Below are 46484 nucleotides of genomic sequence, written 5' to 3'. Positions count from 1 at the left end.
GGCTACCGCATCGGCGTGCTGCGCCCCGGCGACAAGGCGCCCACGTGGACGTCGGGCGTCGGGCAGGCGCGGCAGCCGTTCGGCCCGGACTCGCTCGCGACCGGCTCCACGGTCATCTGCGGAGGTGAGGCCGGGCGAGCGTACGTGGGGTATCGCGCCAACGAGATGAAGCGCGCGCCGGGCATCGAGCAGCGCTCGTACATCCCCGAGCCCGGCGAGGATTTCTACACGCCCGAGCGCTACGCCGAGTACCAGAAGGGAGACCTGGACGCGGTCCGCCTCCAGGCCGACGGGAAGGTCGCGCTCGAAGAGCACCTCTGGCGCACCGTCAAGTCGTCGAACGAGGGCAAGCAGCTTGGCATCCACAACACGAACGACTTCCACTACGAGGAGGACCGCTCCGTCCTGAACTGCGCCCGCGTGACGCGCGGCCGGGATCGCGGCGACCTCTACATCACGACCAACCACGGCGTGACGCGCATCCAGGGGCTCACCTACAACAGCCACCGTCACCCAGGCTGGTATCTCTACGAGAACGGCTCGAAGTGGGGCTCGCTGCAATGCCCGTACATGCACGGGCTGGGCATCGCGCCGAACGGCGACGTGCTCGTCGCGAATGAGCAGATGCTCGGCGTGCTCGTGCCCAGCGACAAGCTGGAGGACTGGGACCGCGAGTTCACCTGGGAGGGGCCCACACCCTGGAGCTTCAAGAGCTTCAACGAGGTGCTCAACGGCCAGGCCACCGACGACTACTGGCGCGCCTTCGAACAGGTCAGCTCGGGTCGCTACTACCTGGGCAGCGCGGAGTACGGCGTCTGGGCGATGACACCCAGGTCCCGCTCGACGGGGAACTGGTCCAAGCTGGCGGGCCTGCCGACGGATCGCATCCAGGCCCTCAAGGCGACGGATGACGGCGCGCTCTACATCGGCACCAACGGCCAGGGGCTCTGGCGGCTGGAGAAGGACGGCACGACGCTGGCCCCGGTGAAGGAGGTGGCCGGTCAGCGCGTCCTGCAGCTCGTCTACGAGCCCACCGTGACGCCGGCCATGCTGCTCGTCCTCACCGACCGGGGACTGACCGTCCTCCGCGGGCCGTAGGCCTGGCTCCCCTCCCCGCTTCATGAAACCGGGGCCGGACGCCGCTGAAGCGCCAGCGGCGTCCGGCCCCGAGGCGTACTCCCACCTCACTCCGCCGTGACGTTCGCGCCCTGCCACCGCTGGCCCGAGCTGTAGTTGGCCGGGATCCACCGGTAGCCCCTGCCCTCCGCGCCAAGCCGCCCCAGGCCAGGGAAGGGCATGTGCGCGAGGCCGACCAGATCGCCGCGCCTCGCGGCCTCCGTGAAGGCACGCGCTCGCTGGAACGCGGCCGCGCGCTCATCCACGTCGTAGGCGACCGTCACCGCGGGCTCGCGCAACTGCACCGAACCGAAGTGCATGAGGTCGCCCCACAGGACCAGCCGCTGCCCCCTGCTTTCGATGACGAAGGCGCTGTGCCCGGGCGTATGTCCCGGGGTCGGGGTCGCGCGGATGCCCGGAACGATGGCGTCCCCGTTCCCGAACGGCTTCAGCTTCCCCGCGGCGCGGTACGGCTCCACCATCGCCCGCGCCTCCTCGAAGTACTTCGGATCCACCCTCCCCTTCGCCGTGTCCTCGCGACCGAGCCAGAAGTCCACTTCGCGCGCATGCACCTGGAGGATGGCATTGGGGAACGCCCGACGCGTGGTGGACATGAGGCCCCCGGAGTGGTCGGAGTGGATGTGCGTGAGCAGCACCACGTCGATCTGCTCGGGCTGGTAGCCCGCGGCCCGGAGGCCCTGCTGGAGCTGGCCTCCCACGCCGGGGCCGAAGAAGCCGCCCACCCCCGTGTCCACGAGCACCAGCGACGTGCCGGTGTTGATGAGGAACGCGTTGATGGACAGCTCGACCGGGTCCTCCAGGTGATCGCGCGCGAGCAGGTCCTTCACCCGCTCCGGCGTCGTGCGCGTCGCCACCTCGCGAACGGTCTGGGGGACGGTGCCGTCGGACAGCACGGTGACCTCGAAGTCACCGAGCAGCATCCGATGGAAGCCCGGTGCCTGGGTGCGCACCTGGGGCGCCGCCGCGTGGACGGCGGACGGCAGGAGTGGAGCGATGGCCAGCACCAGCAGGGTGAGGGCACGTGAGACAGCGACGAAGGCACCGCGGGGCAGAGGTCTTTTCATGGGCCAGGAGATACGCCCCGCCTCTCCTGGGATAAACACGCGCCCCTCACACACTTCGTTTCACCCCTGAAACAATGAGGTGCACGGTGGACAGGTTCGCGGCGATGGAGGCCTTCGTCCGCGTGGTGGAGAGCGGCACCTTCACCAAGGCGGCGGAGGCGCTGGGCCGCCCGAAGGCGGCGGTGACCCGGCTCATCCAGCAACTGGAAGCGCAGCTGCGCGTGAAGCTGCTGCACCGCACCACGCGCCGCGTGACGGTCACCCCGGAGGGCATGACCTACTACCAGCAGGCCTTGCGCCTCCTGGGTGAAGTGCGGGAGCTCGAATCCACGCTGACCCAGACACGGCGTGGCCCCAGGGGGCGCGTGCGGGTGGAGTCGAGCGGGACCATCTCCCGGCTGCTGATCGTCCCCGCCCTGCCCTCGTTCTACGCGCGCTATCCGCAGATGCAGGTCGAGCTGGGGGTGAGCGACCGCGTCGTGGACCTCCTGTCGGACAACGTCGACTGCGCCATCCGGGGAGGTGCCGTGAAGGACGAATCCCTGGTCGCGCGGCACCTGGGTGACCTCCGCTATCAGTTCTGCGCGGCACCCCGGTACGTGGAGCGTCATGGCCCGCCACGCCACCCGCAGGAGCTGGCCGGCCCGGCGCACACGGTGATCAGCTACTTCTCCTCGCCGAGCGGGAAGCAATTGCCCTTCACCTTCAACCGGGAGGGCGAGCGGCTCGAAGTCCAGGGCCGCAGCCTGCTCACCCTCAACGAGACCAACGCGTACCTGGCCGCCGGGCTCGCCGGTCTGGGCGTCATGTACGCCCCTCGCTTCGTGCTGGAGCCATACCTGGCCTCCGGTGAGCTGGTGCCCGTCCTGGAGGGATGGCTGCCCGACGCCCGGCCCCTGTTCCTGGTCTACCCACCCGCGCGACAACGTGACGCGGGCCTGCGGGTGTTCATCGACTGGGTGGTGGAGCTGTTCGCGGGTCGGACGAACCTGTGACGCCGTGAGGGGTCGGCCTCCACCCAGACACCTGGCATGCCTGTCTGACAAACGACGCCCCGCATTGCCTCTCAAGTCAGGATCTGGCGGCCTTGACGTCATACAACGGCAACTCAAACGCGCCAGGGCAAGGGCTCCAAGCGCTGCCGGCGCGGTGCGCAGTCCACGCTCCAATAAGGGGGAAGGCAGTCCATGAACCACGTCCAGCGCCCCACGTCCTTGCTGAATCCACACATGCTCCATCAAAGCCACACCGCTGCCTCCCGGCGGGCCCTGCCGTCGCGCAGGATCCACCTCGTTCTTCTCTGCCTGCTCGGCGCGCAACTCACGGCGTGTGATCCGGAGCCTGTCCGCGACTGCGTGGACGGCGCCTCGGAGACCTCCGCCTGCGGATTGAATGGCCGTGGCGTCCAGCAGCGCACCTGCGCGACAGGACGGTGGAGCGAATACACCCCGTGCGAGGACCCCGATGTGTGCGTGGACGGCGCCCTGGATTCGCTCTCTTGCGGATTGAATGGCCGTGGCGTCCAGCAGCGCACCTGCGAAGCGGGCGGCTGGAGTGCTCCTGGCTTCTGCGTGGATTCCGACGTGTGCGTGGATGGCTCCGAGGAGTCGATGGCCTGCGGGCTGAATGGCCGCGGCACGGGGTCCCGGACCTGCGCCTCCGGCGCCTGGGGTGAGCCGCGCTGCGAGGATCTGGACGTCTGCATCGACGGGGACGTTGAGACCTCGGGCTGTGGGATTCTCGGATCGCGGTCCCGGGAATGTACGTCGGGACAATGGGGTCCCCAGGGTGACTGTGACGCGCCCGCGTCCATCGCCCTCCAGGTGCCGGGCCGCACGGACCTGGTCCATGACGCCCGACGCAACCGCCTGTACATCACGACGCGCGACGGCGCCGGGCAGGTGCGCGTGTTCAACCTCAAGACGAGGGAGTTCGAGGCACCGCTGCTCACCGGAGGCGCCTTCCGGGGCATCGACCTGTCTCCGGATGGCGACAAGCTCATCGTCGCGGAGGGTGGCTTCAGCGCCACCCACAACGGGGTCCAGTTGATCGATCTCACGACCGGTGCGTCACGCCGGATCGAGTTCACGCTGGAGCGAAGCGAGGCAGGAACGTTCACCGCGGTCTTCACCTCCAACACCGAGGCCCTCGTCTCCTCCAATTTCAATGGCTCCGGTTGGGTTCCGCTGCGCAAGGTCGACCTGTCCAACGACACCGCCGCCAAGCTCGCCAGCGTCCGCCAGAGCACCATGCTGACGGCGTCCGCCGACGGCTCCACCGTGGCCTATGCGGAGTCGAACATCTCCAGCGGCGAGTGGGGACGCTTCAGCGTCGGAGCCCAGACGTTCGCGGAGTCGAGCACGGGCTGGTTCGCCTACGAAGTCGCCGTCAGCCGGAACGCTTCGCAATACGCGCTCCCGACCTACGGCGGGCTGTTCGTCTTCGATAGCACCCTCAAATCGCCGACCCGGGTGGGAAGCTACGCCAATGAGTTGCCCATCGGGGCGGTGTACAGCCCGGTCACCGATGAGCTCTATCTGGCCTGGACCGGCGCGAAGACGAGCATCGACGTCTACAGCACCACGACCCTGAGCAAGCTTCGCGACATCGAAACGGCCCCGAGTCTCTTCTCCTGGAACGGCAACGCCGCCTTCGTGAACGGGCGCATGCGCATCTCCCGCGACGGCTCGCTGCTCTTCGTCACGACCGGAGCGGACGGCGTGAGAATCTACCTCACCGGGCCGTAGACCAACGGCGTCCTCCTTCGAGGACGCTCCGAAGGGGTGTGGCGGTCTTCGGAATGGTCGAGCAAGCCGCATGGGGCCATGGAGGGCCCATGCGGCTTGCTCAGCGAAGGCCCCGCGGGAGCAACCCGGCTACGCGTTCGGCACCCTGCGCCTGCACCGGCTCATCGCCGTGACGGATGCGAAGAACACCGCCGCCGCCACCGTGCTGGAGCGTCTGGGCCTGCGGCGCGAGGGACACTTCATCGAGAACGTCTTCTTCAAGGGCGCCTGGGGTGATGAGTTCCAGTACGCCCTGCTCGGCCGCGAGTGGACCCAGGCCCCCCGGGGACCTGAGCCCGGCGACGGAGGCCCCACGGCCACGCGCAACAGGGCCTCGCTGGCAAGGCCGACGCAAGGGGCTGGCTCCGCACGGAGGAGCTGGCCGGCCGCTCCGGGTCAGCCTTCCGCCGTGGTCCTCAACCCCGGGGGTGGGGGCGCATGCAGTCGCAGCCGCTCCCCGGTGAGGGGATGGGTGAACGCGAGCGTCTCCGCGTGGAGCAGGTAGCCGCCGTCCCCGGGCAGGCCGGGTTCGCGCTCACGGGGCAGGCCTCCCGCCGCGAACAGCGGGTCCCCGGTGAGCGGATGGCCGATGTACGCCAGGTGGATGCGGATCTGCTCGGGGCGCCCCGTGTGGATGCGCACCTCGAAGAGGGTGTGCCCTGCCCGCCGCTCCAGGACCTCGGCGCGGCTGTGGGACGGCTTGCCCTTGTCGGTGGCGCCATGCACGGACTCCAGCACGGGGTGGGGCACCAGCCCGATGGGCGCGTGGATGTCGTAGGCGTCCTGCGCCGCGACCCCGTCCGAGAGCGCCCGGTAGCGCTTCTCCACGTCGCCCTCGCGCCAGTTGCGGGAGAGCCGCGCCGCCGCTTCGTGCGTGCGGGAGAAGAGCACCAGCCCGGACGTCGCGCGGCCCAGGCGGTGCAGCGCGGACGCCTCCGGCCAGCGCTGGCGCACGAACGACAGCAGCGTGTTCTTGAGGAAGCCCCCGGACGGCAGCGTCGGCAGTCCCCCCGGCTTGATGACCGCGAGCAGCGACGCGTCCTCGTACACCAGCTCGAAGCTGTCCGGCGTCGCCCCTTCTCTCCAGGGCGGCCGGTGCCAACAGAGCTCCTGGTGGGCCCGCAGCACCTCGTCCCCGGTCGCCGTGACGCCGTCCAGTTGGACCTCTCCGCGCCCGAAGCGCGCGCGCCACTCCGCTTCGGTGGAGTGACGGTAGGCGCCCGTCAGGTAGGCGAGCGCGGTGCGGCCCACGCCAGCGGCCCCCATCCGCTCGCGGTACACGTAGCCGTCATTCAAGCCGGCGGAGTCGTCAGGCGTGGACGTCACCCCTCCACTCCATGGCCCATGGCGTGCGTTCGCGCAAATCCCACGGGCGGTCCAGGCAGCGGGGCGGGCGGCCTCATGGGGGGCCACCCTCGGTCGCGACGATGGCCGCGAGGAACAGCTCGTAGGTCAGCTCGGCGACGGGGCGCCGCTCCCGCCGGGCCTGGACGCGCAGCGCCTTGGGCAGGGAGCAGGGCCTGCCCCGCTCACCGTCGCGCATCTGGACATGGCCCCGCTCGGAGTACCCCACCACCCGCCAGCCCATGGCGCACAGCGCGCCGCTGAGGTCGTCGGTGAGCTGGTGGTGGATGGCGCGGGCGATGGGCACGGGCTGGAAGCGCTCGCTCGACCAGCCCCCCGCCTCCTCCCGCCAGCCACGCGCGCGCAGGTAGTTCGCCTTGCGCGCCAGCGACAGTCCTCCGACGTGGCGCTCGAGCTTCATGGAATGGCGCGGCGCTGGAGGACGGGGGACATGGCGGGAAGGAGGCCCCTGCCATATCGCGCCGCCCTGCTCCTACTCCAGCACCAGCTTGCGCGCCGCTGCCTGCTGGCGCACCGACTGGATGATGGCCGTGTCGAGCGTCTCCGCGCCCTCGCTCGCGGTCTCCTTCTGCTTCGCGGCGAGGAACTTCTCACGCTCCCCCTGGAGGCCCTGGATGCGGTTCTGGAGGTCGGTGCGCTCCTTCGCCTTCTGCGCCACCACGGCCTTGCGCTCCTCCACCGACTTGCCCTTCAGCTCCGGCGGCAGCTCGTCGTCCTTGAGCGCCTCCAGCTTCACCGAGCCCTTCTTGGCGCCGTCCACCAGGTCCCAGCTGGAGTTGTCATAGTGGTGGCTGGCCTTGGACGCCGCGCGCGAGGCGGTGGAGGCGGGGCTGAGTTTGGCGTTGCTGTCCTGCTCCGCCTGCCGCTGCTTGCCCACGCGCCCCTCGGCGCCGTAGCCCAGGTAGGTCTTGTTCAGCTCCCCGCTCAGCCGGGCCAGCTCCGCGTCCTGCGGGGCCACCACGTGGGCCACGGCGCGGTTCTGGTCGATGTTCAGCGCCTGTCCCTTCGCGAGCGCCGCGGCGGCCGACCACCCGTCGCGCGCCCCCACCTCCGCGGGGCCGCAGTGGATGGTGTTCACGACGATGCCGTGCTCCTTCGCGCTGGCGACGGCGTTCGCGTAGGCGACGGGGCCCTGGTTGAAGGGCTCGTTGCCCGCGATGTAGATGAGCTTCAGGTCCTCCTTCGACTTGCTCCAGGCCAGGTTCAGCGTCGCCTTCTGGATGACCTGGCCGCAGTACTCATCCCCGCCGTTGGTGCGCAGCGCGAAGAGCTGCTCGGAGACCTTGTCCAGGTCCGTGGTGAAGGGCAGGAGCTGGCGGATGTAGCCGTCCTTCGCGGGGATCTCCTCCTTGCCGTACTCGTAGAGGGCGATCTCCAGCCGGGCCATCTGGCCGTCCCGGCGCGCCTTCTGGAACGTGTTCACCACCGTCCAGAGCTGGCGCCGGGCCTGGTCGATGAGGCCATCCATGCTGCCGCTGGTGTCCAGCAGCAGGGCGATCTGCACGCGGGGCGCGGACATGGCCGCGTCCACCACCGCGGGCGCGGGGCCGGCGGGCGCCTTCTTCGCGGCGGGCGCCACCGCGTCCACCGGAGCGCTCCGCGCCTGGGCGAGCGAGACCTGGGGAAGCGTGAGCAGACCGAGACCAAGGGCGAGCGACTTGAACATGGGGTTCTCCAGCGGGATGACGCGAGCGGCGGGGGAGGCCCGCGCCGGCAGGTCTCCCTGGAACGAACGGGTCCGCCAAAAGGTCTGGGCCCCTGACGTTTTTCCCCGGGCCCCCTCCCCCGTATATTTCCCGCATGAAGGACGCCCCCACCCCGCCCCGCTCCATCGTCGCGCGCCCCCTGACCCCGGAGGCCTTCGCCCCTTTTGGCGACGTCGTGTCCGCGGGACTCAAGGCGGGTGCGGCCGCGAACCAGGGCACGGCGGTGCGGTTCGACTGGTCGGCGAAGCTGGAGAGCGACCGCGCGGGGGCGAAGCCCAACCTCGCGGTGTTCCGTTCGGTGCCGCAGCCGCTGCCCTTCTGCGTGAAGCTGCTCGAACACCATCCGCGCTCCAGCCAGGCCTTCCTGCCCATGCGCTGCTCGCGGTTCCTGGTGTGCGTCGCGCCCGCGGCGCCGTCGGGAGGCCCGGACCTGGACGGCCTCGTCGCGTTCGTCTGCGGCCCCGGCCAGGGCGTCAACTACCACCGGGGCGTGTGGCACCACCCCATCGTCGCGCTCGACGCCCCGGCCGAGTTCGCGATGCTCGCGTGGGAGGACGGGAGCGCGGAGGACTGCGTCGTGCGCCAGTTCTCCACCCCCCTGTCCGTGCGCGTCGGGGACTGAAGCCGCGGGCCCCTACTTCGGCTGACGCGAGAGCCACGCGCGCCACGCGTCCGCGCTCTCATGCTTCTCCCCGGACAGCCGCTCCAGCACCTTCACCGCGGGCTCCCGGTTGATGGGCTGCTGGAGCGCCGCCATCGTCACCAGGGCCTCACCGAGCTGCTTCGTGAGCCCGGCCCGCTGCGCGTTCAGGGCCTCCGCCGGAAGGTCGTCCAGCAGGTACGTGAGCAGGTAGAGCGACTTGTTGCGGTCGCTCACCGTCGGCATCGACGCCGCGTCCACCACCGTGGCCACGTCCAGCAGGGGCGCCTTGGCGTTCTCCTGCGTGGCCGTCAACACGCGCAGCACGCTGTTGCGCACCCCGGATGAAGGGTCGCGGATGAAGGGCACCAGGCGGCGGACGGCCTCCTCCGCCGTGGGCGCATAGGCCAGCAGGAGCGCGGCCACCGTGCGCCGCTCCTCGTCCGCGTCCTCGCGCAGCACCGCCGTCAACGCATCCAGCGCCTTCGGGACCTTCGCCAGGAACTCCGGCTCGAAGTCCGCGAGGTCCGGATGACCGAAGCCCCCGATGCAGTGGGCGACCTGGCAGAGGGACTTCTCCGGGTCGAGCTTTCCCTGCACCAGCAGCGGCCACAGGCGGTCCTCGTAGGCCCGCCACCGGTCAACCAACCCATCAGGGTCCTTCGGGTGCCCCTGGGGTGCGGGAAGGAAGCGCACCCGCTGCGCATCCTCCGCGTCCACCATGTCCACCGTCACGAAGGCGTTGCCCTTCAGCTCCTCCGCGAAGAAGACGGACATGCTCACCTTGGCGAAGGCCAGGTTGAACTGCTTGCGCAGCACGGCCTCCTTCCGGGCCATGAGCGCGGCGCTGCGCACAATGGGCTTGCCGACCTCCAGTCCCAGCACCTGGAGGACCGCCGCCGCATCCGCCCTCCTGGAGCCGAACGTGTCCACGCCCGCGAGCGTCGGCACCGGGAACGGGGGCTCCGCCGCCTTCGCCAGGTTGGCCCGGGCCTGCGCGACCAGGCCGTCCCAGTCCGCCTGCCCGCGCAGCGGCTCCAGCTCCGGGTTGTACTGGAGATGATCCGCGTTGAAGTAGCCGCCCTGGACCGCGCGCTTCAACACCTCCACGGCCGCGTGCGTGTCGCCCGCGAGGGCGTCACACCCCGCCGCGCGGTAGAGGGACTCCGCGCGCGTGGCGCCATCCGGGTCCGCCTCCGCCGCCGCGCGGAAGTCCTCCGCGCACCGGGGAAACTCCAGCGCCCTGTAGGCCTTCTCCGCCGCCGCCGCGAGCGACTCCGACCGGGAGCCCTGCTCCGGATCCGGAACCTTCGGGGAATGCGCACAGCCCGTCCCCAGCAGGGCCATGCACAGCGTCATCCCGATCCTCTTCATCACGGAACCTTCCTTTCGGAAAAAGGGGCATCTCATGCAAGCTGCCGCCGGGTTTCAAGGAGGGCAGGTGCATGGCCAACGCCGTTTCGAAGACCGCGTATTACACCCTGGGCTGCCGGGTGGAGGACGCGCGCCGCCGCCGTCCGCTGTGTGGTGACACCTTCGCCGCGCGGTTCCTGAACGACGAGGCCCGGCAGGTCTGGGAGCGCTTCAAGTCCTTCTCGCGGCCCAACTCCAGCAATGCCGCGCGGCATCAAATCATCGACACGCTGGTGCAGGAGGAGCTCGACCGGGACCCGCAGGCGCGGGTGGTGGTGGTCGGCGCGGGCTTCGACACGCGGGCCTACCGGCTGAAGGGCGGCCGGTGGCTGGAGGTGGATGACCCCGCCATCATCGCGCACAAGGACGCGAGCCTCCCGGTGTCGGAGGCGAAGAACCCGCTGGAGCGCCTGTCCATCGACTTCGCCACGGAGTCGCTCGCCGCCCGGCTGGCGCCGTACCGGGACGCGCGGCGCACGCACGTCATCATCGAAGGCGTGTTCATGTACCTGACGCACGCGCAGCGCCGGGACCTGCTCGCCGTGCTGCGGGACGTGTTTCCCCAGCACGTCGTGTACTGCGACCTGATGCGCGCGGCCTTCATGAAGGCGTACAGCCAGGACCTGTACGCGGTGATCTCCGAGATGGGCGCGTTCTTCCGCGACCTGACGGATGCGCCGGAGTCCGTCTTCCAGGAGGCCGGCTACACGACCGCGTCCTCCACCTCCATCGTGCAGCGCGCGACGGAGCTCGCCGGCCAGCGCGTGATGGCGTTCCTCGTCCGCCGGTTCGTGCGACCGGTGCGCGAAGGCTATCGGATCTGGAAGTTCGAGGCGGCCCCAGCGCCACGCTCCCCAGGATGAGCTTGCCCGCGGTGGGCATGGACGGGGTCAGCGGCTCGTCCAGCAGCAGCCACGCCCACGCCCACGCCACGGCGTAGAGCGCGGCGATGGCGCTCCAGCCTGGGTCCACCCGCCGTCCTCACGTGGCCGTGCTGAGCTTCATGCTGCCGGCCCCGGGGGCGTGAGGCAGCGGAAGGCGCGGGCCTCCTGGGGCTCGCGGCCTTCAACACGGGCTACGTCGCTTCCGCGATGACGTCGAACACCGAGGGCCGGTGCGGCTTCCAGCCCAGCGCGCGGGCCCGCTTCGCGTGGATGCGGCTGTTGGACGCGAGCGCCAGTCGCCCCAGCTCCACGCCCCACAGCTTCTCCGCCTCCGACACCGGCATGCTGCCGACGGGCAGGCCGTAGCGCTTGCCGATGGCGGTCACCACGTCGCGGAAGTTCGCCTCTCCGTTCTCCGCGAAATAGAACGTCCCGGCCGGCGCGCGCTCCAGCACCATCAGGTACAGGTCCGCCAGGTCCTCGATGTGCACGTTGGACCAGACGTTCTCCCCCTTCCCGATGTAGCGCGCGGTGCCCGTCTCCCGCGCGTACTTGATGAGCGGGGGCAGCTGGACGCTGTCCGGGTTGAGGCCCAGGCCCTTGCCGTAGATGAGGCACGGGCAGATGACGTTCGTGTGGATGCCGTCCTTCGTCGCGTCCAGCACGAGCCGGTCCAGCGCGATGCGGGCCACCTTCTCCGGGACGGGGTCGATGGGCATGTCCTCATCGTGCACCTGCGTCGTCAGCGTGCCGCCGGTGTCGGTGGCGACGATGCTGGAGCCGCTGGTGTGGATGAAGCGCTTCTGGGAGCCCTTGAGCGCGGCGAGCAGCACCTCCACGGTCTTTCGGTCATCCGCCGAGGCCGCGTTGATGACCGCGTCCGCGTCCTTCGCCAGCCGCGTCAGCACGTCCACGTCGTCGAACGACGCGACCGTGGCCTGGAGGCCCCGCGCCTCCAGCTCCCGGGCCTTGTCCTGCGTGCGGGCGGTGCCCACCACGGTGTGGCCCGCAGCCATCAATCGCACCGCCACCGACCCGCCGATGTATCCCGTCGCGCCCAACACGAAGACTTTCATGGCCTGCTCCTGTGAGAGGAATCAAACCTGCGCTGTTCCCCGCTGGACGGGTAGTGGTTTGTCGGGCACATGTCCTGTTCCTGGAGTTCGCGAATACCGTCCTCCTCGCGCTTGAGCATCCGGTCGAGCACGAAGTTCCCGAACGGGACCAGCGACGCACCGAACGCCGCGAGCGAGCGGCGCGCGGGCCACCCGTGCTCGGCGGCCGCGCGGAACAGCGACGACACGAAGAGCAGGAACAGGAGCCCGTGGACGCTGCCGGCCACGCGCACCGCCAGCGGCTGTCCGAGCAGGTACTTCACCGGCATCGCCACGAAGAGCAGCCCCAGGAAGGACAGCCCCTCCAGGAAGGCGATGAGCCGCAACTGCCGCAACGCGCTCATGGGTCCACCCCGGGCCAGCGCGGCCGGAAGATCATCAGCACCAGGACGAAGAAGAACGGAACGGCGGCCAGCAACGCCCCCGCCACCGTGCGGCGCTCGCGTGTCGCCATGGCCACCAGCGCGAGCTGGGACACCAGCGACAGCGCAAGCCCTCCCAGGATCCACGGCTCCGTCAGCGACAGGTTGAGCTGGAGCGTGAGGAAGTAGCCCGCCGTCCACGTCACCACCAACCCCGGCGACGCGATGGCATGCACCGCGCGCTTGCGATCAACGGAAGCCGTGGCGCTCAACGCCCCGACGAGCCCACCCCCATAGAGCACCACGCCAGTGAACTTGAGCAGGAGCAGGAAGCGGTAGAGCAGCACTCGCAGCCTCGGAGACCCGATGGCGCCCATCGCCACGCCCTCCGTATGGCATGCGTCCGTCCAGGGCCGTGAGTGGCGGAAATGCCAATCTTCAACGACTTCCCGCCACGGACGCGCGCTTGGCGGGAATGCGGTGGGCTGTCATCTTCCCGCCATGCACGTCGTCGCCGTCGTCGCGCTGGATGGAGTGGTGTCGTTTGATCTGTCGACCCCGTGCGAGGTGTTCGGCTGCGTCCGCCTCCCTGGGGGGGCGGCCGGCTATCAGGTCCGGGTCTGCGGGGTGACTCCCGAAGTCGACGCGGGCCCCTTCCAGATGAAGACCCGGCACGGCCTGGCGGAGCTGGCCCGGGCGGACACCATCATCCTGCCCGGCATCACGGACGTCTCCGCTCCGGTGCCCCCCCGGCTGGTGAGCGCCGTGCGCGCGGCGGCGGCCCGGGGCACGCGCATCGCGTCCATCTGCTCAGGGGCCTTCCTGCTCGCGGCGACGGGCCTGCTCGACGGGCTCCGCGCGACGACCCACTGGCTGGCCACGGAGGAGCTGGCCCGGCGCCACCCGGCCATCCAGGTGGATCCGAACGTCCTCTATGTCGACAACGGCCAGCTCCTGACCTCCGCGGGAGCCGCCGCGGGACTCGACCTATGCCTGCACCTGGTGCGGCGGGACCACGGCGCCGCGGTGGCGGCGGAGGCGGCCCGGCGCTCGGTGATGCCCCTGGAGCGCGACGGCGGCCAATCCCAGTTCATCACCCACGCGCCGCCCACCCCGGAGGGCGCTTCACTGCAACCCCTGCTGCACTGGATGGAGGACCACCTCCACAAGCCCCTCCCCCTCCCCTCGCTCGCGCGCAGGGCGGCGATGAGCGAGCGCACCCTGAGCCGCCGCTTCCGGGAACAGACCGGCACCACGCCCCTCCAGTGGCTGCTCCGCGCCCGCGTGCGCCGCGCCCAGCACCTGCTGGAGACCACCAGCCAGTCCGTGGAAGCGGTCGCGCGCAAGGTGGGCTTCGGCTCCACGACGGCCTTTCGTGAGCACTTCCAGCGCTTCGTCACCACCAGCCCCCTGGCCTACCGCCGCGCGTTTCGCGGCGGAGGTGACGCGAACGCTTCACACTGAAGCTCAGTGCTGGTGACCGAAGCGCACCTGCACGCTCGGGTGCGCCGCGACGAAGGCTCGCAGCTTGCGGAAGCTCTCCACGCTGCGCGGCCCGTCCTGCGTGAAGGTGCCCGGCTCCACGTCGTGCTCCCAGCCCCAGCGCGTGTGGCTGGTATCTCCCAGCAGCAGCACCGGCCCCTTCGTCGAGCGCACCAGGTACGCGGTGCTCCCCGGCGTATGTCCCGGCACCCAGAGCGCCCACACCGAGCCGTCACCGAAGACGTCCACCGCGCCGTCGAAGAGTCCCTGCGGGTCGGCGGTGTAGTTCCACTCCGACAGCGCCGGCTTGCCCTCCAGCGCGCGGTTGACGGCGCCCTGCGCGAACAGGTTCACGAAGGTGCGCTTGGCGGCCTCTCCCGGACCGGTGAACACGGGCGTCCCCGCTGGCACGTCCGCCATGCCGGTGATGTGGTCCGGGTGCAGGTGCGTGAGGAAGACGCCGGCCACCGGCTTCGGCTGCTTCGCCAGCCACTCGCCCAGCGGCATCAGCACCTTCATCTTCTCCATGTTCATCGCGCTCGCCACGACGCCGCGCATCGCGGAGCGCTCCGGCGCGTCCCGCAGCGCCGTCTCCACGCCGGTGTCCACGATGTACAGCCCCTGCGTCGGGTGCCGCAGCGCGTGGAAGAAGACCTGGACGGGCTCCTCGTCGTCCTTCAGGTTCGCCGCCTTCGCCGTGGGGTGATCCAGGTTGATGAGGCCGCCGCGGTCCACCGCCCAGTCGCACGACGTGACGGTCTCCAACTCCACCGGCCCCGGAACGTCCAGCTCCGTGAGCAGCGCGGACGCGGGCTTCGTCACCCCCAGCGCGGACCTCTTGACGTCGTGGGAGGACGTGGCGCACCCCGCGCCGACCACGGCGAGGCAAAGCGCGAGCAGCAATGACTTCATGGCGAGGCTCCTTGCCGGGCGGGCCCGGTCGTTCGATACGGACCGCACCTTGGACGATGCGCGCGTGGATGGAAATCCACGAAAGCGGCATGATGCCATCCATTCATGGATATCTCCTGGGACGACGCCCGGCTGTTCCTGGCCATCGCGGAGACGGGCAGCTTCAGCGGCGCCGCGCGGCGCCTGCGCATCGGTCAGCCCACGGTGAGCCGCCGTCTGGCCGCGCTGGAGTACGCCGTGGGCGCGGCGCTCTTCCGCCGGAGCGTGGACGGCGCGGCGCTGACGGCGGCGGGGGAGCGGCTGGTGGTGCCCGCGAAGAAGATGGCCGAGTGGGCCGGAGAGCTGCACCGCGCGGCCGAGTCCGCGGACAGCTCGCCCCGGGGGCTCGTGCGGGTGACGAGCACGCCCTTCGTGGGCTTCGACTTCCTGGCGCCCTTCGCCGCGTTCGTCGCCCAGAAGCACCCGGACCTCCGGCTGGAGGTGCAGTCCCAGGTGCGCTACCTGGACCTCGCTCGCGGCGAGGCGGACCTCGCGCTGCGCGGCCAACCTCCCGCGAGCCCGGACCTCAAGCTCGTGGACACGCTGGAGATCACCAACGGCGTCTTCGTCTCCAGGGCCCTCAAGGCCCGGCTGCCAAGAAAGGTGACGCTCCAACAACTTCCCTGGGTGGCCTGGGCGCCCCCGTTCGAGGCGGTGCCCCCCAACCCCCAGTTGGAGTCGCTCATCCCCGGCTTCACGCCGTCGTTCACCGCGGACAACTACCTGTTGCTGCTGGCGGCGGCGGAGGCCGGGCTGGGCGCCATGGTGCTGGGACGCATGCCGCACCGCTTCCAACGCCCGACACGGCTGGTGCCGCTGGAGCTGGACCTGGGGCCGTTCGCCCGGAGCCAGACCCACCTGGTGTGCGCGAAATCCGCGTTGGACATCCCGCGTGTGCGCAGGGTGTCCGAATTGTTGCTTGCGGAGTTTCAACGGATCCGCGCGCGCTGAAGAAGCCCCCCAACCGCCAGCGGGCCGCGTATTGTCACCGCCATGCAACCCGTCCGTCCAGCCGCCGCCTCCTACGTGCTCATCGACGCCGAGAACGTCGACTGGGCCGTCTCCAACATCGTGGGCCGCAAACCCGAGCCCCAGGATCGGGTGCAGTTCGACCGGCTCATCGGCTTCTGCGAGACCTACTTCCCCAAGCCGGTGCGCTGCGTGGTGGTGCTCAACGCGCGCGGTGAACAGCTCCCGGACGCGATGATCGGCTTCGTGCGCGCGCTGAAGTCCGCGGGCTGCGAGGTCGCGCTGCTGCACGGCCGGCCGGACCAGAAGGTCGTGGACCTGGGCATCCTCAAGCTGCTGGAGAACATCCGCACCCAGCGCCCTGGCGCGGCGGTGGGACTCGCCAGCCACGACGGCGCGGACTTCGCGGAGGCCCTCAAGCCGCTGCTGGAGGAGAAGCGCCAGGTGGCCGTGCTGGGCCTGCGCGAATATGTGAGCCAGCGCTTCCGCGAGCTCGTCCCGTCCGGCCTGAAGATCGTCGACCTGGAGCTGAACGCGAAGGTCTTCCAGCGCCCCCTGCCGCGCATCCTGCCGGTCAACGTGGACGAGTTCGATCCGTCGATGTTCGTGTAGTCGTCTGGAGTCCGTCCATGCCTCCCGAATCCACCTCCCAGCGCGGCGGCGCGTCCGCCGCGCTGCACGCCCTGCTGGACGCGGAGTGGCAGTACTCGCTCCAGCAGTACCCCACCTATGCCTCGCTGTTGGGGGATCGTCGGTGGAACGACCGCTGGGACGACCTGAGCCTCGCCGGGCTGGAGGCGGATCACCGCCACAGCCAGGACGTGCTGGCGCGGCTCGCCCGCGTGGACCGCGAGGCCCTGGACGACGACGCGGACCGGCTCCACCTGGACCTCTTCCGCCGCCTGCACGAGACGTGGCTGGAGGAGTACGCGGTGAAGTGGCACCTGCTGCCGCTCAACCAGTTGGGCGGCCTGCCGGAGGGGCTCAAGCAGCCGCCGGGGCTCCAGACGGCGTACCAGCTCGCGGACACCCTGCGCTTCGAGACGGTGCGCGACTACGAGGACTGGGTGAAGCGGCTGGAGCGCTTCGGCGCCTACGCGGATCAGGTCGTGGCCCTGATGCGCGAGGGCCTGCGCCAGCACCGCATCCACCCGCGCATCGTGCTCCAGCGCATCCCGCCGCAGTTGGAGCGACAGCTCGTCAGCGACCCGACCCGGAGCGGCTTCTACGGTCCCTTCACCCGCTTCCCCACGGACGTGCCGGAGGCGGACGCGCGCCGGCTGGCGCAGGCCGCGCGCGACGCCATCGCGAACACGGTGGTGCCCGCCCTGCGACGCGCCCGGGACTTCCTCCTGGCGGAGTACCTCCCCGCGGCCCCGGAGACCGTGGGCGTGTGGCAGTTCCCGGACGGAGAGGCCCTGTACTCGGTCCTCACGCGCCGGCACACGACGACGCGCCTGACGCCGGAGGAGATCCACGCCCTGGGGCTGGACGAGGTGCGGCGGCTGCGAGCGGAGATGGACCGGGTGATGGCCCTCACGGGCTTCAGCGGCACGCTCCAGGACTTCTTCGAGACCCTGCGCACGGAGACGCGCTTCTACGAGCCCACGGGCGAGGCGCTGCTCGAGCGCTACCGGGCGCTGGCGAAGCGCATTGATCCGCTGCTGGAGCGGCTGTTCCGCGCGATGCCGAAGAAGCCCTACGTCGTCGAACCCGTGCCGGAGGCCATGGCCCCGGACGTGACGACGGGCATCTACTTCCCCGCCGCCGCGGACGGTTCGCGCCCGGGCGTCTTCCAGGTGAACCTCTACCGGCCGGAGACGCGGCCCATCTGGGAGATGGTGCCCCTGACGCTGCACGAGGCCGTGCCCGGCCACCACCTCCAGATTGCCCTGGCCTCCGAGCTGACCGAGCTGCCGGAGTTCCGCCGCTTCACGTCCTACGTCGCCTACGACGAGGGCTGGGCGCTGTACTGCGAGTCCCTGGGCGACGAGCTGGGCCTGTACGACGACCCGCACGACAAGTTCGGCCAGCTCGCCTTCGAGATGTGGCGCGCGGTGCGGCTGGTGGTGGACACCGGCCTGCACGCGAAGCGGTGGACGCGGAAGCAGGCGCTGGACTTCTTCATGGAGAACGCCCCACGCCAGGAGCTGGACGTCACCAACGAGGTGGACCGCTACATCGCGTGGCCGGGACAGGCCCTGGCCTACAAGGTCGGCCAGCTGCGCATCAGCGCCCTGCGCGCGCGGGCGGAGGCCACGCTGGGCCCGCGCTTCGACGTGAAGGCGTTCCACGACGAGGTGCTGCTGACGGGCTCGCTGCCGCTGGACGTGCTGGAGGCGAAGCTGGAGGCGTGGATGGGCCAGGAGGCCCGGGGCCAGGCATGAAGCGCGGGCTCATCACCGGGCTGGTGCTGGGCGGCGTGGCGCTGCTGGCCCTGGCGGCCTGGGTCGCGGTGCGCAGCGCGCGCTACATCGCGTCGGAGGTCTACCCGCCGCGCCGGCCCGTGGAGCGCCCTCCCGACGACGCGGTGTTCGCCGGCCTGCGCGACGTGGCGTTCCAGGACCGGGACGGGCTCCAGCTCAAGGGCTGGTACCTGCCGCCGAAGAACGGGGCGCTCGTCATCCTGGTGCACGGCCTGTCGGGCAACCGCACGCAGCTGCTGCCTGAAGCCCGCTTCCTGGCCCAGGCGGGGTACGGCCTGGTGCTCTTCGACCTGGCGGCCCACGGAGAGAGCGCGGGCACGGTGTCCACCTATGGCGACCGCGAGGCGGGCCAGGTGATGGCGGCGGTGGACTTCGCGGCGCGTCAACCGGAGGTGGACACCCTCCGCATCGGGGCGCTCGGGTTCTCCCTGGGAGGCTACTCCGTGCTGAAGGCGGCGGCCGGCGACCCGCGCCTCAAGGCCGTGGTGGTGGAGGCCGCGGCCGTCGCCCCCGCGCAGGCGCTCCAGGACGAGCTGGGACACTGGGGCCCCCTGGGCCTGTGGCCGGCGCTGACGGTGATGAAGCGCGCGGGCGTGGACGTGAACGCCGTGCAACCCGCGCGGGACATGGCCGCCCTGGGCGACCGCCCCGTCCTGCTGGTGGCCGGGACGGATGATCCGTGGGTGCCCGACGCCGCCCTGGACCACCTGCTGGGTCAGGCCAAAGGCCCCTGGGAGAAGTGGCGGGTGCCGGGGACTGGCCACGGGGACTACCTCCGGGCCGCACCCGATGAGTACCCCCGCCGCGTGCTGGCGTTCTTTTCACGCTTTCTTTGAAAGCGGACGCCGCCTAAGGCGCTGGGGCATTCCAGGGCTCGTCTGCTTGCAAGGAGTCGGCCGAGGCCCATTGAATCCTGTACAGGCATGGCATGTTCGAGGACCGGCTTGGCCTGTCTTTCCGATCCTCTACACTTCATGCGTTCAGAAACCGAAAATCGGATGGCCCTGGGGGAGATGTCCGTGGACGAAGCGGTCAGGCAGACAGTGGTGGGGCGCTTCGCGGCGCAGGCGGCGCGCACGCCCCAGGCCGAGGCCGTCCGCTTCGAGGGCGTGGGGCTGACATACGAGGCGCTGGAGCGCCGCTCCAATCAGCTCGCCCATCACCTCCGGGGCCTGGGCGTCACCACGGACGTGCTCGTCGGCGTGTGCCTGGAGCGCTCGGTGGAGATGGTGGTGGCGGTGCTGGCCGTGCTCAAGGCCGGTGGCGCATACCTGCCGTTGGATCCGGCCTACCCCGCGCCGCGCCTGTCCTTCATGCTGGAGGACGCGAAGGCGCCCGTGCTGCTGACCCAGGCGAAGCTGCGCGCCGGGCTGCCCGCCTTCGCGGGGCCGGTGCTGTGCCTGGATGAGTCCCCTGCCCTCTTCGCCCCGGAGGCCCCGGCCTCCCCGGTGGACGCGTCGAGCCTGGAGGGACTGGCGTACGCCATCTACACCTCCGGCTCCACGGGCACGCCCAAGGGCGTGGCGATGGGCCACGGGCCGCTCGCCAACCTGATCGCGTGGCAGCTGGGGCAATCCATCGCCGGCCCGGGCACGCGCACGTTGCAGTTCTCGCCGCTGTCGTTCGACGTGTCGTTCCAGGAGCTGTTCGGCACCTGGTGCTCCGGCGGCACGCTGGTGCTGGTGCGGGACGAGCTGCGGCTGGACGCCGTGCTGCTGCTGAAGCTCCTGGCGGAGGAGCGCGTGGAGCGGCTGTTCCTGCCCTTCATCGCGCTGCAGAGCCTGTCGGAGATCGCCACCTCGCACCAGAAGGTGCCGCCGTCCCTGCGCGAGGTGGTGACCGCGGGCGAGCAGCTCCAGGTGACGCCCCACCTGCGCGCCTTCTTCGCCGCGCTGCCGGGCTGCGCGCTGCACAACCACTACGGCCCGTCGGAGACGCACGTCGTCTCCAGCCACGTGCTCCGGGGCGCCCCGGAGTCCTGGCCCGCGCTGCCGCCCATCGGGAAGGCCATCGACGGGTGCGAGCTGGTCGTCCTGGACGAGCAGAAGCAGCCCGTGCCCCAGGGCGAGTCCGGCGAGCTGTTCCTCGCGGGCGTGTGCCTGGCGCGCGGCTACCTGCACCGCGAGGCGCTGACGGCGGAGCGCTTCGTGGCGCACCCGCTGCGGCCCGCAACGGGTGAGCGCGCGTACCGCACCGGCGACCTGGCGCGCGTGCTGCCCGGCGGCGACGTGGAGTTCCTGGGCCGCATCGACGGCCAGGTGAAGGTGCGCGGCTACCGCATCGAGCTGGGTGAGATTGAGGTCGCGCTCGGCAGCCACCCGGCGGTGAAGCAGGTGGCGGTGGTGGCGCGCGAGGACGTGCCCGGCGACAAGCGGCTGGTGGCGTACGTCGTCGCGGACGGCACGCTGGAGCACGCGGCCGGGACGCTGCGGCGGCACCTGGGCACGCGGGTGCCGGACTACATGGTGCCCTCCGCGTTCGTCGTGCTGGAGGCCCTGCCCCGCACGCCCAGCGGGAAGATCGACCGGCGCGCCCTGCCCGCCCCGCTGCCCACGCGCCCGGAGCTGCAGCAGGCCTACGTCGCGCCCCGCTCGCCGCTGGAGCGGACCATCTCGGAGTCGTGGGCGCGGCTGCTGCGCATCGACCGGGTGGGCATCCACGACAGCTTCTTCGAGCTGGGCGGCAACTCGCTGCTCGCGCTCCAGTGCGTGGCGCGGCTGCGGCAGGAGCACGGGCTGGAGATCCCCATCGTCCAGCTCTTCCAGTCGCCCACGGTGGCGCAGCTGGCGGCGGTGCTGTCCGGGGACGCGGCGCGGCCCTCGCTCAAGCAGCAGGTGGAGGCGCGGCGGGCGAAGCGCCAGCAGGCGGCCGGCGGGGCGGGCGGCGCGGAGCCGGTGGCCATCATCGGCATGGCGGGCCGCTTCCCGGGCGCGCCCGACGTGGAGACGTTCTGGAAGAACCTCGTCGGCGGGGTGGAGTCCGTCACCCCCTTCACCCGCGAGGAGGTGGATCCGTCGGTGGCCGCCGCTGAGCGGGACGCGCCCGAGTACGTGCGCGCGCGCGGCATCCTGGAGGGCGTGGAGCTGTTCGACGCGGGCTTCTTCGGCATCATGCCGAAGGAGGCGCAGGTGATGGACCCGCAGCAGCGCCTCTTCCTGGAGACGGCGTGGGCCGCGCTGGAGTCCGCCGGCTGCGTGCCGGAGCGCTACCCCGGCCTCATCGGCGTCTTCGCGGGCACGCACAACAACAGCTACCAGCCGCTGCACGTCCAGCCCCGGCAGGACATCGTGGGCCGGGTGGGCGCCTTCCAGGCGATGGTGGCCAACGAGAAGGACTACGTGGCCACGCGCGTCGCGCACAAGCTGGACCTGCGCGGACCCGCCCTGTCGCTGAACACCGCGTGCTCCACGTCGCTCGTCGCGGTGGCGCAGGCGTTCTGGGCCTTGCAGACGCACCAGTGCGACGTGGCGCTGGCGGGCGGCGCGGCGGTGACGGTGCCGCAGAAGTCCGGCCACCTGTACCAGGAGGGCGGCATGCTCTCCCAGGACGGGCACTGCCGGCCCTTCGACGCGAGCGCCACCGGCACCCTCTTCAGCGACGGCGTGGGCGCGGTGGTGCTCAAGCGGCTGTCGGACGCGCAGGCGGACGGCGATGAGATCCACGCGGTGCTGCGCGGCGTGGCCGTCAACAACGACGGCGCGGCGAAGATGAGCTTCGCGGCGCCGGGCGTGGAGGGGCAGGCCACCGTCATCGCGACGGCGCACGCGAACGCGGGCGTGGATCCGCGCACCATCCGCTACGTGGAGGCGCACGGCACCGCGACGCCGCTGGGCGACCCCATTGAAGTGGAGGCGCTGTCCCAGGCCTTCCGCGCGCACACGGCCGACACCGGCTTCTGCGCCATCGGCTCGGTGAAGAGCAACTTCGGCCACCTCACCGCCGCGGCGGGCGTGGCGGGCCTGCTCAAGACGGTGCTCGCGCTGAAGCACCGCGAGCTGCCGCCGACGCTGCACTTCCAGACGCCCAACCCGAAGATCGACTTCGGCAAGAGCCCCTTCTTCGTCCAGACGAAGCGCTCCGCGTGGCCGGAGGGCACGGAGCCCCTGCGCGCGGGCGTCAGCTCCTTCGGCGTGGGCGGCACCAACGCGCACGTCGTGGTGGAGGAGGCCCCGGCGCGCCCTGGCTCCGGCCCGTCGAAGCCCGTCCAGCTGCTCCTGCTGTCGGCGAAGACGCCCGCGGCCGTGACGCAGGCGGCGCAGCGACTGGCCGCGCACCTCCAGGCGCACCCGGAGCTGCCGCTCGCGGACGTGGCGCACACGCTGGCCACCGGCCGCCGGGCGTTCCCGTTCCGCAAGGCCGTGGTCGCGACCAGCGCGGAGGAGGCCGTGAAGGCGCTGACGGCGACCGGGGCGGAGGCCACCGCGCTGGAGTCCACCCCTCCGCTCGCGTTCCTCTTCCCCGGTCAGGGTTCGCAGCACCCGGACATGGCGCACGGGCTGTACCGCCACGCGCCCGCCTTCCGCGCCACGGTGGACGCGTGCGCGGAGGTGCTGAAGCCGCTGCTCGGACGCGACCTGCGCGAGGTGCTCTTCCCCAAGGACCCCGCCTCCCCCGAAGCCGCGGAGGCCCTGCGCCAGACGTCGTTCGCGCAGGCGGCCCTCTTCACCGTGGAGTACGCGCTCGCGCAGCTCTGGTGGAGCTGGGGCGTGCGGCCGGACGCGCTCGTGGGCCACAGCGTGGGCGAGTTCGTCGCCGCGTGCCTCGCGGGCGTGTTCACGCTGGAGGACGCGCTGCACCTGGTCGCGAAGCGCGGGCAGCTCATGCAGGCGCAGGCGCCGGGCAGCATGCTGTCGGTGCGCCTGTCCGCCGAAGCGGTGGCGCCCCGGCTGACGGACGGGCTGGCCATCGCGTCGGACAACGGGCCGCGCCTGTGCGTCGTCTCCGGTCCCACGGACGCGGTGCTGCGGCTCCAGGCCACGCTGGAGGCGGAAGGCGCGGCCAGCCGGCTGCTCCAGACGTCGCATGCGTTCCACTCGCCGATGATGGACGCCGCGGTGGCGCCCTTCCTCGAAACGGTGAAGGGCATGCGCCTGTCGGAGCCGCGCATCCCCATCGTCTCCACCGCGACGGGCTCCTGGCTCACGCCCGCCGAGGCCACGTCCCCTGAGTACTGGGCGCGGCACCTGCGCGACACGGTCCGCTTCGCGCCCGCGCTGCGCACGCTCTGGGACAAGGGCGACCACCTGATGCTGGAGGTGGGCCCGCGCGTGACGCTCGCGACGCTGGCCCGGCAGCAGGCCACGGCTGAACAGCGCGCCCGGGTGTTCACGTCCCTGGGCGAGTCCAGCGGCGACGCGGCCGACTGGAGCGCCCTCTTGAATGCCGCGGGCCAGCTCTGGCGCCGGGGCGTCCCGCTGGATTGGGCCGCCATCCATGCCGACGAGCAGCGCCAGCGCGTCACCCTTCCTACGTATCCCTTCCAGCGGCAGCGCCACTGGATCGACCTTGAGCGGGCGTCCGTGCCCGTCCCCCCTCTCACCACCGGAGTCGCCGTGAGCACCGCCCCCGTCCCCCGCGCCGAACGCCTTGTCCCCTCCCTGCGCAACCTCTTCGAAGAACTCAGCGGCCTGGAGCTCGGCGATGCCGACGCGAGCGCGAGCTTCCTGGAGCTGGGGCTCGACTCGCTGGTGCTCACCCAGGCGGCGCTCGCGGTGCAGAAGCAGTTCGGCGTGAAGGTCACCTTCCGGCAGCTGCTGGAGGAGGTCGCCTCCCTGGGCCAGCTCGCCGTGTACCTGGATGGCCGGATGCCTCCGGAGGCCGCCCCGGCGCCTGTCGCGGCCCCGGCCGCCGCCCCGAGCGCCCCCGCGCAGCTCGCCGCGAACATCCTCGCGCAGCAGCACGTCGCCGCCGCGCCGGTCGCCAGCGCGCCCGCGTACCAGGCCCAGGCGCCGTCCGCGCCCGCAGGCACGCTCCAGGCGGTCATCGAGCAGCAGCTGCGGCTGATGACCCAGCAGCTGGCCATCCTGTCCGGTCAGCCCGCCGCCATGTCCGCGCCCGCGCCGGTGCAGCTCCAGCCCGCGCCCTCCGCGCCGGCGCCGGTGGCCGTGGCCCCGGAGGCGCCCGCCGTCCCCGCGCCCGCCGCCCCCACGGACGAGGCCGAGCTCAAGGGTCCGGTGAAGTACGACGTGAAGAAGGCCTTCGGCGCCATCGCGCGCATCAGCCTGGCGCCGAAGGACTCGCTCACGCCCCGGCAGCAGACGTTCCTGGAGGACTTCACCCGCCGCTACAACGCGAAGACGCAGGGCTCCAAGCGCGCCGCCCAGGAGAACCGCGGCCAGCTGTCCGACCCGCGCGTGGTGACGGGCTTCCGGCCGCTGCTCAAGGAGCTCATCTACCCGCTTGCGGTGAACCGCTCCAAGGGCTCGCAGCTCTGGGACGTGGACGGCAACCAGTACCTGGACGCGCTCAACGGCTTCGGCTCGGTGATGTTCGGCCACGCGCCGGACTTCATCACCCAGGCGGTGCACAAGCAGGTGGACGACGGCTACGAGCTGGGGCCCATGCACCCGCTGGCGGGTGAGGTGGCGAAGCTCGTCTGTGAGTTCACCGGCGCGGAGCGCGCGGCCCTATGCAACACCGGCTCCGAGGCGGTGATGGGGGCGCTGCGCATTGCTCGCACCGTCACCGGCCGCAGCACGGTGGCCATCTTCGCCGGCAGCTACCACGGCATCTTCGACGAGGTGCTGGTGCGCGGCACCAAGAGCCTGCGCACGGTGCCGGCCGCCCCGGGCATCATGGCGGGCGCGGTGCAGGACGTGCTGGTGCTGGACTACGGCACGCCGGAGACGCTCGAAATCCTCCGCCAGCGCGCGGACTCGCTGGCGGCCATCATGGTGGAGCCGGTGCAGAGCCGGCGCCCCGACTTCCAGCCGCGCGAGTTCCTGCACCAGCTGCGCGACCTCACCCAGAAGTCCGGCTCCGTCTACATCTTCGACGAGGTCATCACCGGCTTCCGCATGCACCCGGGCGGCGCCCAGGCGGTGTTCGGCGTGCAGGCGGACGTGGCGACCTACGGCAAGGTCGTGGGCGGCGGCATGCCCATTGGCGTCATCGCGGGCAAGCGCCCCTTCATGGACGCGCTGGACGGCGGCCACTGGCAGTTCGGCGACGACTCGGTGCCCACGGTGGGCGTGACGTACTTCGCCGGCACGTTCGTGCGCCACCCGCTGGCGCTCGCCGCCGCGAAGGCCGCGCTGGAGCACATGAAGGCCGCGGGCCCGGAGCTGCAGCGCAGCGTGAGCGCCAAGGCGGACACGCTGGCCAGCACGCTCAACGCGTTCTTCGACGAGGTGGGCGCGCCCCTGCGCATCAAGCACTTCGGGTCGCTGTGGAAGACGTTCGTCACGGCGGACATCTCCCACGGGGACCTGCTGTTCTGCCTGCTGCGCGACAAGGGCATCCACATCTGGGACGGCTTCCCCTGCTTCTTCACCACCGCCCACACGGACGCGGACCTCCAGCGCCTCATCACCGCGTTCCAGGACAGCGTCACGGAGTTGCAGGACGCGGGCCTCCTGCCGGGCACGGCCCGTCCGTCCCAGGCGCCCGCCCCCGTGGCCTTCGACGCCAATCAGCCCCCGGTGCCCGGCGCCCGGCTGGGGCGTGATCCGCAGGGCAACCCCGCCTGGTTCGTTCCGCACCCCTCCGTGCCCGGCAAGTTCGTCAAGCTGAGCGAGACCCGATGAAGACCCCGAACTCCTTCCCGCCCGAAGACACCCAGGAACTGCCGGACGACTTCGACCCGTTCGCCGGGCCGGCCCTCCAGCTCACCGTCCCCTCCACCGAGCCCCAGCGCGAGGTGTGGACCGGCGTCCAGATGGGCCCGGACGCGTCGTGTGCCTTCAACGAGTCCATGTCCCTGAGGCTCCAGGGGCCGCTGAACGTGGAGAGCCTGCACGCGGCGCTCCAGGACGTGGTGGAGCAGCACGAAGCGCTGCGCAGCACGCTCAGCGCGGATGGCATCACGCTGTGCGTGGCGCGCACCATGCCCATCATGCTGGACGTGGTGGCGCTGGACACGCTGCCGTCCTCCGAGCGCGAGGCCCGGGTCCGGGAGCTGGTGTCCCACGAGGTGGAGACGCCGCTGCCCCTGGAGGCCGGCCCCCTGCTGCGCCCCAGGCTCGTGCGGCTGGCCGAGGATCAGCACCTGCTGACGCTGACCGCGCACCACATCGTGTGCGACGGCTGGTCCATGGCGGTCATCCTGCGCGACCTGGCGACGTTCTACTCGGCGCAGGTGCGCCGGGTGCGGCCGGAGCTGGCGCCCGCGCCCCTGTTCAGCGACTACGCCCTCGCGCAGGAGCAGCTGGCCAAGACGCCGGAGTACGCGGAGCATGAGCGCTACTGGCTCCAGAAGTTCTCCGGCTCGCTGCCGGTGCTGGAGCTGCCGCTCGACAAGCGCCGTCCGCCGTCGAAGACGTACAGCTCCCGGCGCGAGGACTACGTCCTGGAGCCGGCGCTCGTCGAACAGCTCAAGCGCGTGGGCGCGCGCCACGGCGGCAGCTTCTTCACCACGCTGCTGGCGGGCTTCAAGGCGCTGCTGCACCGGCTCACCGGCCTGGAGGACGTGGTGGTGGCCATCCCCGCCGCGGGTCAATCCGTGGCCGGGCTGAAGGACCTGGTCGGCCACTGCGTGAACGCGCTGCCCCTGCGCAGCAACGTGTCCGCGGACGCGCCCTTCACGCAGGTGCTCAAGCAGCTGCGCACCACGATGCTCGATGCGTACGAGCACCAGGAGTACACGTTCGGGACGCTGCTCAAGCAGCTCGCGCTGCCCCGCGACCCGAGCCGGCTGCCGCTGGTCAACGTGCTGTTCAACGTGGACCAGGCCGTCACCGGGGAGCAGCTCGCGTTCCACGGCCTCACCTGCACCCTGGCGAGCAACCCGCGCCACTTCGAGAACTTCGACCTCTTCATCAACGCGGCCGAGGCCCATGGCCGCGTGGTGCTGGAGTGCCAGTACAACACCGACCTCTTCGAGGGCTCCACGGTTCGCCGCTGGATGGCGTGTTACGAAGAACTGCTGCGGGGCGTGATCGCCGACGCGGAGACCCCCGTCGCGCGCCTGCCGCTGCTGCCGGAGGCGGAGAAGCAGCGCGTGCTGGTGGACTGGAACGCCACCCCCCAGCCCTTCGACCGCGAGGCCTTCGTCCACACCCTCGTCGCCGCCCAGGCCCAGGCCACGCCCGACGCGGTGGCCCTGCGCTCCGGCGCCGTCTCGCTCAGCTACCGCCAGCTCCTCCAGCGCAGCCACCAGGTCGCGCACGCGCTCAAGCAGGAGGGCGTCGCCCCGGGCAGCCTCGTCGGCCTCTTCACCGAGCGCGGCCCCGACATGGTCATCGGCCTGCTGGGCATCCTCCAGGCCGGCGCTGGCTACGTCCCGCTCGACCCCGGCTTCCCGCCCGAGCGCCTCGCCTTCATGGTCGAGGACGCGAAGCTGTCCACCGTCCTCACTCAGCAGTCGCTGGTGGCGTCCCTGCCCTCCACCGCCGTGACGCCGCTCCTCATCGAGGACACGGCCTCGCAGCCTGACGCCGCGCCCCCGGCGCTGGCCGTCTCGCCGGAGGAGGTGGCGTACGTCATCTACACGTCCGGTTCGACGGGCAAGCCCAAGGGCGTGCGCGTGCCGCACCGCGCGGTGGTCAACTTCCTGGGCGCCATGCGCGAGGCCCCGGGCCTCACCACCCAGGACGTGCTGCTGGCCGTCACCACGCTCTCCTTCGACATCGCCGTGCTGGAGCTCCTCCTCCCGCTCACCTCCGGCGCCCAGGTCGTCCTCGCCTCCCGTGACACCGCCTCCGACGGGCCCCTCCTCAAGGCCGCCCTGGAGTCGCACGCCGTCACCGTCATGCAGGCCACGCCCTCCACCTGGCGCCTGCTGCTGGAGGCCGGTTGGCAGCCCCGCCCCGGCTTCAAGGCCCTCTGCGGCGGCGAGGCCCTGCCCCGCGAGTTGGCCGAGGCCCTCCTGGCCCGCGTCGGCAGCCTCTGGAACATGTACGGCCCCACGGAGACCACCGTCTGGTCCACCACCTGGCGCGTGCAGCCGCCCCTCTCCTCCATCCGCATCGGCCGCCCCATCGCCAACACCCAGCTGTACCTGCTCGACGCCCACCTGGCCCCCGTGCCCGTCGGCGTCGCGGGCGAGCTGTACATCGGCGGCGAGGGCGTCACCCTGGGCTACCTCCACCGCCCCGAGTTGACGCAGGAGCGCTTCCTGCCCAACCCCTTCCGCCAGGGCGAGCGCATGTACCGCACCGGCGACCTGGCCCGCTGGCTGGCCGACGGCACCGTCGAGTACCTGGGACGCAACGACTCCCAGGTGAAGCTGCGCGGCTTCCGCATCGAGCTGGGTGAAGTCGAGGCCGCCCTCGCCTCCCACCCCGCTCTCGCCCAGGCCGTCGCCCTCGTGCGCGAGGACAGGCCCGGTGACCGTCGCCTCGTCGCGTACCTCATCGCGCGTCCAGGCCAGACGACGCCTCCAGACGAAGCCCTCCGCGCGCACCTCAAGCAGGGGCTGCCGGAGTACATGGTGCCGCAGCACTTCGTGGCCCTCCCCGCGCTGCCGCTCACGCCCAACGGCAAGGTGGACCGCAAGGCCCTGCCGTCGCCGCAGGCGGGCTCGCAAGAGGACGCCTACGTCGCGCCCCGCGACGAGACGGAGCAGAAGCTGGCGGCCATCTTCGCCGACGTGCTGGGACTGCGTCGGGTGAGCGTCACGGCCGACTTCTTCCGGCTGGGCGGACACTCGCTGCTGGCCTCGCAGGCCCTCACGCGCGCGAGCCGCGACCTGGACGTCAGCCTCACGCTGCGCCGGATGTTCGAGGCGCCCACCGTGGAGAAGCTGGCCCGGCTGGTGCGCGGTGACGACGGGGCCACGAGCCCCGCGCAGCGCATCTCACCGCGCATGGGCACCGCCCCCGCCCCGCTGTCGCTGATGCAGCAGCGGCTGTGGTTCCTGGAGCAGCTCAACCAGGGCACCGCCGTCTACAACCTGCCCGCGGCCTTCCGTCTCCACGGCGAGCTGGACGTGGGCGCGCTGCGCGGCAGCTTCAACATGCTGCTGGAGCGTCACTCCGCCATGCGCAGCTTCGTCCGCTGGGACGAGGGCACGCCGGTGCAGCACGTCGCGCCGACCCTGACGGTGGAGCTGGAGGCGGTGGACCTGGAGCCGGTGCCCGCGAACCTGCGCGAGGAGGACCTGCTCCGCCGCCTCCAGGCGCTGGCGGACGAGTCCATTCCCATCACCGCGCCGCCGCTGTTCCGGCTCTCGCTGTTCCGGATGGGCCCCCACGAGCACGTCCTCTTCTTCATGCCCCATCACCTCATCTGGGATGGGTGGTCGTTCGACGTGTTCCTGCGCGACCTGGACGTGTTCTACGGCGCGCTCACGCAAGGCAAGCTGCCCCAGCTTCCCGCCCTGCCCATCCAGTACGCGGACTTCACCGAGTGGCACCGCAACTGGCTCCAGGGCGAGGAGCTGGAGCGGCAGGCCCGCTACTGGCGGCAGAAGCTCTCCGGGAACCTGCCCGCGCTGGAGCTGCCCACGGACAAGCCCCGCCCCGCGCAGATGAGCCTCCAGGGCGGCACCGAGCCCTTCGTCCTCACGGGCGCGGAAGTGGACGCGCTCACGAAGCTGGGGCGCGAGTCCAACGCCACGCTGTACATGGTGCTGCTCACGGCCTTCAAGACGCTCCTGCACCGCTACTCCGGCCAGGAGGACCTGGTGGTGGGCACGCCCATCCGGGGCCGCTCGCATCCCGAGGTGGAGGACCTGCTCGGCTTCTTCGTCAACACACTCGTGCTGCGCACGCAGATGGGCCCGGAGCTGACGTTCCGGCAGTTGCTGGAGCGCGTCCGCACCACCTGCATGGAAGCCTTCGGCCACCAGGACATGCCCATCGAGCTGCTGCTCCAGCAGTTGGGCGTGCAGCGCGACCTGAGCCGCACGCCGCTGTTCCAGACCTTCTTCACCTTCCAGGACGTGCGCAACCGGAACAACACCCTGGGCGCCCTCACCTACGGCCAGGTGCACGTGCACGCGCACGCGACGCCGCTGGACCTGAGCTTCTGGGTGAAGGAGACGGCCCACGGCATCGTCGGCGGCATGGACTACAACACCGACCTGTTCGAGCGGGACACCGTCGTCCGCATGCTCGAACAGATCCGCACGCTGCTGCGCGCCGCGGTGTCGGACGCGGGGGTGCCCGTCGCGCGCCTGCCGCTGCTCCCGGAGGCGGAGAAGCAGCGCGTGCTGGTGGACTGGAACGCCACCCCCCAGCCCTTCGACCGCGAGGCCTTCGTCCACACCCTCGTCGCCGCCCAGGCCCAAGCCACCCCCGACGCGGTGGCCCTGCGCTCCGGCGCCGTCTCGCTCACCTATCGCCAGCTCCTCCAGCGCAGCCACCAGGTGGCGCACGCGCTCAAGCAGGCGGGTGTCGCTCCGGGCAGCCTCGTCGGCCTCTTCACCGAGCGCGGCCCCGACATGGTCATCGGCCTGCTGGGCATCCTCCAGGCCGGCGCTGGCTACGTCCCGCTCGACCCCGGCTTCCCGCCAGAGCGCCTCGCCTTCATGGTCGAGGACGCGCAGCTCTCGCTCGTCCTCACCCAACGCGCGCTCCAGGGCACGCTGCCCTCCACGACGGTGAAGTCCCTCTTCGTCGAGGACACCACGTCGCAGGCGGACACGGCCCCCGAGCCGCTCACCGTCTCGCCGGAGGAGGTGGCGTACGTCATCTACACGTCCGGTTCGACGGGCAAGCCCAAGGGCGTGCGCGTGCCGCACCGCGCGGTGGTCAACTTCCTGGGCGCCATGCGCGAAGCCCCGGGCCTCACCACCCAGGACGTGCTGCTGGCCGTCACCACGCTCTCCTTCGACATCGCCGTGCTGGAGCTCCTCCTCCCGCTCACCTCCGGCGCCCAGGTCGTCCTCGCCTCCCGTGACACCGCCTCCGACGGGCCCCTCCTCAAGGCCGCCCTGGAGTCGCACGCCGTCACCGTCATGCAGGCCACGCCCTCCACCTGGCGCCTGCTGCTGGAGGCCGGTTGGCAGCCCCGCCCCGGCTTCAAGGCCCTCTGCGGCGGCGAGGCCCTGCCCCGCGAGTTGGCCGAGGCCCTCCTGGCCCGCGTCGGCAGCCTCTGGAACATGTACGGCCCCACGGAGACCACCGTCTGGTCCACCACCTGGCGCGTGCAGCCGCCCCTCTCCTCCATCCGCATCGGCCGCCCCATCGCCAACACCCAGCTGTACCTGCTCGACGCCCACCTGGCCCCCGTGCCCGTCGGCGTCGCGGGCGAGCTGTACATCGGCGGCGAGGGCGTCACCCTGGGCTACCTCCACCGCCCCGAGTTGACGCAGGAGCGCTTCCTGCCCAACCCCTTCCGCCAGGGCGAGCGCATGTACCGCACCGGCGACCTGGCCCGCTGGCTGGCCGACGGCACCGTCGAGTACCTGGGACGCAACGACTCCCAGGTGAAGCTGCGCGGCTTCCGCATCGAGCTGGGCGAAGTCGAGGCCGCCCTCGCCTCCCACCCCGCGCTCGCCCAGGCCGTCGCCCTCGTCCGCGAGGACAGGCCCGGTGACCGCCGCCTCGTCGCGTACCTGGTGACGAAGCCGGGACAGGCGTACACGGACACGGAGCTGCGCAAGCACCTGCGCTCGCAGCTGCCGCAGTACATGGTGCCCCAGCACTTCGTGGAGCTGGAGGCGCTGCCCCTCACGCCCAACGGCAAGGTGGATCGCAAGGCCCTGCCGCCTCCGGCGGGCGCCGCGCGTCCGGTCGAGGAGGCCTTCGTCGCGCCCCGCACGGAGCGGGAGAAGCAGTTGGCGCGCATCTGGCAGGAAGTGCTCGGCATCGCGCAGGTGGGCGTGCACGACAACTTCTTCAACATCGGCGGCCATTCGCTGCTGTCGTTCCAGGTGGTGATGCGCGTGCAGAAGGAGCTGGGACAGGTCCTGCACCCGCGCACCCTGCTGCTCAACACGCTGGAGCAGGTGGCCTCGCAGTTCACCGTCGTGGCGCCCACGCCCACCGCGACGCAGACGGCCACGCCGACAAAGATTGCCACCCCGGAGACTTCTGTTCCCCTGGCGCAACGCTTGTTCAATAAGCTGAAGGGGAAACTGCCGGGGCGCTCGGACTGAGCGGCCCTTCGAGGAGAATGGTCCTACCGTGACGCCCTGCTTCTTCGGCACCTCCGAAAGACAGCTCTTCGGCATGCACCACCCCGCGCAAGGCGCTGAACGCGCCACCGGGGTGGTGCTCTGTTATCCCGCAGCCCAGGAGTACATGCTGACGCACTGGGCCTTCCGGAAGCTGGCCGGGATGCTGGCGCGGGAGGGCTTCCACGTCTTCCGCTTCGACTATTACGGCACCGGTGACTCCGCCGGAGAGGTCCACGAGGGGCGCATCGCCTCGTGGGTCCAGGACATCCGGCTCGCCGCCGCCGAGCTGCAGGACATGACGGGCGTGCAGCGCGTGGCGCTCGTGGGCATGCGGCTGGGCGCGGCGCTCGCCGTGCGGGCCGCGGCGGAGGGCCTGTCCACCGCGGGGCTCGTGCTCTGGGAGCCGCTGGTGGAGGGCGCCAGCTACCTGAAGGAGCTGGAGCTGCTGCAGAAGCGCCGGGCCACCCGGACCCTGTTTCCCCAGCCCGACAGCCCGCTGGAGGTGCGCGAGGAGCTGCTCGGCTTCGCCTTCCCCCGGGCCCTGCGCGACGACATCCTCGCCCTGGACCTGCCCGCGCTGCCCGCGTGGCCTTCCACGCGCACGCACCTGGTGGCCGCCACGCAGAAGCCGGAATACGCACGCCTCCAGCAGCGCCTGGAGGCCACCGGCCTGCCCTTCCAGCACCACCTCGTGCCGGAAGAGGGAGGCGCGGGAGGCGGCCAGGAGTCCGCGCTCCTGTCCAACCGCGTCCTGCAGACGATCGCCGCGCTCATGAAGGAGGTCGCGTGATCCGCGAACGCATCTGTTCCTTCGGTCCCGAGCAGAGCCTCGTGGGCGTGCTGACGGAGCCGGACCCCAAGAAGGTGCTGGAGGGGGCGCCCGCGGTGGTGGTCTCCAACGTGGGCCTCAACCACCACGTGGGGCCGTACCGGATGTGGGTGGAGCTGGCGCGGCACCTGGCGGCGCGCGGCATCACCACGCTGCGCTTCGACCAGTCCGGCCTGGGTGACAGCCGCCCGCGCCGCGAGGGAGGCCCCGACGAGTTCGCGCGGGCCCGCGAGGAGACGCGCGCCGCGCTCGACTACCTGGAGCAGAAGAAGGGCCTGCGGACCTTCACGCTCATCGGCCTGTGCTCCGGCGTGGACAGCGTGCACTCGGTGACGGTGCAGGACCCGCGCGTCGTGGGCGCGGCCTTCATCGACGGCTACACGTACCGCACGGTGGGCTACCACCTGCGCTTCCAGCTGCGCTACCTGAGCCCCCGCCGCTGGAGCCGCTTCCTGCGCAAGCGCAAGCTGCCCTCGCAGCTGCGCGAAGCCGGCGAGGCCGACGAGGTCTACACGCGCGAGTACCCGGAGCAGGCGCGGCTGACGGAGGACTACGCGAAGCTGCTGGAGCGGGGCGTGAACCTCTGCTTCGTGTTCTCCGGCGGCATGGGGCTGTCCTTCAACTACGAGCGCCAGTTCTACGAGATGTTCTCGCCGCTCAAGCTGGAGAACCGCGTCACGTATGCCTTCTACCCGCGCGCCGACCACCTCTTCTCCGTGCCGGAGGACCGCGCGGAGCTGCTGCGCAAGCTCACGGCGTGGGCGGTGGGGCTCGTGCCGCCCAAGGCGCTGACGGGCTGAAGCCCGCCTGCTCGCCCAGCCAGCGGGAGTGCAGCCAGGGGACGGGGGCGCGTCAGGCGCTTGTTTCCCACCCGACGGTCGCCACCTTGGAAGGACAACCCGTTCTTTCGAAGGAGCGACACCCATGAAGCTCCCCCTGATGGCAGCCCTGGCCACCCTCGCCTTCTCCGGCCAGGCGTTCGCGCAGAGCCACACCGACCACGAAGCCCCTCCGCTGGAGGAGCCGAGCACGGATGCGCCCCAGGACAGCGCGGAGCGCTGGGACCGGGCAACGGGGGGCTCGGGCGGCTCGGGCGTCCTCCAGCCGGATGACGACGGCGCGGACAGCGTGGCGGACCCGGACCGCATCGACGAGGGCGTGGGCGGCTCCGGCACGCCCGACCAGGGCACGAACAGCACGGGCGAAGGCGCGCCCGCCCTGGAGCCGAGCGTCCCGAACACCGGCACCCCGGGCAACAAGGGCGCGCACATGGAGGTGACGCCGCCCGCCTGGGACAAGAACAAGCAGATGGGCAGCTCCGCGAGCCCCACCACGGGCACGCCGCCCGAGCAGGGCAGCGCCGGCAACTAGCCGACGGCAACCGCTGACATCGCGGTCCCCGCAATGAATGACAGGCATGGACGGGCTTCCGGCAAGGGGGCCCGTCCATACCTCTTGCGGGTTACAGACCCCTGGGCCTCCTCCCGATATGTCATTGCCAGCACTGGCTGGGAGGCCTTGATGAACCTGGACGCGCGCGAGCAGGCGCTCATCTCCGAGTTGACCCGGGCGCTCTCCAGTTCCCTGGACCTGGCGGAGGTGATGACGCGAGCGCAGGGCACCCTCACGGCGCTGCTGCCGTCCGACTACGCGGCGCTGTGCGTGTCGCGGCCGGATCGCCCTGGCGACTATGAGTGGCTGGGCCTGGGGGCGCCCGGCGTCCTCTTCGCGCACTACCCGGAGCTGGCGGCGGTGGACTTCGTGCGCGAGTCGGTGATGAAGCAGCCCAACGTGGCGCTGCGGGACTCCGACATGCTGTCGCGTCGGGAGCTGAAGCGCAGCCTGCTGTACCTGCGCTGCCGGGAGCTGGGCCTGCCGCTGGAGCACGTGTTGGCGGTGCTGTTGGACCTGCGGCTGGACTGGCACGGGGGCTTCACGCTGTACCGGGAGCATGCCCAGCCCTTCTCCGCGCGCGAGCAGGCCCTCCTGAACTGGCTGACGCCCTACCTGGTGAACACCGTGCGCAACTGCCGGATGTTCGCGAGTGAGGCCACGCGCGGAGACCTGCTGGACGCGCTCTTCCGCCACCAGGGCGCCGAGTGCGTCGTGCTGGAGCCGCCGGAGCGTGAGCGGCTGAGGACGCCGGGCGCGACGGACCTGTTGAAGCGCTGGTACCCGGAGATGAAGGCCCACGACGCCCAGCTCCCTTCGGAGCTGCGGGAGCACCTCCGACACCTGAGGGCGCCCGGGACGAAGCGCAAGGCAGGCGTGGACACCTGGGTGCGCTCAGGAGAGCAGCGCGACCTGAAGGTGACGTTCGTGGAGCTGCCCGAGCAGCGCGGCAGCCGGCCCTGGGCCCTGGTGCTCCAGGAGTGCGCCCGGTCCATTCCCATCCCGGAGCCGTGGCTCCAGAAGCTCTCCAAGCGCGAGGCGGACGTCGTCCAGGGTGTGCTCAGCAACTGGGCCAACGAGACCATCGCCCACGAGCTGAAGCTGACGCTCAACACGGTGAAGACCCACCTGCGCAACATCTTCCCCAAGCTGGGCATGGAGAGCCGCACGGACCTCATCTACCACGCGGCCTGGCGGCAGAAGCCGGGGTGAGCCTCGGGAAATGGAAGGGGCCCGGAGGCAGTTCGCCTCCGGGCCCCTGCCCTGCTTCAGCGCTGGCCTACGGCTGCTTGCGCACGTTGAAGGTGATGGACGTCATCCCGCCCGACGGCTGGAGGGTGACGGTGCCCGCGACGAAGTGCTCCTCCTTGAGCTGGACCAGGAGGACACTGGTGATGGAGTCGTTGACGCTGAGGTCACTGTCCCAGAGGCGGAAGGCCCACGGCTCCGCGAGCAGACGGCTCGCCGTCGCGGTGCACCCGCCCGAACTCCACGCGGGCGTATAGCTCTGCACTTCTGGAGTGAACGAGGCCACCGTGTTCCCCGGACAGGCCATCTCCACGAAGACATCCGGCGCGGAGGCATCCGCGTCCCACGCCGTGCCATTGTTGCTGGCCGTGATTTGAGCGGACACGGGCTGGACGAGCCAGACGCCCGCTGGATCCACACCACAGCTCTGATCCGTCTTGCACACCTGGGCCGCGTTGCACGCCACGCACGCCGCCCCGGCCTTGCCACACGAGGAAGCGGTGTTCCCCGTCTGGCAGGTGTTGTTGAAACAGCAGCCCGTGCAATTCGAAGCCGAGCACGTCACCGGGGTCGGCTTGTCCTCCCCCGGATCCTCGTCACCGCCACATCCCGCGAAGAACAGCCCAGCCACCACTGCCAACATCCGATGAATCTTCATGCCTGTGCGACGCCCCCAAGAGGTCGGTGTTCCGGGCGCAGGATGTCCAGGAGGGCTCGGGCTGTCTTTACCTCTCCCGGGGGATGGCGCGCTCAGGGTTCTCGGAAGAAGCTCGGAAACAGGGCGCGCGTCGTGCGCGCGGACAGCAGCAGCGCGGCCTGCTCCTCCGGCGACGTGAGCTGGCCCAGCACCGCCTCCAATTCGGCCACGTGGTCGCCGTCCGCGTTGCCGTGGCCGCGCAGGAAGGTGACGGCCTTGTGGATGTTGGGGATGCCGCTGTCCGCGATGAGCCGGTCCACCGCCTCCGGGGCGCGCTCCACGGAGAGGTACTCCAGCACGTAGGCCGTGCCCAGGAACGCGGTGGGCGTTCCCGACTGCGTGGTGAAGCGGTTCCACTCCACGTAGGCGCTCACCGCGGAGCAGACCGGCGCCCGCTCCACCTGCTCCGCGGACCAGCCCAGGTTCTTCAGGTCCGCCAGCAGCCACCTCTCATGGCCGTTCTCCTCCTCGGCCTTCTGGAGCAGCAGCTCCGCGAGCGCGGTGTGCTGGCCCTCGCGCTTCATGCGCTCGCCGGAGTCCCGGAGGAAGCCCGTGCTCCAGCGCACGTACTGGTACGTCTGCACCAGGTAGTGGGCGTAGTCATCCTGGTGGATGCGGCCCTCGAAGAGGCGGCGGGCGCCAGGCTTCGCGTCCAGCTCCCGCACGAGCATCCGCGCCTCGTGCCGCAGGGAAGCCATCCAATCCGTCTTCGTCGTCTGCTCCTGCTTCGGCTGCTTGCACATACACGACTCCTGATCCGGGCCCCGTGAAGGTCCGGTGTGGGTGGTTGAGGGGTGAAGAGAAGGAGGGAGCGCGCCGGCCTGGCTTCAGGCGGCGTCGGCGTCCAGTGAGTCGAAGAGGCGCAACGTGCCCGGCGGAATCTCATCCAGGGCGGCGACGAGCGGCACCGTGAAGCGGTGGAACGCCGTGTCGTAGTGGGGCGGCCCGATGAAGCGCGCCCCCATCTTGTCCGCGAAGAGCGACAGCACCGGCGGCATCTTCAGGTCGTCCAGCACGCCCTGCCGGGCACGCTCGAGCTGCGCCGGGCCCAGGCGCGGCGCCACGGGCTCACGCGGCGGCAGCGGGAATTCGCGGGTCCGCACCTGGAAGCGCTCGCTCACCCAGCCCCGGCGCGCGGCGGCGCGATAGATGAGGAAGGCCTCCTCGGTGCTGTCGGTCTCCATGTTGGCGGCGGCGATCCAATGGGTGACGCCGCGACGGCGGCTCTCGCGGTAGAGGCACGCCTGGAGGCGCAGCACCGCGGCGTTGCGCCAGCGCTGACGCACGCAGTAGCGCGTCGTCTCCGCGAACACGCGCCCCGGAGCGGCAAGCTCCGACAGGTCCAGCTTCCGCTCGATGTCGAGCCCCATCAGGCTGCCGGACGAAGCCGCCACCTCCGCGTTGGGCAGGAGCAGCCGCGCGGTCGCGACCGCCTCTTCTCCCGAGTAGACGACGACGTGCGCGGTGGTCGGCAACGTGTCGAAGCAGTTGGCCTCGCGCGGAGCCTGGGGCTTCTTGTCTCCCAGCATCCGCAGCTCCACGCCGAACACATCCCAGCGGACGCGAAGCGCGTCATCCAACTCGCGCTGTGTATCAGCGACACGGCAAATCAATGAGCTCATGGCGGGTCTCGGCTCCGGCGTATCCGGCGGACTGTCTGTCCGACCTCGCCCCTTCATTCGGCGCCATGAGCCCGAGTGCGCTCGCAGGTTGCATTTTTCAGCCAGACCGTGCCCACCCGCCGCGTGTTTGTCATTGAGCCCCCAGACCTCCATGGAAGGAGGGGCGCGGCGGGTCTTTATCGATCCAGGGGATCGCCAGCGACCCACTGCCCCGGAAGCCACTACCCCCTCCGGGGTAGAGACATCGATCCTCGACCCGGCCAACCTCTCGGCTCGGACGGAGACGCTCCGCCGTCGAACTCTACAGGGCTGTAGCGAAAGTCCAGACGGACCGGAGCCAAACCTGAAAGCGGGCGCGCGCATGTCAGCGGGATGTGGGGGATGAAATATCCGACGAGAGACGAGGAGTGGGCGCTTCACGAGCGGGTGCTGATGAAGATGCCTGTCGCCAATGCGGAGGTCTTCAAGTGCTTCATGCCGTTCATGATGAAGACGCTCTGCAGGAAGATGCGCTGCGATGGGGAAGAAGCCACGGATTGTGCCCTCAAGGCGATCTTCGACTACCTGGGCCATCCGGAGCGCTACGACCGGAAACAGTCACTCCTGCGCAGCTATCTGACGCGAGCGGCCAAGATGAACGTGCTGGATTCCCGGAAGTCCGAGCAGAAGCGAATTGAACGGGAAATTAATTACGCGAACGTTGTCGAACTCCGGGCGAGGCCTCCGAATGAAGTGATGGAGACAGCCGTGGAGACCGCCCTGGCCCTGAAGAGAATCGAGCGCCGCAACATGAAGCCTGGCGACCTGGGGCTGCTCGAACTCGTCCTTCAGGGTGAAAGCTCCACGCTGGCGCTGGCCCGCCCCCTGGGCCTGGAGGACTTGCCCGAGGCCGAACGCAAGCGGGGGGTGAAGCAGAATCGCGACCGTGTCCTCAAGCTGCTGAGACGACTCGGAAAGGAGGAGGACTCCCATGACGAACCCTGACTGGCTGGAAGCGGCGGCCGAACGCAGTGCACAGGTGCCGGAGATGCTGGGCTCCGTGTTCGCGTGGTACCGGGACCTGGAAGGGCTCTCCGTGGAGGCACTCGCCCGGAAGCTGGGCTGCACCGTGGAGACGCTCCACTGGGTGTGCCTGTGTCGCAAGCCCGAGGGCACGGCCTTCTCCGAGCACGTGAACCAGATCGCGGAGCGCTTCGGCGTCAACGCCTTCGAGCTCTCCGGGCTCCTGCTCGACATGGAGTTGTCAGCGGGGCTCATCGCCCAGCAGGACAGCCCCGTGGAGCCGGAGGAGCGCGCCATGCTCCTGGCCGCGCGCGACCGGACCCGCCCCCCCGAGAAGAAACCGTGAGTGAGCGCTGGCTGAAGGACGCGCTGTCGTTGGCGAAGCTCCCCCAGCCAGGCCCCTTTCCGCGCGCCATCGCCGCGGACGCACAGGAGCGCATGAAGGTCCGCTTCGTCCCCATGGACGAGGTGACCCTGCCCGCTGTCCGTGACTACCTCTCCCGGCGTGGATGGAAATCCATGCCGGCGGAGGAAGGCGACGACCGGGACATGCACGGCTGCATCATGGCCTTCTGTGGAATGGCCTACCTCTTCTACTCGCTCAAGGACTCCGAGGAAGAGCAGCGCTTCACGTCCGCGCACGAGCTCGCGCACTTCGTGCTCGACCACCTGTGCCTGCGCGCGAAGGCCCTGCGCTACTTCGGGGACAGCATCCTTCCGGTGCTCGACAATCAGCGGCTCCCGACGCGGGAGGAGCTCCTGACCTCCGCGCTGGATGGCGTCCCGACGAAGGCCCAGTTCCACCTGATGGAGCGGGATGACTCCGGCGCCATCGATACCGGGGAGGTCTTCCGCGCCGAACAACGCGCGGATCGTCTCGCCTTTGAATGGCTCGCGCCCGCATCCGTCGCATCCCAGACCCTGAAGGGCGTTCCCAGGGCCGAACACGGCTCCCGGCTCCAGCAGGTGTTTGGCCTGCCCCTGCCGAAGGCCGAAGCCTACGCGCGGGTCCTGCGACAGCGGGAGGACGCCCCGCGCTTTTCCCTGAGCTCAGTCCTGGGTGAAAGGAACCCGAGGTGACCATGGCGGGACGAGAACCACCGGACGACAACGAACTCGCGGGGGACGGTGACTACCTCGCGTCCTTCGGGGAGACGCTGGCCCAGACGCTCGATCTGGGACGCTGGGCGAACGGGCTGGACCTGGAAGACATCATGCGGGTCTTCCGGGAGCAGATTGGCGGCGCCATGCGCAAGGAGGACGTGCTTCGCGCCACCGTCCGCCAGCAATTGCTCCCCTTGCTGAAGACAGGGCCCCAGGCCCCCAAGGGCGCCGGCGTCTATCAAGCCACCGAGGAACAGCTGAAGGCCGTCCACGAAGGCTACCTCTTCCGGGGCAACGTCGAAGCGGTGAACGGGCGCGCGGTTTCGCACGACACCCTGGCCCTGGGCATCACCCAGTTGGGCATCGCCGCGGTGGGCTATGGCGGCTCCTCGGGGACCTTCTCCCAGCGGCTGTTCCGCAAGGAGGTCACGTTCCAGATGGACGACCCCTTCAAGGAGGCCCGGGAGTACGTTGAACGGCGGGAGATCCGCTCACGCAAGGGTCCTCGGAACAAGGACAGCCTGTCGCGCCTGGCCACCCGGGGCATCCGCACCTACGCGGAGCGCGCCATCCTGGTCGACCGGGTCCAGGCGGAATGGCGCATGGGCCTGGGCAATCCCCTCCCCTATGAGCTGGTCACCGGCTCCGGCTACCGGGGACTCCTGGATGCCTCCCTCCAGATGCTCGCGAACCTCGTCGACCGGCAACAGAAGTTCGTCTTCGTCACGGACAAGCTCGAACACCGGGGGTTCCTCACGCTCGGCCATTCGCTCGACACGGGGGAGTACGCCATCCTCGAAACGCTGGAGGCGTATGGCAATGAGATCCTGGATGGCTGGCGCTACGACGACGAGGGCTTCCAGAAGGCGCAGGCGTTCGTCAGCAGGTATTGCCCCCAGGTCGTCATGGGGCTGTACCGCGCGTCGAACAATTCGCCCCCGAGGCTCTTCTACGCGCACCAGGAGCATGTCCACCTCGCGGTGCGCATCGCGATGGCGGACAGCATCCTGCGCCCGGAGCAGGGCTTCCCGATGTTGTTGGATGTCGCCGCGATGACCTGCCACAGCGTCTTCGGGGAAGACGGCTTCCAGGGGCTCGTCCAGGACGCCTACGCCCAGGCGGACCCCACGCTCCAGTACCTGAATGTACGCAAGATGCGCCGTTAGTCTCGCCGAGGGGGAACACCATCATGTCTGATTACGGCAGAGGTCCTGGAGGCCCGGGCCCCATCCCACCGCTCAATGGCAACGCCCACCCGGGTCCTGTCCGCAATGGGCAGGCAATGCACCCCATGAACGGGCATCCGCAGCCTCCGCCCGCGGGGCCGGGACCTCGGGCAACCACCGGGCCCTCCGGAAACCGGATTCCTTCACAGCCCCCCGTCCCACCGGGCCTCCCCACCACGGTCCGGCAGGTCCGGGGGCCGCAGACGCCCCCAGGGAGTCCGTCCCCCAGGGGTCCACCGCCGCCCTCGGGAGGCCCCCCTTCAGGCGGCAAGAGCATCGTTCAGGAGACGCCTCCGGAGGTCCTCCACGCGCTGGCCTCCGCGCAGGTGGATGCCCAGGAGGCCGCGAAGGTGGATCCCGAACTGGCCTTCGCGGTGGGCTTCACCCACTTCGACACGTCGGCCAGCCACGACAACCTCATCACCGTGCTGTCGACGAAGGAGGACCTGCCCCGGCTGGCCTCCCAGACGCTGGTGCGCGTGAAGTCACGCGAGGACAAGCGCTCCTACCTGGGCGTGGTCGTGAGTGGGCCCTTCGCGGAGCCGAACGCCGTGCCCGCGAACTCCTCCATGGCCATTGGCGTGGTCACCCATGGAAAGAAGCTGACCTATACGTTCGACTACCACGGCCGTGCCGAGGTGGAGCTGTTGGGCGAGGAGGTCGGCGGCATCCTTCACCCGCCCCGCTTCCGACCCCGTCCCCAGAGCCCCGTCTTCATCCTGGATGAAGAGGAGAGCGCGCGGGTCCTGGGCATGGGGCTCGCGGGGGAGGCGGGGGCGGAGCTGAGCCTCGGCATGGTGGTGGGGTACGAGGGGATGGAGGCCCGCCTCAATCCCCGCGACAAGTCCATCCTGCCCCGGCACACCGGCATTATCGGGACCACGGGCGGCGGCAAGTCCACCACCGTCGCCACGCTCATCTATCAGGCCCAGCTCGCGGGCATCGCCACCATCGTGTTCGACGTGGAGGGTGAATACACGCACATCAACAAGCCCACGGACCAGCCAGCCATGCAGGAGGCCCTCAAGCGGCGCCGCAAGCGGCCTGATGGCGTGAAGGACCTGCACATCCACCATCTCCTGGGACGTGCGACGCGGAATCGGGAGCATCGCCCCCTGCACCGCTTCTCGCTGAACTTCTCCAGCCTGTCGCCCTATGCGCTGGCGGAGATCCTGGACATGACGGATGCGCAGCAGGAGCGCTTCCTCAAGGCATACGACGTCACCAAGCTGCTGCTGGAGGACTTCGGCATCTTCCCCACCAACGAGCAAGAACGGCGGCACATGTTGGAGGTGGACGAGCTGTCCACCGGCTACCCCCGCATGACCATCCAGCACGTGCTGGACGTCGTGAACGCGTATCTCTACAGCCTCAGCGATGATGGCAAGACGGAGGCGCGCGCCGCCCGCCCCAAGCCAGCCGCCCGCAAGCGCGCCCCCGTCCAGGACGACCTGAAGCTGGGAGAAGAGCCCGCCGAGGACGAGCCCACGCCCCTCACCTCCAGCCTCCAGCTCTTCAGCGAGTTCAAGACCAGCCCCGGGCGCGTCATGGCGCGGGTCATGGCCGCGAGCAGCCGCAATGAGATCAGCTGGAAGGCGCTGGCCAGCAAGCTCCACCGGCTGCGCCGCCTCAACATCTTCGACATGGGGTCCAGCGAGGGCGTGAAGTACGACGCGATGCTCACGCCCGGGCGCGTGTCCGTCATCGATCTGTCGGACACGGACTCGCCGCAGATCAACAACCTGGTCATCGCGGACATCCTGCGCGGCCTCCAGGAGCGGCAGGAGCTGTCCTACGAGAAGGCCAACCGCCAGGGCGGTGAGGTCACCCCGGTGCTCATCATCATCGAGGAGGCCCACGAGTTCCTGTCCGCCAACCGCATCACGCAGATGCCGGTGCTCTTCGAACAGGTGGCGCGCATCGCGAAGCGGGGCCGCAAGCGGTGGCTGGGGCTCGTCTTCGTCACCCAGCTTCCCCAGCACCTGCCCAACGAGGTGCTGGGTCTGCTCAACAACTTCATCATCCACAAGATCACCGACGGCGCCGTCATCAGCCGGATGCAGAAGACGGTGGGCAGCATCGACGAGAGCCTGTGGAACCGCGTGTCCCGGCTGGCCCCTGGCCAGGCGCTGGTGTCCTTCAGCAACTTCACCCGCCCGCTGATGGTGGCCGTGGACCCGGCGCCCGTGAAGCGCCTGCTCGTCGAGTAGTCCCCCCCAGCTCCAGGACGCTGGAGGGTGGGAGCGATATAGAGCGCGTCGCCATGCTCCTTCCCACCCTCCTCGCCTCCGCCATCGTCGCCCAGGCCCCCGCCTCCCCTGCCTCCCGCGCCGCGGAGACCCTGGGCCTGGGCCCCGTCCTGGATGCCGTCGCGCACCAGGGCGTGACGTACGCGGCGCTCGGACGCGGCGGCATCGCCGTGCTCAAGCTCGACGGCGCCACGCCCCAGCTCGTGCGGCGCGTCGAGGAGGGCCGTCGCTTCGTGCGGCTCGTCATCGTCAACCAGTCGCTCCTCGCCATCGAGCAGCGCGAGGAGGCCCACGCCTTCTCGCTCGCCACGCCGGAGCAGCCCCAGCCGGATTCGCTGGCGTCGGCGCTGGGCTCGGCGCGCGACCTCACCGTCGTCACCGAAGCGCCCCCCACGCCCCAGGCGCCTGCGAGGACGCCTCCCCCGGTGGCCGCGCGGCTGACCGTCACCGCCGTGAAGGATGGCGACGTGACGCTCTCCGGCGGAGACACCGCGGGCGTGCGCGAAGGGGCCCGCGTCCGCGTCCGCACGCAGGACTCCCGCGAGGTGGTGCTGGAGGTCGTCGAGTCCCGCGAGCACTCCGCGCTCGCGCGCCTGGGCCGGGGGGAGAGCGTGCGCGTGGGCGACACCGGCACCCTCACCGACGCGCCCGTGACCGCGCGGCTCTTCTTCCCCGAGCCCGGCGTGCCGCGCCTGCGCTACGGCTTCCACGCCCGCCCGTTCCTCGCGCTGGACGCGACCACCCGGGCGGGCAACTCCGCGCGCGCGGGCGGGCTGCTGTTGGACGCCTTCGTCGCATGGCGCCCGGGAGACAGCCCCGTGGTGCTGAGCGCCCGGTTGGAGCCCGTGGGCTTCGGCCTGGGCACCGGCCTGCGGCACAGCCCGGGCGCGGCCTACGTCGCCGTGGCCTACGCCACCGACTTCCTGGAGGTGGGCATCGGCGCGGGAGCGCTGTTCGGCCAGAAGGCGTGCTACCCCGCACTCGACCCGGACACGTACCAGGAGGTTGAAGGCAAGAACGTCTGCGAATCCAACGCAGGCCCGTCCATCCAGCAGGTGCTGCGGCTGGGCGCGCTCGACGGGTTCCACCTCGCGTGGAGCTCGTCCATCCTCTCGCGCGACAACCAGTTCCGCTTCGGCTCGGGCCGGGGCGAGGTCCAGGTGCCCCTCACCCCCAGCCTGTCCCTCTTCGGCGCGGGCGGTGGCGCGGCCAGCGGCTGGAACTTCGGCGAGCTGGGCGTGCGCAGCTTCCTCAGGGGCAACGGCGGCGTCGGCACCACGGTGCTCTCCGCGAGCCTGGGCATCGTCTCGCTCTCCGACGGCACCGGGAATCCCCTCACCGGACCGTCGGTCTCCATTGGCATCGAGCGCCGCCCCTGAGGGGACGGCTTCAGTGGCCGGACGCCATCGACGCGGAAAACTCCTCCGGCACCAGGGAGCCGGAGATGGGGAAGTCCTTCGGCGCCCGGTTCCACACCTTCTGGCCCAACTTGCGGACAGGGCCTCGCGGGATGCGGCCCAGGCCCATGAAGGCCAGCGACAACACCCCCAGGCCGATGGCCCCCGAGGCCACCTGGGCGAAGAGCCCCGGCCTCGCGCGGCGTGAGCCCCCCAGGCCCAGCAGCGGCAGCGCGGCGATGGGCGTGGCGGCCAGCACCAGCCACGTCCGCCAGTGCGCGCGAGCCTGGGTCTTCAGTGCCGCGATCGAAGCCATGGGGCATCCTTCCGAACAGGTGGGTCCACCAGGAGGATGGGGGCGACCGGGTGACCGCGAAAGGCCCCCGCTCCGTGCTCGCCTGCCCCTTGCCGGCCGAGCACCGGATGCCCAGGCCCTCATGACCGCCCACCCGCCGGGGGAGCAGACGCTCCCTCCTTCCGGGCCCCTGCTTCAGCCGCTCAGCGCCCGCACGCGCGCCGCGAGGCTCTGCGTGAAGAGCCGGTAGATGTGCAGCGACGCCGTGTCGTGCGTGGCCAGGAAGTGCTGGAAGCTCTCGCGGGTGATGCGCAGCGCGCGCACCGCGGTCTTCGCCCGCACGTTCGCGGACACCGGGCCGTCCTGCACGAGGGAGATCTCCCCCAGGTGCGAGCCCGGCCCCAGGGTGTTGAGCAGCCGCGCGTTGGGTTCGTTGCCGCTGAAGACGTCCACGGAGCCCTCCAGCAACACCAGCAGCCCGGTGCCGGGGGCGCCCTTCTCCAGCATCACCGTGCCCGGCGTCGCCGTCACCGGCCGCGCCAGCCGGTACAGATCCTTCATGTCCTCCAACGGCAGCTCGCCAAAGATGGGAATGGCCTTGAGGAAGCGGTAGCCGCTCGCCTCCGGCACGGACGCCCCGGCGGCGAGCCGCGCCAGCAGCGCCTCCGCCTCCACGTCCAGCCCCATGCGCCGCAGCAGGCGCGCCTTCTCCGTGACGAGCACCGGATCCACGCGCAACAGCTCGGAGCTGCTCAGCGCGTCCGCCAGCACCGCGAGCGCCCGGTGCGTGAAGCCCCCCGCGTCCAGCACCTTGCAGGTGCGCAGCACGGCTTCGACGTAGCGGGGATCCTCCGCGAGCACGCCGCCCAGCGCCTCGGCCTCCGCGTGCGCCTGTCCCAGTT

36 protein-coding genes (1 of these 36 only partly in view) are annotated in these 46484 nt (G+C 70.7%); 22 read left to right on the top strand and 14 right to left on the bottom strand.

The features are described from left to right. On the top strand, positions 1-1098 hold a 1098-nt coding region (locus OV207_RS09515; protein ID WP_267554397.1), incomplete at its 5' end, for a hypothetical protein. Positions 1099-1184: 86 nt separating this feature from the next. Here OV207_RS09515 and OV207_RS09510 read toward each other — a convergent pair. Beyond that, positions 1185-2201: an MBL fold metallo-hydrolase gene (locus tag OV207_RS09510; RefSeq protein ID WP_267554395.1), complete on the bottom strand. Its 1017-nt coding sequence runs from the start codon at positions 2199-2201 to the stop codon at positions 1185-1187. A gap of 86 nt (positions 2202-2287) precedes the next feature. On the opposite strand from OV207_RS09510, the gene OV207_RS09505 reads away from it, so the two are divergent. Together OV207_RS09505 and OV207_RS09500 are read left to right on the top strand one after the other, a co-directional pair. Then, complete coding sequence (locus OV207_RS09505) at positions 2288-3196, top strand: LysR family transcriptional regulator (RefSeq protein ID WP_267554392.1); 909 nt, start codon at positions 2288-2290, stop codon at positions 3194-3196. Positions 3197-3430: 234 nt separating this feature from the next. Then, positions 3431-4948, top strand: a complete 1518-nt coding sequence (locus tag OV207_RS09500) for a YncE family protein (protein ID WP_267554390.1) — start codon at positions 3431-3433, stop codon at positions 4946-4948. 435 nt (positions 4949-5383) lie between these two features. Here the strand turns inward: OV207_RS09500 and OV207_RS09495 are convergent, their stop codons facing one another. The 3 genes from OV207_RS09495 to OV207_RS09485 all read right to left on the bottom strand — a co-directional run bounded on the left by OV207_RS09495 (position 5384) and on the right by OV207_RS09485 (position 8018). Further along, entirely contained in the window at positions 5384-6253 is an 870-nt protein-coding gene (locus OV207_RS09495) for an RluA family pseudouridine synthase (RefSeq protein ID WP_267554416.1), read from the bottom strand. Positions 6254-6386: 133 nt separating this feature from the next. Continuing rightward, positions 6387-6752, bottom strand: a complete 366-nt coding sequence (locus tag OV207_RS09490; RefSeq protein WP_267554388.1) for a hypothetical protein — start codon at positions 6750-6752, stop codon at positions 6387-6389. Between the two features lie 72 nt (positions 6753-6824). Continuing rightward, positions 6825-8018, bottom strand: coding sequence for a vWA domain-containing protein (locus tag OV207_RS09485; RefSeq protein ID WP_267554386.1), 1194 nt, complete (start codon positions 8016-8018; stop codon positions 6825-6827). 134 nt (positions 8019-8152) lie between these two features. Between OV207_RS09485 and OV207_RS09480 the strand changes: the two genes are divergently transcribed. Then, positions 8153-8680 (top strand): ureidoglycolate lyase, encoded by a 528-nt coding sequence (locus OV207_RS09480; protein WP_267554384.1) that lies wholly within the window; start codon positions 8153-8155, stop codon positions 8678-8680. Positions 8681-8692: 12 nt separating this feature from the next. Here the strand turns inward: OV207_RS09480 and OV207_RS09475 are convergent, their stop codons facing one another. Then, positions 8693-10072 carry a HEAT repeat domain-containing protein gene (locus tag OV207_RS09475; RefSeq protein WP_267554414.1) on the bottom strand — a complete coding sequence of 460 codons (1380 nt, stop codon included), beginning with the start codon at positions 10070-10072 and terminating at the stop codon, positions 8693-8695. A gap of 71 nt (positions 10073-10143) precedes the next feature. Here OV207_RS09475 and OV207_RS09470 point away from each other — a divergent pair, with 71 nt between their 5' ends. After that, positions 10144-10974, top strand: a complete 831-nt coding sequence (locus OV207_RS09470; protein WP_267554383.1) for a class I SAM-dependent methyltransferase — start codon at positions 10144-10146, stop codon at positions 10972-10974. 212 nt (positions 10975-11186) lie between these two features. Here OV207_RS09470 and OV207_RS09465 read toward each other — a convergent pair whose 3' ends face one another. The 3 genes from OV207_RS09465 to OV207_RS09455 are packed head-to-tail and all read right to left on the bottom strand — an operon-like array spanning position 11187 to position 12849. Beyond that, positions 11187-12071, bottom strand: a complete 885-nt coding sequence (locus OV207_RS09465; protein ID WP_267554382.1) for an NAD-dependent epimerase/dehydratase family protein — start codon at positions 12069-12071, stop codon at positions 11187-11189. Continuing rightward, positions 12068-12454, bottom strand: coding sequence for a DUF3817 domain-containing protein (locus OV207_RS09460; protein ID WP_324291511.1), 387 nt, complete (start codon positions 12452-12454; stop codon positions 12068-12070). Before OV207_RS09460 ends, OV207_RS09465 begins: the two co-directional genes overlap by 4 nt. Next, entirely contained in the window at positions 12451-12849 is a 399-nt protein-coding gene (locus tag OV207_RS09455) for a hypothetical protein (RefSeq protein ID WP_267554381.1), read from the bottom strand. The genes OV207_RS09460 and OV207_RS09455 overlap by 4 nt, the downstream gene beginning before the upstream one ends. A 124-nt stretch (positions 12850-12973) precedes the next feature. On the opposite strand from OV207_RS09455, the gene OV207_RS09450 reads away from it, so the two are divergent. Next, positions 12974-13936 carry a GlxA family transcriptional regulator gene (locus OV207_RS09450; protein WP_267554380.1) on the top strand — a complete coding sequence of 321 codons (963 nt, stop codon included), beginning with the start codon at positions 12974-12976 and terminating at the stop codon, positions 13934-13936. A gap of 3 nt (positions 13937-13939) precedes the next feature. On the opposite strand, the gene OV207_RS09445 is transcribed toward OV207_RS09450, so the two are convergent. Further along, complete coding sequence (locus OV207_RS09445) at positions 13940-14866, bottom strand: MBL fold metallo-hydrolase (RefSeq protein WP_193430331.1); 927 nt, start codon at positions 14864-14866, stop codon at positions 13940-13942. Positions 14867-14971: 105 nt separating this feature from the next. Here OV207_RS09445 and OV207_RS09440 point away from each other — a divergent pair, with 105 nt between their 5' ends. From OV207_RS09440 to OV207_RS09395, 10 genes are all read left to right on the top strand, one after another. Continuing rightward, the gene (locus tag OV207_RS09440; protein ID WP_193430330.1) at positions 14972-15856 is read left to right on the top strand and encodes a LysR family transcriptional regulator; all 885 of its coding nucleotides are present in this window, start codon (positions 14972-14974) and stop codon (positions 15854-15856) included. 42 nt (positions 15857-15898) lie between these two features. Beyond that, the gene (locus tag OV207_RS09435) at positions 15899-16486 is read left to right on the top strand and encodes an NYN domain-containing protein (RefSeq protein ID WP_120532492.1); all 588 of its coding nucleotides are present in this window, start codon (positions 15899-15901) and stop codon (positions 16484-16486) included. Between the two features lie 17 nt (positions 16487-16503). Further along, positions 16504-18261 carry a DUF885 domain-containing protein gene (locus OV207_RS09430; protein ID WP_267554378.1) on the top strand — a complete coding sequence of 586 codons (1758 nt, stop codon included), beginning with the start codon at positions 16504-16506 and terminating at the stop codon, positions 18259-18261. Next, a complete protein-coding gene (locus OV207_RS09425) occupies positions 18258-19136 on the top strand; it encodes an alpha/beta hydrolase (RefSeq protein ID WP_193430328.1) in 879 nt (292 codons plus the stop codon). The genes OV207_RS09430 and OV207_RS09425 overlap by 4 nt, the downstream gene beginning before the upstream one ends. 183 nt (positions 19137-19319) lie before the next feature. Further along, on the top strand, positions 19320-26045 hold the full coding sequence (locus tag OV207_RS09420; protein ID WP_267554377.1) for a polyketide synthase: 6726 nt from the start codon (positions 19320-19322) through the stop codon (positions 26043-26045). Next, the gene (locus tag OV207_RS09415) at positions 26042-32500 is read left to right on the top strand and encodes a non-ribosomal peptide synthetase (protein ID WP_267554376.1); all 6459 of its coding nucleotides are present in this window, start codon (positions 26042-26044) and stop codon (positions 32498-32500) included. The genes OV207_RS09420 and OV207_RS09415 overlap by 4 nt, the downstream gene beginning before the upstream one ends. A 28-nt stretch (positions 32501-32528) precedes the next feature. After that, a complete protein-coding gene (locus OV207_RS09410; protein ID WP_267554375.1) occupies positions 32529-33311 on the top strand; it encodes an alpha/beta fold hydrolase in 783 nt (260 codons plus the stop codon). Then, complete coding sequence (locus OV207_RS09405) at positions 33308-34150, top strand: alpha/beta fold hydrolase (RefSeq protein ID WP_267554374.1); 843 nt, start codon at positions 33308-33310, stop codon at positions 34148-34150. Before OV207_RS09410 ends, OV207_RS09405 begins: the two co-directional genes overlap by 4 nt. 124 nt (positions 34151-34274) lie before the next feature. Next, positions 34275-34721 carry a hypothetical protein gene (locus OV207_RS09400; RefSeq protein WP_267554372.1) on the top strand — a complete coding sequence of 149 codons (447 nt, stop codon included), beginning with the start codon at positions 34275-34277 and terminating at the stop codon, positions 34719-34721. 150 nt (positions 34722-34871) lie between these two features. Beyond that, entirely contained in the window at positions 34872-35954 is a 1083-nt protein-coding gene (locus tag OV207_RS09395) for a helix-turn-helix transcriptional regulator (RefSeq protein WP_267554371.1), read from the top strand. Positions 35955-36021: 67 nt separating this feature from the next. Here the strand turns inward: OV207_RS09395 and OV207_RS09390 are convergent, their stop codons facing one another. The 3 genes from OV207_RS09390 to OV207_RS09380 all read right to left on the bottom strand — a co-directional run bounded on the left by OV207_RS09390 (position 36022) and on the right by OV207_RS09380 (position 38309). Further along, positions 36022-36633 carry a hypothetical protein gene (locus tag OV207_RS09390; RefSeq protein WP_267554370.1) on the bottom strand — a complete coding sequence of 204 codons (612 nt, stop codon included), beginning with the start codon at positions 36631-36633 and terminating at the stop codon, positions 36022-36024. Between the two features lie 107 nt (positions 36634-36740). Next, positions 36741-37430, bottom strand: a complete 690-nt coding sequence (locus OV207_RS09385; RefSeq protein WP_267554369.1) for an iron-containing redox enzyme family protein — start codon at positions 37428-37430, stop codon at positions 36741-36743. An 84-nt stretch (positions 37431-37514) separates the two neighbouring features. Further along, entirely contained in the window at positions 37515-38309 is a 795-nt protein-coding gene (locus tag OV207_RS09380) for a GNAT family N-acyltransferase (protein WP_267554368.1), read from the bottom strand. 381 nt (positions 38310-38690) lie between these two features. Here OV207_RS09380 and OV207_RS09375 point away from each other — a divergent pair, with 381 nt between their 5' ends. The 6 genes from OV207_RS09375 to OV207_RS09350 are packed head-to-tail and all read left to right on the top strand — an operon-like array spanning position 38691 to position 45269. Then, the gene (locus tag OV207_RS09375; RefSeq protein WP_267554367.1) at positions 38691-39293 is read left to right on the top strand and encodes a hypothetical protein; all 603 of its coding nucleotides are present in this window, start codon (positions 38691-38693) and stop codon (positions 39291-39293) included. After that, entirely contained in the window at positions 39280-39657 is a 378-nt protein-coding gene (locus OV207_RS09370) for a hypothetical protein (protein ID WP_267554365.1), read from the top strand. The genes OV207_RS09375 and OV207_RS09370 overlap by 14 nt, the downstream gene beginning before the upstream one ends. Continuing rightward, positions 39654-40391 carry an ImmA/IrrE family metallo-endopeptidase gene (locus OV207_RS09365; RefSeq protein WP_267554363.1) on the top strand — a complete coding sequence of 246 codons (738 nt, stop codon included), beginning with the start codon at positions 39654-39656 and terminating at the stop codon, positions 40389-40391. The genes OV207_RS09370 and OV207_RS09365 overlap by 4 nt, the downstream gene beginning before the upstream one ends. Positions 40392-40393: 2 nt before the next feature. Beyond that, a complete protein-coding gene (locus OV207_RS09360) occupies positions 40394-41581 on the top strand; it encodes a hypothetical protein (protein WP_267554361.1) in 1188 nt (395 codons plus the stop codon). 23 nt (positions 41582-41604) lie between these two features. Further along, positions 41605-43851 carry an ATP-binding protein gene (locus tag OV207_RS09355; protein WP_267554359.1) on the top strand — a complete coding sequence of 749 codons (2247 nt, stop codon included), beginning with the start codon at positions 41605-41607 and terminating at the stop codon, positions 43849-43851. Between the two features lie 53 nt (positions 43852-43904). Then, the gene (locus tag OV207_RS09350) at positions 43905-45269 is read left to right on the top strand and encodes a hypothetical protein (RefSeq protein ID WP_267554357.1); all 1365 of its coding nucleotides are present in this window, start codon (positions 43905-43907) and stop codon (positions 45267-45269) included. A gap of 10 nt (positions 45270-45279) precedes the next feature. Here OV207_RS09350 and OV207_RS09345 read toward each other — a convergent pair whose 3' ends face one another. Further along, complete coding sequence (locus OV207_RS09345) at positions 45280-45603, bottom strand: hypothetical protein (protein WP_267554356.1); 324 nt, start codon at positions 45601-45603, stop codon at positions 45280-45282. A gap of 174 nt (positions 45604-45777) precedes the next feature. Beyond that, positions 45778-46484, bottom strand: partial view of a cyclic nucleotide-binding domain-containing protein gene (locus OV207_RS09340; RefSeq protein WP_267554354.1) — the 3' portion only. The gene runs 481 nt beyond the window's last position; the window shows 707 of its 1188 coding nt (coding positions 482-1188); its start codon lies beyond the right edge, outside the window — the gene reads right to left on this strand; it ends in the stop codon at positions 45778-45780.

The organism is Corallococcus sp. BB11-1 (assembly GCF_026626625.1).
GTDB lineage: Bacteria > Myxococcota > Myxococcia > Myxococcales > Myxococcaceae > Corallococcus > Corallococcus soli.
This window is presented reverse-complemented; position numbering and strand designations above follow the sequence as displayed.

What these genes read in the sequence shown, in the direction of transcription:
- OV207_RS09415 (WP_267554376.1), top strand. Translation starts at nt 26,042, where the DNA reads ATGAAGACCCCGAACTCCTTCCCGCCCGAAGACACCCAGGAACTGCCG.
- OV207_RS09465 (WP_267554382.1), bottom strand. Translation starts at nt 12,071, where the DNA reads ATGAAAGTCTTCGTGTTGGGCGCGACGGGATACATCGGCGGGTCGGTG.
- OV207_RS09440 (WP_193430330.1), top strand. Translation starts at nt 14,972, where the DNA reads ATGGATATCTCCTGGGACGACGCCCGGCTGTTCCTGGCCATCGCGGAG.
- OV207_RS09395 (WP_267554371.1), top strand. Translation starts at nt 34,872, where the DNA reads ATGAACCTGGACGCGCGCGAGCAGGCGCTCATCTCCGAGTTGACCCGG.
- OV207_RS09490 (WP_267554388.1), bottom strand. Translation starts at nt 6,752, where the DNA reads ATGAAGCTCGAGCGCCACGTCGGAGGACTGTCGCTGGCGCGCAAGGCG.
- OV207_RS09385 (WP_267554369.1), bottom strand. Translation starts at nt 37,430, where the DNA reads ATGTGCAAGCAGCCGAAGCAGGAGCAGACGACGAAGACGGATTGGATG.
- OV207_RS09495 (WP_267554416.1), bottom strand. Translation starts at nt 6,253, where the DNA reads ATGGGGGCCGCTGGCGTGGGCCGCACCGCGCTCGCCTACCTGACGGGC.
- OV207_RS09360 (WP_267554361.1), top strand. Translation starts at nt 40,394, where the DNA reads ATGGCGGGACGAGAACCACCGGACGACAACGAACTCGCGGGGGACGGT.
- OV207_RS09510 (WP_267554395.1), bottom strand. Translation starts at nt 2,201, where the DNA reads ATGAAAAGACCTCTGCCCCGCGGTGCCTTCGTCGCTGTCTCACGTGCC.
- OV207_RS09425 (WP_193430328.1), top strand. Translation starts at nt 18,258, where the DNA reads ATGAAGCGCGGGCTCATCACCGGGCTGGTGCTGGGCGGCGTGGCGCTG.
- OV207_RS09460 (WP_324291511.1), bottom strand. Translation starts at nt 12,454, where the DNA reads ATGAGCGCGTTGCGGCAGTTGCGGCTCATCGCCTTCCTGGAGGGGCTG.
- OV207_RS09455 (WP_267554381.1), bottom strand. Translation starts at nt 12,849, where the DNA reads ATGGGCGCCATCGGGTCTCCGAGGCTGCGAGTGCTGCTCTACCGCTTC.
- OV207_RS09350 (WP_267554357.1), top strand. Translation starts at nt 43,905, where the DNA reads ATGCTCCTTCCCACCCTCCTCGCCTCCGCCATCGTCGCCCAGGCCCCC.
- OV207_RS09430 (WP_267554378.1), top strand. Translation starts at nt 16,504, where the DNA reads ATGCCTCCCGAATCCACCTCCCAGCGCGGCGGCGCGTCCGCCGCGCTG.
- OV207_RS09450 (WP_267554380.1), top strand. Translation starts at nt 12,974, where the DNA reads ATGCACGTCGTCGCCGTCGTCGCGCTGGATGGAGTGGTGTCGTTTGAT.
- OV207_RS09445 (WP_193430331.1), bottom strand. Translation starts at nt 14,866, where the DNA reads ATGAAGTCATTGCTGCTCGCGCTTTGCCTCGCCGTGGTCGGCGCGGGG.
- OV207_RS09485 (WP_267554386.1), bottom strand. Translation starts at nt 8,018, where the DNA reads ATGTTCAAGTCGCTCGCCCTTGGTCTCGGTCTGCTCACGCTTCCCCAG.
- OV207_RS09400 (WP_267554372.1), top strand. Translation starts at nt 34,275, where the DNA reads ATGAAGCTCCCCCTGATGGCAGCCCTGGCCACCCTCGCCTTCTCCGGC.
- OV207_RS09390 (WP_267554370.1), bottom strand. Translation starts at nt 36,633, where the DNA reads ATGTTGGCAGTGGTGGCTGGGCTGTTCTTCGCGGGATGTGGCGGTGAC.
- OV207_RS09345 (WP_267554356.1), bottom strand. Translation starts at nt 45,603, where the DNA reads ATGGCTTCGATCGCGGCACTGAAGACCCAGGCTCGCGCGCACTGGCGG.
- OV207_RS09480 (WP_267554384.1), top strand. Translation starts at nt 8,153, where the DNA reads ATGAAGGACGCCCCCACCCCGCCCCGCTCCATCGTCGCGCGCCCCCTG.
- OV207_RS09375 (WP_267554367.1), top strand. Translation starts at nt 38,691, where the DNA reads ATGAAATATCCGACGAGAGACGAGGAGTGGGCGCTTCACGAGCGGGTG.
- OV207_RS09475 (WP_267554414.1), bottom strand. Translation starts at nt 10,072, where the DNA reads ATGAAGAGGATCGGGATGACGCTGTGCATGGCCCTGCTGGGGACGGGC.
- OV207_RS09470 (WP_267554383.1), top strand. Translation starts at nt 10,144, where the DNA reads ATGGCCAACGCCGTTTCGAAGACCGCGTATTACACCCTGGGCTGCCGG.
- OV207_RS09370 (WP_267554365.1), top strand. Translation starts at nt 39,280, where the DNA reads ATGACGAACCCTGACTGGCTGGAAGCGGCGGCCGAACGCAGTGCACAG.
- OV207_RS09435 (WP_120532492.1), top strand. Translation starts at nt 15,899, where the DNA reads ATGCAACCCGTCCGTCCAGCCGCCGCCTCCTACGTGCTCATCGACGCC.
- OV207_RS09500 (WP_267554390.1), top strand. Translation starts at nt 3,431, where the DNA reads ATGCTCCATCAAAGCCACACCGCTGCCTCCCGGCGGGCCCTGCCGTCG.
- OV207_RS09355 (WP_267554359.1), top strand. Translation starts at nt 41,605, where the DNA reads ATGTCTGATTACGGCAGAGGTCCTGGAGGCCCGGGCCCCATCCCACCG.
- OV207_RS09380 (WP_267554368.1), bottom strand. Translation starts at nt 38,309, where the DNA reads ATGAGCTCATTGATTTGCCGTGTCGCTGATACACAGCGCGAGTTGGAT.